Source organism: Streptomyces avicenniae (genome assembly GCF_000719135.1).
GTDB classification, from domain to species: domain Bacteria; phylum Actinomycetota; class Actinomycetes; order Streptomycetales; family Streptomycetaceae; genus Streptomyces; species Streptomyces avicenniae.
Window position 1 is genome coordinate 228725 of the sequence record NZ_JOEK01000011.1, and the last position, 41550, is coordinate 270274.

Annotated in this window: 48 protein-coding genes and 1 pseudogene (1 of these 49 running past the window's edge); 24 read left to right on the forward strand and 25 right to left on the reverse strand. The window is 74.5% G+C overall.

Going from position 1 to position 41550, the window contains the following annotated elements; translation table 11 throughout:
- Positions 1-234, forward strand: partial view of a hypothetical protein gene (locus tag IF27_RS20115; protein WP_190233043.1) — the end only. Its footprint begins 387 nt before the window's first position; 234 of the gene's 621 nt are visible here — the last part of the coding sequence; its start codon lies off the left edge, out of view; its stop codon occupies positions 232-234.
- A gap of 62 nt (positions 235-296) precedes the next feature.
- Positions 297-1142, forward strand: coding sequence for a DegV family protein (locus tag IF27_RS20120; protein WP_052851116.1), 846 nt, complete (start codon positions 297-299; stop codon positions 1140-1142).
- On the opposite strand, the gene IF27_RS20125 is transcribed toward IF27_RS20120, so the two are convergent.
- Together IF27_RS20125 and IF27_RS20130 are read right to left on the reverse strand one after the other, a co-directional pair.
- Complete coding sequence (locus IF27_RS20125) at positions 1131-1622, reverse strand: GNAT family N-acetyltransferase (protein ID WP_190233044.1); 492 nt, start codon at positions 1620-1622, stop codon at positions 1131-1133. The two genes, IF27_RS20120 and IF27_RS20125, sit on opposite strands and share 12 nt — an antisense overlap.
- A gap of 91 nt (positions 1623-1713) precedes the next feature.
- A complete protein-coding gene (locus IF27_RS20130; RefSeq protein ID WP_052851058.1) occupies positions 1714-2550 on the reverse strand; it encodes a PepSY domain-containing protein in 837 nt (278 codons plus the stop codon).
- 121 nt (positions 2551-2671) lie between these two features.
- Between IF27_RS20130 and IF27_RS20135 the strand changes: the two genes are divergently transcribed.
- Entirely contained in the window at positions 2672-3340 is a 669-nt protein-coding gene (locus tag IF27_RS20135) for a response regulator transcription factor (protein WP_052851059.1), read from the forward strand.
- Positions 3333-4922 (forward strand): sensor histidine kinase, encoded by a 1590-nt coding sequence (locus IF27_RS20140; RefSeq protein ID WP_052851060.1) that lies wholly within the window; start codon positions 3333-3335, stop codon positions 4920-4922. Before IF27_RS20135 ends, IF27_RS20140 begins: the two co-directional genes overlap by 8 nt.
- A gap of 25 nt (positions 4923-4947) precedes the next feature.
- On the opposite strand, the gene IF27_RS31200 is transcribed toward IF27_RS20140, so the two are convergent.
- Complete coding sequence (locus IF27_RS31200; protein ID WP_052851061.1) at positions 4948-5472, reverse strand: hypothetical protein; 525 nt, start codon at positions 5470-5472, stop codon at positions 4948-4950.
- 288 nt (positions 5473-5760) lie between these two features.
- On the opposite strand from IF27_RS31200, the gene IF27_RS20150 reads away from it, so the two are divergent.
- Positions 5761-6300, forward strand: coding sequence for a DUF1062 domain-containing protein (locus IF27_RS20150; RefSeq protein ID WP_223291122.1), 540 nt, complete (start codon positions 5761-5763; stop codon positions 6298-6300).
- Positions 6301-6492: 192 nt separating this feature from the next.
- On the forward strand, positions 6493-7830 hold the full coding sequence (locus tag IF27_RS20155; protein ID WP_223291123.1) for a type III PLP-dependent enzyme domain-containing protein: 1338 nt from the start codon (positions 6493-6495) through the stop codon (positions 7828-7830).
- 97 nt (positions 7831-7927) lie between these two features.
- Here IF27_RS20155 and IF27_RS20160 read toward each other — a convergent pair whose 3' ends face one another.
- Positions 7928-8311, reverse strand: coding sequence for an SH3 domain-containing protein (locus IF27_RS20160; protein ID WP_052851063.1), 384 nt, complete (start codon positions 8309-8311; stop codon positions 7928-7930).
- Positions 8312-8479: 168 nt separating this feature from the next.
- Here IF27_RS20160 and IF27_RS20165 point away from each other — a divergent pair, with 168 nt between their 5' ends.
- Positions 8480-8884: an SgcJ/EcaC family oxidoreductase gene (locus IF27_RS20165; RefSeq protein ID WP_052851064.1), complete on the forward strand. Its 405-nt coding sequence runs from the start codon at positions 8480-8482 to the stop codon at positions 8882-8884.
- 40 nt (positions 8885-8924) lie between these two features.
- Here IF27_RS20165 and IF27_RS20170 read toward each other — a convergent pair whose 3' ends face one another.
- The 3 genes from IF27_RS20170 to IF27_RS20180 all read right to left on the reverse strand — a co-directional run bounded on the left by IF27_RS20170 (position 8925) and on the right by IF27_RS20180 (position 11928).
- On the reverse strand, positions 8925-9887 hold the full coding sequence (locus IF27_RS20170) for a sigma-70 family RNA polymerase sigma factor (protein WP_190233045.1): 963 nt from the start codon (positions 9885-9887) through the stop codon (positions 8925-8927).
- Between the two features lie 21 nt (positions 9888-9908).
- Entirely contained in the window at positions 9909-11138 is a 1230-nt protein-coding gene (locus IF27_RS20175) for an NAD(P)/FAD-dependent oxidoreductase (RefSeq protein ID WP_052851066.1), read from the reverse strand.
- A gap of 85 nt (positions 11139-11223) precedes the next feature.
- On the reverse strand, positions 11224-11928 hold the full coding sequence (locus IF27_RS20180; RefSeq protein ID WP_052851067.1) for a TetR/AcrR family transcriptional regulator: 705 nt from the start codon (positions 11926-11928) through the stop codon (positions 11224-11226).
- A gap of 101 nt (positions 11929-12029) precedes the next feature.
- On the opposite strand from IF27_RS20180, the gene IF27_RS20185 reads away from it, so the two are divergent.
- The 5 genes from IF27_RS20185 to IF27_RS20205 all read left to right on the forward strand — a co-directional run bounded on the left by IF27_RS20185 (position 12030) and on the right by IF27_RS20205 (position 16428).
- A complete protein-coding gene (locus tag IF27_RS20185; protein WP_052851068.1) occupies positions 12030-13175 on the forward strand; it encodes an FAD-dependent oxidoreductase in 1146 nt (381 codons plus the stop codon).
- 210 nt (positions 13176-13385) lie between these two features.
- A complete protein-coding gene (locus IF27_RS20190) occupies positions 13386-13793 on the forward strand; it encodes a hypothetical protein (protein WP_223291124.1) in 408 nt (135 codons plus the stop codon).
- A 328-nt stretch (positions 13794-14121) separates the two neighbouring features.
- Positions 14122-14712 (forward strand): hypothetical protein, encoded by a 591-nt coding sequence (locus tag IF27_RS20195; RefSeq protein ID WP_052851069.1) that lies wholly within the window; start codon positions 14122-14124, stop codon positions 14710-14712.
- 130 nt (positions 14713-14842) lie between these two features.
- Entirely contained in the window at positions 14843-15262 is a 420-nt protein-coding gene (locus tag IF27_RS20200) for a YciI family protein (protein WP_052851070.1), read from the forward strand.
- Positions 15259-16428, forward strand: coding sequence for an RNA polymerase sigma factor (locus tag IF27_RS20205; protein ID WP_052851071.1), 1170 nt, complete (start codon positions 15259-15261; stop codon positions 16426-16428). The genes IF27_RS20200 and IF27_RS20205 overlap by 4 nt, the downstream gene beginning before the upstream one ends.
- Before the next feature lie 64 nt (positions 16429-16492).
- Here the strand turns inward: IF27_RS20205 and IF27_RS20210 are convergent, their stop codons facing one another.
- Complete coding sequence (locus IF27_RS20210) at positions 16493-17173, reverse strand: response regulator (protein WP_052851072.1); 681 nt, start codon at positions 17171-17173, stop codon at positions 16493-16495.
- Between the two features lie 224 nt (positions 17174-17397).
- Here IF27_RS20210 and IF27_RS20215 point away from each other — a divergent pair, with 224 nt between their 5' ends.
- From IF27_RS20215 to IF27_RS20225, 3 genes are all read left to right on the forward strand, one after another.
- Complete coding sequence (locus tag IF27_RS20215) at positions 17398-18345, forward strand: ATP-binding cassette domain-containing protein (protein WP_052851073.1); 948 nt, start codon at positions 17398-17400, stop codon at positions 18343-18345.
- The gene (locus tag IF27_RS20220; protein WP_052851074.1) at positions 18342-19127 is read left to right on the forward strand and encodes an ABC transporter permease; all 786 of its coding nucleotides are present in this window, start codon (positions 18342-18344) and stop codon (positions 19125-19127) included. The genes IF27_RS20215 and IF27_RS20220 overlap by 4 nt, the downstream gene beginning before the upstream one ends.
- A 93-nt stretch (positions 19128-19220) precedes the next feature.
- Complete coding sequence (locus IF27_RS20225; protein ID WP_052851075.1) at positions 19221-20807, forward strand: sensor histidine kinase; 1587 nt, start codon at positions 19221-19223, stop codon at positions 20805-20807.
- Here IF27_RS20225 and IF27_RS32070 read toward each other — a convergent pair.
- From IF27_RS32070 to IF27_RS30435, 4 genes are all read right to left on the reverse strand, one after another.
- Complete coding sequence (locus IF27_RS32070) at positions 20741-20968, reverse strand: DUF397 domain-containing protein (RefSeq protein ID WP_190233046.1); 228 nt, start codon at positions 20966-20968, stop codon at positions 20741-20743. The genes IF27_RS20225 and IF27_RS32070 overlap by 67 nt on opposite strands.
- Positions 20969-21076: 108 nt before the next feature.
- Positions 21077-21745 carry a protein-L-isoaspartate O-methyltransferase family protein gene (locus IF27_RS31845; RefSeq protein ID WP_263053850.1) on the reverse strand — a complete coding sequence of 223 codons (669 nt, stop codon included), beginning with the start codon at positions 21743-21745 and terminating at the stop codon, positions 21077-21079.
- Positions 21643-22170, reverse strand: coding sequence for a methyltransferase domain-containing protein (locus IF27_RS31850; protein WP_263053848.1), 528 nt, complete (start codon positions 22168-22170; stop codon positions 21643-21645). The genes IF27_RS31845 and IF27_RS31850 overlap by 103 nt, the downstream gene beginning before the upstream one ends.
- Before the next feature lie 356 nt (positions 22171-22526).
- Positions 22527-22745 carry a DUF397 domain-containing protein gene (locus IF27_RS30435; protein ID WP_110946068.1) on the reverse strand — a complete coding sequence of 73 codons (219 nt, stop codon included), beginning with the start codon at positions 22743-22745 and terminating at the stop codon, positions 22527-22529.
- A 528-nt stretch (positions 22746-23273) separates the two neighbouring features.
- Here IF27_RS30435 and IF27_RS20235 point away from each other — a divergent pair.
- Entirely contained in the window at positions 23274-24305 is a 1032-nt protein-coding gene (locus IF27_RS20235) for a phage baseplate protein (RefSeq protein ID WP_223291125.1), read from the forward strand.
- A 54-nt stretch (positions 24306-24359) separates the two neighbouring features.
- On the opposite strand, the gene IF27_RS20240 is transcribed toward IF27_RS20235, so the two are convergent.
- From IF27_RS20240 to IF27_RS20250, 3 genes are all read right to left on the reverse strand, one after another.
- On the reverse strand, positions 24360-24701 hold the full coding sequence (locus tag IF27_RS20240; RefSeq protein ID WP_190233047.1) for a DUF6191 domain-containing protein: 342 nt from the start codon (positions 24699-24701) through the stop codon (positions 24360-24362).
- A gap of 111 nt (positions 24702-24812) precedes the next feature.
- The gene (locus IF27_RS20245; RefSeq protein WP_052851077.1) at positions 24813-25586 is read right to left on the reverse strand and encodes a GDSL-type esterase/lipase family protein; all 774 of its coding nucleotides are present in this window, start codon (positions 25584-25586) and stop codon (positions 24813-24815) included.
- A gap of 356 nt (positions 25587-25942) precedes the next feature.
- On the reverse strand, positions 25943-26725 hold the full coding sequence (locus tag IF27_RS20250) for a hypothetical protein (protein WP_190233048.1): 783 nt from the start codon (positions 26723-26725) through the stop codon (positions 25943-25945).
- A 199-nt stretch (positions 26726-26924) separates the two neighbouring features.
- Between IF27_RS20250 and IF27_RS20255 the strand changes: the two genes are divergently transcribed.
- Both IF27_RS20255 and IF27_RS20260 read left to right on the forward strand, forming a co-directional pair.
- Complete coding sequence (locus IF27_RS20255; RefSeq protein ID WP_052851079.1) at positions 26925-27425, forward strand: hypothetical protein; 501 nt, start codon at positions 26925-26927, stop codon at positions 27423-27425.
- Positions 27422-27769, forward strand: coding sequence for a transcriptional regulator (locus tag IF27_RS20260; RefSeq protein WP_052851080.1), 348 nt, complete (start codon positions 27422-27424; stop codon positions 27767-27769). The genes IF27_RS20255 and IF27_RS20260 overlap by 4 nt, the downstream gene beginning before the upstream one ends.
- Here the strand turns inward: IF27_RS20260 and IF27_RS20265 are convergent.
- Positions 27750-28391, reverse strand: a complete 642-nt coding sequence (locus IF27_RS20265; RefSeq protein WP_052851081.1) for a class I SAM-dependent DNA methyltransferase — start codon at positions 28389-28391, stop codon at positions 27750-27752. The two genes, IF27_RS20260 and IF27_RS20265, sit on opposite strands and share 20 nt — an antisense overlap.
- Before the next feature lie 47 nt (positions 28392-28438).
- Positions 28439-28879 (reverse strand): MarR family winged helix-turn-helix transcriptional regulator, encoded by a 441-nt coding sequence (locus IF27_RS20270; RefSeq protein ID WP_052851120.1) that lies wholly within the window; start codon positions 28877-28879, stop codon positions 28439-28441.
- Between the two features lie 49 nt (positions 28880-28928).
- Between IF27_RS20270 and IF27_RS20275 the strand changes: the two genes are divergently transcribed.
- Complete coding sequence (locus IF27_RS20275; protein WP_223291126.1) at positions 28929-29381, forward strand: nuclear transport factor 2 family protein; 453 nt, start codon at positions 28929-28931, stop codon at positions 29379-29381.
- On the opposite strand, the gene IF27_RS20280 is transcribed toward IF27_RS20275, so the two are convergent.
- Positions 29353-29757: a MerR family transcriptional regulator gene (locus IF27_RS20280; protein WP_052851083.1), complete on the reverse strand. Its 405-nt coding sequence runs from the start codon at positions 29755-29757 to the stop codon at positions 29353-29355. The two genes, IF27_RS20275 and IF27_RS20280, sit on opposite strands and share 29 nt — an antisense overlap.
- Before the next feature lie 91 nt (positions 29758-29848).
- On the opposite strand from IF27_RS20280, the gene IF27_RS20285 reads away from it, so the two are divergent.
- Positions 29849-30781, forward strand: coding sequence for an NAD(P)-dependent oxidoreductase (locus tag IF27_RS20285; protein ID WP_110946069.1), 933 nt, complete (start codon positions 29849-29851; stop codon positions 30779-30781).
- Between the two features lie 29 nt (positions 30782-30810).
- On the forward strand, positions 30811-31248 hold the full coding sequence (locus IF27_RS20290; RefSeq protein WP_052851085.1) for a PPOX class F420-dependent oxidoreductase: 438 nt from the start codon (positions 30811-30813) through the stop codon (positions 31246-31248).
- Between the two features lie 48 nt (positions 31249-31296).
- Here the strand turns inward: IF27_RS20290 and IF27_RS20295 are convergent, their stop codons facing one another.
- Together IF27_RS20295 and IF27_RS20300 are read right to left on the reverse strand one after the other, a co-directional pair.
- The gene (locus IF27_RS20295; RefSeq protein ID WP_052851086.1) at positions 31297-31824 is read right to left on the reverse strand and encodes a hypothetical protein; all 528 of its coding nucleotides are present in this window, start codon (positions 31822-31824) and stop codon (positions 31297-31299) included.
- A 47-nt stretch (positions 31825-31871) separates the two neighbouring features.
- Positions 31872-32858 (reverse strand): hypothetical protein, encoded by a 987-nt coding sequence (locus IF27_RS20300; protein WP_052851087.1) that lies wholly within the window; start codon positions 32856-32858, stop codon positions 31872-31874.
- Positions 32859-33105: 247 nt separating this feature from the next.
- On the opposite strand from IF27_RS20300, the gene IF27_RS20305 reads away from it, so the two are divergent.
- The 3 genes from IF27_RS20305 (at position 33106) to IF27_RS20315 (ending at position 35810) form a co-directional block, all read left to right on the forward strand.
- Positions 33106-33921, forward strand: a complete 816-nt coding sequence (locus IF27_RS20305) for a methyltransferase domain-containing protein (RefSeq protein WP_052851088.1) — start codon at positions 33106-33108, stop codon at positions 33919-33921.
- 532 nt (positions 33922-34453) lie between these two features.
- Positions 34454-34813 carry a histidine triad nucleotide-binding protein gene (locus IF27_RS20310; protein WP_052851089.1) on the forward strand — a complete coding sequence of 120 codons (360 nt, stop codon included), beginning with the start codon at positions 34454-34456 and terminating at the stop codon, positions 34811-34813.
- A gap of 88 nt (positions 34814-34901) precedes the next feature.
- Positions 34902-35810: a ribonuclease Z gene (locus IF27_RS20315; RefSeq protein ID WP_052851090.1), complete on the forward strand. Its 909-nt coding sequence runs from the start codon at positions 34902-34904 to the stop codon at positions 35808-35810.
- A gap of 16 nt (positions 35811-35826) precedes the next feature.
- Here IF27_RS20315 and IF27_RS20320 read toward each other — a convergent pair whose 3' ends face one another.
- The 5 genes and pseudogenes from IF27_RS20320 to IF27_RS20340 all read right to left on the reverse strand — a co-directional run.
- The gene (locus IF27_RS20320; protein ID WP_052851091.1) at positions 35827-37974 is read right to left on the reverse strand and encodes an ATP-binding protein; all 2148 of its coding nucleotides are present in this window, start codon (positions 37972-37974) and stop codon (positions 35827-35829) included.
- An 88-nt stretch (positions 37975-38062) separates the two neighbouring features.
- A complete protein-coding gene (locus tag IF27_RS20325) occupies positions 38063-38923 on the reverse strand; it encodes a nucleic acid/nucleotide deaminase domain-containing protein (RefSeq protein ID WP_190233049.1) in 861 nt (286 codons plus the stop codon).
- A gap of 312 nt (positions 38924-39235) precedes the next feature.
- A complete protein-coding gene (locus tag IF27_RS20330; RefSeq protein ID WP_052851121.1) occupies positions 39236-39961 on the reverse strand; it encodes a WXG100-like domain-containing protein in 726 nt (241 codons plus the stop codon).
- A gap of 249 nt (positions 39962-40210) precedes the next feature.
- A complete protein-coding gene (locus IF27_RS20335) occupies positions 40211-41272 on the reverse strand; it encodes an aldo/keto reductase (protein WP_052851093.1) in 1062 nt (353 codons plus the stop codon).
- A gap of 180 nt (positions 41273-41452) precedes the next feature.
- A pseudogene (locus IF27_RS20340) lies at positions 41453-41550 on the reverse strand (transglycosylase SLT domain-containing protein); the annotation flags it as partial.

A 41550-nucleotide genomic window follows, 5' to 3' on the forward strand; every position in this document is an offset into this window, starting at 1 on the left:
CTGCGCGACCGCGTCACGCGCGTACGCCACTCGGCCGACGCCCTGCGCTTCGCCGCACAGGACCGCGCGCGGCGCCACGACTCCCTGGACGCCGACGACCTGCACGAGCGCATCGGCATGGAGGCGGAGGCGCTGCGGCACTGGGCGCCCACCGGGGAGACCCCGCCGCCCGTCGAGCCCGGCGCGGCACGCCCCGAGCTGCCAGGACGGCTGCGCAAGCGCCGCCCGAGGTGACGGACGCCTCGGATGCCGGATCGCCCGGTCTGCGGCGCGCGGCGCCGGGTACCCTCCGGTTCATGCCCCGTCTCGTCGCCCTCGTCACGGATTCCACCGCCTACCTGCCGCCCGCGCAGGCCGAGCGGTACGGGATCACGGTCGTCCCGCTCGCCGTCGTCCTCGACGGGGAGGCGCTGGAGGACGGCACGGGGGAGACGGCCAGGCGCCTGACGGCCGCGCTGGAGCGGCGGCAGGCCGTCACGACGTCGCGTCCTGGGCCCGAGGTGTTCGCCGCGGCCTACCGCGAGGCGGCGGAGGCGGGCGCGGAGGAGATCGTCTCGGTGCACCTGTCGTCGGAGATCTCCGGCACGTACGACGCGGCGGTGATCGCCGCGCGGCGCGCCCCCGTGCCCGTGACGGTGGTGGACACCGGGCTGATCGCGATGGCGCTGGGCTTCTGCGTGCTGGCGGCGGCCGAGGTCGTCGCGGCGGGCGGCACGCCCGAGGAGGCGGCGGCCTCGGCGCGCAAGCGGGCGGCGTCGGCGGGCGCGTACTTCTACGTGGACACCCTGGAGCACCTGCGGCGCGGCGGCCGGATCGGCACGGCGCAGGCGCTGCTCGGCTCGGCGCTGGCCGTGAAGCCGCTGCTTGAGCTGAAGGACGGGCGTATCGAACTGCGCGAGAAGGTGCGCACGGCGTCCCGGGCCATCGCGCGGCTCGAAGAGCTGGCCGTCGCGCACGCCGGGACGGGGCCGGTCGATGTGGCGGTGCACCACCTGGCGGCGCAGGAGCGGGCCGACCAGCTCGCGGAGCGGCTGGCAGGACGGCTGCCGCAGGTGGCGCAGGTGCACGTCAGCGAGGTCGGGGCGGTGCTGGGCGCGCACACGGGCCCTGGGCTGCTGGGGGCGGTCGTCTCACCGCGGTGAGGCCGCCTCCGGGTGCGTGAACGTTTCCTCGTGGCCGGTGATCGGCCCGATGTCCTTGGCGTAGCAGTGGACCGTCGGCTGGCGCACGTACTTGCCGTACGGCTCGGTGCGGGTGAAGCCCGCGGCGGTGTAGAGGGCGATGGCCTGGGCGTTCTCCTCGCCGGTGGACAGGCGCAGCCGGGTGTGGCCGAGGCCGAGGGCGACGCGTTCCAGCTCCGTGAGCAGCGCGCGGGCGACGCCCCGGCGGCGTGCCTCGGCGGCGACGTACATCCGCTTGATCTCGCCGGTGCCCGCCGTGTCGGTGGGCTGGACGGCGCCGCAGGCGACGGCGTGGCCGTCGAGGAGGGCGACGAGGCAGGTGGCCCGCGGGTGGAGGTGCGAGCGGCCCTCGGCGCCGTAGCGGCGGACGAGTTCGGCGTACGCGCCGGTCAGCAGGGCGGTCAGCTCGGGGTCGTCCGGCGGGCGTGTCTCGAAGAGCATGCGGCCGAGCATAGGACGGCGGGCATGGCGCGAGGGCCGTGGGGCGGGGGGGATCACCCTCCGCCCCACGGCCCGTGGGGGGTGCCGTGGGTCAGTCGTCGTCGCGGTCGTCCTGGTCGTCCTGGTCGTCGCGGTCGTCGTCCCCGTCGTCGTCACGGCCGTCGTCGTCGCGGTCGTCCGCGTCGTCGCCGTTGTCGTCGCGGTCGTCACGCCCGTCGTCGTCGCCGTCGTCGTCCACGCGGGCCGTCACGTCGCCGGTCGCGGCGTCCACGCGTACCTCGTGCTCCCTGCCGTCGTCGCCGCGCAGCTCCAGCTCCCACGCGCCGTCGTCGAACGACGCCTCGCGCAGCGTCGCCGAGGTCTCGTCCTCGGCGAGGCCGATCGCCGTGGCCGCGTCGGTCGTGCCGTCCTCGGCGAGCGCGCGGGCCTCGGCGAGGTCGTCGTCGTCCCCGTCGTCGTCGCGGCCGTCGTCGTCCGTGCCGGTCCTGCTGTCGGTGACCTCGGTGCCGTCCTCGGTGACGCGGACGCGGTACCACGTGCCGTCCGTGCCGTAGATGTCGATCTCCCAGCCGCGCGCCCGGTCGCGGTTCCGCTCCAGCTCGACGTCGGTGACGACGCCCGCGTGCTCGGCGAGCGCGGTGGCGACGGCCTGCCGTGCGGCCGAGCCGTCACCGGCCGGGGCGGCGTCGGCCTGCCCGCCGTCGTCCTGCTGCGCGTCGCCCTGGGGGGCGTCGTCCGCCGCGTCGTCACGGCCCCGGTCGTCCGCGCCGTCGTCGCCACCGATGTTCAGCGCGGACCGCGACCCGTTCGACGCAGCGTTGCGCACCTCGGCGGTGTCGTCCCCGGTGGCCATCGCGGCCCCCGCGAGACTTCCGCCCGCGATCACGGCGCCCGCGGCGGCGACGGCGATGATGGTGTTGCGCTTCATGTGGGTCCTCCCCGATTCGTCCGGCTTCCCTGCCGATGGGAAGTACTGTGGCCGACCGACGCTGAAGCGGACCTGAAACCACCTGAAGATCTCTTCAGGTGTCATTTGCCAAGCTGTGCCCATGCGCGTGCTGATTGTGGAGGACGAACGCCGCCTGGCCCTGTCCCTGGCCCGGGGGCTCACGGCCGAGGGCTTCGCCGTCGATGTCGTGCACACCGGGACCGACGGCCTGCACCAGGCCCGTGAGAACAGCTACGACCTGATCATCCTCGACATCATGCTCCCCGGCATGAACGGTTACCGTGTCTGTGCGGCCCTGCGCGCCGCCGGGGACGAGACGCCGATCCTCATGCTCACCGCGAAGGACGGCGAGTACGACGAGGCCGAGGGGCTCGACACCGGGGCGGACGACTACCTGACGAAGCCGTTCTCCTACGTCGTCCTCGTCGCACGCGTCCGGGCCCTGCTGCGCAGGCGCGGCGGCAGGGGCGCGTCGCCCGAGCTGCGCGTCGGCGGGCTCACCGTGGACCGCGCGACCCGGCGCGTGACCCGGGAGGGGGTCGAAGTGACGTTGACCGCGAAGGAGTTCACCGTGCTGGAGTATCTGGCGAGCCGGGCGGGCGAGGTCGTCTCCAAGGCGGAGATCCTGGAGCACGGCTGGGACTTCGCCTACGACGGCGACCCCAACATCGTCGAGGTCTACGTCAGCGTCCTGCGCCGCAAGCTCGGCCCCGGCCTGATCACGACGGTGCGCGGCGCCGGGTACCGGCTGGCGGCGCCCCGTGGGTAGCGTCCGGGCGCGCACCGCCCTGGGCGCGACCGCCGTCGTGGCGCTCGCGCTGTTCGCGGCGGGCCTGCTCATGCTCAGCACCCTCCAGGACAACCTCGGCCACCAGGTCAGCCTTCAGGCCGAGGTCACCGCGCGCGACGTCGCGGGGCGGCTCGTCACCGACACCGAGATCGGCGATCTCGACCTGGGCATCGACGCGCCGGTGCAGGTCGTGGACCGTGACAGCGGCACGCTGCTGGCCGCCACCGACGGTCTCGAGTCGATCCGCGGGACCGGCACGGAGCAGGTCGTCGCGCGGCCCGCCGACCCGCCGCCCGCGCAGGACCGCCCGGCCGCCGACCCGTCGTCCCCTTCCACCCCCGGGGACGACGACGATGACGACGACGGCGGGGACGACGACGGCGACGACGACAACGCGGACGATAGCGGTGACGACAGCGGTGACGCCGCCACCGCGGACGGCGGCACGGGCCTGGCGCCAGGCGAGGTCGCCGACGACATCCAGCCGGGCAGCGGCAGCGCCGTCATCGACGGCGAGTCCCGCGACTACCGGTTCGTCGGCCTCGACCTCACGACCCCGCGCGGCGTGGACGTCGTCGTCTGGGCGGGCGCCCCGCTCAGCCTCGAAGAGGTCGCGGTGAGCAGCGTCCGCAACTCGATGATCACGGGCTTCCCCTTCGTGCTGGTCGTCGTCGCCGCCGTCACCTGGCTCATGACCCGCCGCGCGTTCCGCCCGGTCGAGGGCATCCGCCGCGAGATGAACGCCATCACGCACTCGGGCGACCTCAGCCGCCGCGTGCCCCAGCCGTCCGCGCGGGACGAGATCGGCCGCCTCGCCGAGACGACCAACGAGACGCTGGCCGCGCTCGAAGCCTCGGTCGAGCGGCAGCGCCGCTTCGTCGCCGACGCCTCGCACGAGCTGCGCAGCCCGATCGCGTCGCTGCGCACGCAGCTCGAAGTGGGGCAGGCCCATCCGGAGCTGCTGGACGTGCCGGGCGCCGTGCAGGACACCGTACGGCTCCAGGCGCTCGCCGCCGACCTGCTGCTCCTGGCCCGCCTCGACGCGGGGGAGCGTCCGGCCGGGAAGCCCGTGCCGGTCGGGGCGCTCGTCGCCGACGAGGTGGCGCAGCGCCTCGGCGACCGGCACCCGATCCGGGTGCTCGACCCGGTGGGCGGCGGCGAGGACGAGACGGGGCCCGTCGTGTCGGGGTCGCGCACGCAGCTCGCGCGGGTGCTCGGCAACCTGCTGGACAACGCGCAGCGGCACGCGGCGAGCGCCGTCCGCGTCGCCGTGCTGCGGCGTGACGGGTACGCCGTCGTCGAGGTGGCGGACGACGGGGCGGGCGTCCCTGAGGAGGACAGGGAACGGATCTTCCAGCGCTTCGTGCGCCTGGACGACGCGCGCAGCCGTGACGAGGGCGGCGCCGGTCTCGGCCTGGCCATCGCCCGCGACGTCGCCGAGCGGCACGGCGGCGGCCTCGACGTGACCACGGCGCCGGAAGGCGGCGCGCTGTTCACCCTGCGCGTGCCGCTGGCGTCGCCGCGCCAGGAGACCCAGGGCCTCGCCGGCCCGGCGGCCTGACCACGCCGCCGCGGCGCGGGCGCCGTCAGCACCCGGGACGGATCGGCGGGGACGAGACCAGCGCGACGGCGGCGCTGCGCAGCCGGACCACCCATGCCGGTCCGTCGAGCCCCGTCGTGTACTCGACACAGCACACGCACGGCGGGATCAGCGCGACGAACGCGTGCTCCGCCTCGGTCTCGGTCTCCGTCTGCCACCATTCGTCCGTCGCCAGGTCGGCGGGAGCACACGTGTCGGCGACGAGTCTCGCGGCCATCCGGCGGAGGGCGTGGCGCCGCGCCAGGCCATGATCGGGCAGCTCGATCCCGGCCTCGGTGAGTGCCTGCTCGAAGGCGTCGCGGATGTCATGGACGTCCGCGTTGCGGGGCAGACCGGCGAGTTCACGCAGCGTCGGGGTGTCCGCCCCGGCCGCGAGTGCCTCGGCGGCGATCATCGGGAGGTCCTCGGGGAGGATCTCGTCCGCCCGGTAGCGGCACGCCGCCTCCCCCAGCAGGATCGGGCCATCGGGTGGGAGGGCTTCCGGCTCCGGTGCCGTTCCTTCGAGACGCATGAGGCCAGGGTCTCAAGCCCCGTTCGAGGCGGGCGACCAAAAAGCGGTTCCCACGGCGCGGTCGGGCTCCCCGAAGGCGCCGACCGCGGTTGGCGCCAAGGCATGGACCGCGCCGACGGGCATCCCCTAGCCTGGGCCCTTCGCCTACGTGAGGACCCCGCGCGCATGACGCCGCCCGCTCGCCAGATCTGACATTTCCCGCGCATCGGTCGCCGACGTCGCCGTCGGCTCTGTTTCCCATGCCCTCGTCAGGTCTTCAGAGAGCTCATGTCCTCACATCCTCATACCGTGCTGCCCTGGGCGGTGCGGCGCACCGGCCTGCCCCTGCTCCACCTCCGGTGCGTGGCCTGTTCCTCCGGCCACGCCACCGTCGGCAGCGGCAAGTTCCGCGTCAACGCCAACGGCAAGCGTCTCGACGTCTGGCTCCTGGTCAACTGCGTCGGCTGCGACCGGACGGGCAAGATCACCGTCCACGACCGTGTCACGGTCCGCTCGCTCCCCGCCGGTCTCCTGGCCGGATACTCCGGCAACTCACCGTCCCTCGTCGTGGACACCCTTCTCGACCCGTTGATCGCCCGGCGCAGCCGGTTCGCGCTCGACTGGGACGGTTGCTGGGAACTCCATGCGCCCCCCGTCCCCGAGAACCCGTGGCCCCTCCAGGTCACGGTCGCCTTCCAGGATCCTGTACCGCTCCGCCCCGAGCGGCTCATCGCATGGGGCCTGGGCCTCAGCCGTAAGGAGATCGCCGCCCGGGTCAAGATCGACATCCCGCTGAACCGCAGGACGCGACAGGACTTCACCTTCGTCCTGCTGGGCTCGGCCCGGTAGTTCCGCCCACCGGTACGACGCCCGCCTCCGGGGCGGGACGCGGCACGGCCGTGTCCCGCCCCGGTCGGGTCGGGCGGCCCGACACCGTCACGGCGGCGATTCGCGACGTGCTTCCCGGGGCACGTGGGGGCGTACCGTCGGTGGCGGACGGGTGAGGTGACCGTGCGGCGCGCGGCGAGCGGAAGGTGTGGGGTGTTGGACGACTTCCGGGCGGCCGGGCGGCGTGAGGACATCCTGCGGGCGGCCGTCAGGCGGCGGCTGCTCGACCCGGAGGACGCGCTGCTCGCCTGCTTCCTCGACCTCGACGCCGTCGCGGCGACGGTCGGCGCGCTGCACGACGCGTTCGCCTCCGTCGCCGCCCCCGTCCTGCACACCTTCGCCGCCAAGGCGAACAGCCTGGTGCCCGTCCTCGCCGAGCTGCGGCGCCTCGGCATGGGCTGCGAGGCCGCCAGCCCGGGCGAGCTGGCCCAGGCACTCGCCGCCGGGTTCGCGCCGGAGCGGATCGTCCTGGACTCCCCGGCGAAGACCCGCGCCGAACTGGCCCACGCGCTGGACCTCGGGATCGCCGTCAACGCCGACAACTTCCAGGAACTGGACCGCATCGACGCCCTCCTCGCCGCCCGCGCCACCCCCAGCGCCTCACGGATCGGCGTCCGCGTGAACCCGCAGGTCGGCGGCGGCTCCATCGCCGCCATGAGCACGGCGACCGCCACGTCCAAGTTCGGCGTCGCCCTGCGCGACGAGGGCAACGAGGCGCGGCTCCTGCGCGCGTACCTCGATCGGCCCTGGCTCACCTGGCTGCACACGCACGTCGGCTCGCAGGGCGTCCCGCTGGAGCGGATCGCGCAGGGCGTCGCCGCCGCCGTCGCGTTCGCCGACCGGGTCAACGCCGAGGCGGGGCACCGTCGGATCACCGGTATCGACATCGGCGGCGGACTGCCCGTGAACTTCGCCGACGACGCGGTGACCCCGACTTTCGACGACTATGCCGCCGCCCTGCGGGCCCACGCGCCGCGCCTGTTCGACGGCGGGTACGCGCTCGTCACGGAGTTCGGCCGCTCCGTGGTCGCGAAGAGCGGCTTCGTCGCCGCCCACGTCGAGTACACGAAGAGCGCGGGCGGACGTCCCATCGCCGTCTGCCACGCGGGCGCGCAGGTCGCCACCCGTACGGTCTTCGTCCCCGGCACGTGGCCCCTGCGTGTCACCGCGCACGACCCGCGCGGCGTGGCGAAGGGCGGGGAGAAGGTCGTCCAGGACGTCGCGGGCCCCTGTTGTTTCGCGGGCGATCTGGTCGCCGAGGGGCGCCCGTTGCCACGCCTCGACCCCGGCGACATCGTCGCGCTCCTCGACACGGGCGCGTACGCCTTCTCCACGCCCTTCCACTACAACAGCCTGCCGGAACCGGCCGTCCACGGCGTGCGCGGGGACGCGGCGGGCGGCCTGCGGTTCGAGACGCTGCGGCCCGCCACGACCGTCGAGGAGATCCTCGCCCGCGCCGGACACCGGCCGGGCATGGCCGACGGGGTGTAGGGGAGCGGGGTACGACGCCGGTCCGGTCGCGGGGGAGGCGCCGGACCGGCGTCGCCGGGGGAGGGGCGAGAGCCCCTGGGGACGGGGACGGTGGGTGTCAGCAGCGCTTGGTGGAGCCGCCGCCCCCGATGTTCCCGTCGTACATCCAGCCGTAGATCTGGGTGCCGTCGAGGCGCACGAACGTCCAGGAGTTGCCGGACGAGTTGTACACGAAGCAGTGGAACTGGAACCGGGTGCCCGAGTAGACGCGGACCACGGTCGGGCAGTCGCTGCTGGGCCCGGCGCGCAGCGGCGCGGACCCGAGGGAGGCGATGATCTCCGAGGAGTACGCGTCCTTGTTGCTGTGCTTCGGCTGGGGGCAGGCCGCGGCGGCGGACTCCCCGGCGGTCGCGGCCGTGGCGTGGGGTGCCGTGACGAGGGCGGTGGCGGCGAGTGCCAGCGGCAGGAGGGCGGCGGCGAGCTTGGCGCGGCGGGACGTCATGGGGCTCCTCGGGAAGGCGCGGCCACGGCGGCTCTCGTGGCTGCCGCCACCCTAGGACGGTCCGACCCGGCCAACGCGCCCCAAGGCGTTGCCCGTTGTTGCCGATGAACGGAAACCGGCGGGCCGCACGCTTGACCTCAAGAGTGCTTGAGGTCGGAGGGTGGGGGCATGAGCACCGACCACACCGACCACACCGAGGACCTCGCCGCCGTCACCGCCGTCGTCGAGACCGTCGAACTCACCCAGCGCGCCAAGGACCCCGAGGGGTTCCTCGCCCTCTTCCACCCGGACGCCCTGTGGACCACCGCCCACGGCAAGGTCCTCATCGGCCTCGACGCCATCGCCGCGTTCACCCGCGCCGTCCTCCCCGCCTCGGACTGGGACGGGGAGGTGACGTACGAGGTGGCGCACACGCAGTTCCTGCGGCCCGACGTGGTGGCCGTCAAGGTCCGGCAGGTCTACCGGGGCGCGGACGGCGACAGCGAGGGCACCCCGCTGTACGTCATGACGCGCGCGGACGACGGGCGTTGGCTGCTCACCGTCTGCCAGAACACCGAGGTCCACGCCGCCTGACCCGGCCGCCCGCGGCCCGCCGCCCGCCGGGGCGCCGCCGTCACCACCGGGCGACGAGCGGCGTGCCGTGCTCCCGCCGCCGCCACGCCTCGCCGAGGCGCCCGAGGCGGGGGCGGGCGGCGATGCCGCACACGGTGCTGATCCCGCCCTCGGTGACGTCGAACGCCACGGTGCCGACGACCTGGTCGCCGACCGTGAACAGCAGGGCCGGGGCGCCGTTGACGCGCGCGTAGTGGATGGCGAGCGCGCCGCCGACCAGCCGCCGTTTCGCGGGGGTGGGCCGGAAACCGGCTCCCGCGACGGCGGCGATGCGGCCAGGGGTGTCGTACCGCCGCAGCGTGCCGGTTACACCGGCGCCGTCCGAGACGGCGGTCGCGTCGTCGGTGAGCAGCGCCACCAGCCGTTCCGTCCGGCCGGACGAGGCGGCGGCGAGGAACTCCTCGACGATCCTGCGGGCGGACGCCGGGTCGGCCTCGCCGCTCCCGGCACGGCGGCGGCGGTCGGCGGTGACGCGCCGCCTGGCCCGGTGGAGGTGCTGCGCGCTCGCGGACTCCGAGATGTCGAGGATGTCGGCGATCTCGGCGTGCGCGTAGGAGAACGCCTCGCGCAGGAGGTAGACGGCCCGCTCCAGGGGCGTCAGCCGTTCCATGAGGGTCAGGACGGCCAGCGAGACCGATTCGCGCTGCTCGAAGGTGTCGGCCGGGCCGAGCATCGGATCGCCGTCGAGGAGCGGTTCCGGCAGCCAGGTGCCGACGGCGCGCTCGCGGCGGGCCTGCGCGGAGCGGAGGCGGTCGAGGCACAGGTTGGTGACCACCTTGGTCAGCCATGCCTCCGGCACCTTGAGCCGCTCCCGGTCGGCGGACTGCCAGCGCAGGAACGCGTCCTGCACGGCGTCCTCCGCGTCGGCGGCCGAGCCGAGCATCCGGTACGCCAGCGAGGCCAGCCGGTCGCGGCTGGCCTCGAACCGGCCGGTGTCGAAGCGATCAGTGGCGCTGCTGTCCACGCGGACCACCCTAGGCGTGGCTCAGGCGACCGCGTTCGCGGCGGACGCGTCGGGCGCGGTGGCCAGGCGGCGCCTGCGCCTGGGGAGTCCGAAGGTCGGGTGCGAGACGCCCCACAGGGAGATCCGCAGGATGCCCGCCTTGACCCGCGCCGCCTTCAGGCCGCCCACGTACGACGGCTTCGCCCGCGCCGCGTCGTCCACCATCTGGAGGATGGCGTCCCGCCGCCCGAGGCTGATGTGGTTGCCCGGGTAGGACAGCTTGCCTTGCCCGGCCTCACGGCCGGTCAGCGCCGCCACGAGCGCGTTCGTGGCCGGTCGGCCGGTGGCCCCGGCCGAGGCGCAGGACATCGGCAGCGGCAGGCCGTTGTCGCCGAGGGCGTAGGCGCTGTCGCCCACGGCGAAGACGTCCGGGTGCGAGACGGAGCGCATGGTGCGATCGACGACGATCCGCCCGTCCTCCGTGACGTCGAGGCCCGCGTCGGCGGCGACGGGGCCGACCGCGAACCCGGCCGCCCACACGGTCGCGTCGGACGCGAGGGCGGTGCCGTCGGCGCACAGCGCCCGCGTCGCCTCGACGGCCTCGACGCGCGTGTGCTCAAGCACGGTGATCCCCAGCCGGTCGCAGGCCCGGCGCAGGTGGCCGCGCGCCCCGGGGGAGAGCCGGGCGCCCAGTTCGTCGTGGGCGATCAGCGTCACCGACAGGCCGGGCCGTGACTCGGCGATCTCGGTGGCGGTCTCGATGCCGGTCAGCCCGTCGCCGACGACCAGCACACGGCCGCGCTCGCCGCCCTCGCCGCCCTCGCCGCCCCCGCCCCGCGCGGCCAGGGCGTCCAGGCGCTCGCGCAGGCGCAGCGCCGAGGGGCGTCCCGCGACGTCGAGGGCGTGCTCGGCCACGCCGGGGACGCCGTGGTCGGCGCGGTGGCTGCCGAGTGCGTAGAAGAGCGTGTCGTAGCCCAACTCGCCGCCGCCGTCGGCTCCTTCGGCGACGGTGACGACGCGGCGCCCGGGATCGACGGCGGTGACGCGCGCGAGGCGCAGCCGTATCCCCGTGCCCGCGAAGAGGTCGGCGAGCCTCGGCGCCCCGATCTCCTGCCCGGCCGCGAGCTGGTGCAGCCGCAGCCGCTGGACGAAGTCGGGCACGGCGTTGACCACGGTGATCTCGCTGTCCGCCGGGGACAGCCGACGTGCCAGGTTCCCGGCGACGAAGGCCCCGGCGTAGCCCGCGCCGAGGACGACGATGCGGTGCTTCATGTGCAGCTCCTGTCGGTTCGCTTGCTCCCGATGTGTTGAGCGGGACGGCGCGCCGATTCCTGACACGGGCCGGTTGTGGTGTGGCTCACACCTCCGGGGGGCGGGGGCGGGCGGTCGCGTCCAGGCCGGTCAGGAGCAGGTCGAGGCCGGTGGTGAACTGGTCGCGGTCGTCGTGGTCGCGCAGGTCGGCGGTGGTGCGCGTCAGGAAAGGGTGGTCGGCGGGGTCGAGCCACGCCCACCGTTCGGCGGTCTGCGCGAGGAACGTGTCGCGGTCGGTGGTCGCGCCGACGGTGACCGCCGGGGCGATGATCTGCGCGCTGACGCCGGTGGTGTACGAGAAGAGCGCGCTGGCGGTGGCGAACTGGCGCCCGGCGGGCAGCCCGGTCCGTGCGACGAGGGTGCCGATGCGGTCGAACAGGCGCAGCGTGTGGGGCAGCGTGGCGGGCGCCGTGACGTGGGACGCGGCCCAGGGGTGCCGGTCGAGGGCGTCGTAGACGGCGACGGCGAGCGCGCGCAGCCCGGCGCGGCCGTCGGCGTCGTCGGGGTGCGGCGCCTCGGCCAGGGCGTCGCCGAGCACCCGGTCGGCGGCGAGGGCGACGAGTTCGTCCTTGCTCGACACGCGCCAGTACAGGGCGCCTGGCCCGGTGCGCAGGTCGGCGGCCAGCAGCCGGAGCGTGAACCCCCGCTCGCCGTGCGTGTCCAGCAGGGCGACGGCGGCGCCGACGATCAGCTCCTGGGACAGCGCGCCGTCGCGCCCCCCGTCCGGTGCTCTTCCTCGTGTGCGTGGCATGACCTCATTTTGCGTCATCGTGGAACCGTGTTCCACTGGACTGGAACGCCGGTCCAAAAAGTGTTCCGGCAGCCGCCCGCCCAGGAAACGAGGAGGCCCCCATGCACACCACCCCCACCCCGATCGCCGTCGTCGGCGCAGGTCTCGGCGGCCTCACGCTCGCCCGCGTCCTGCACGTCCACGGCATCCCCGCGACGGTCTACGAGGCCGACCCCTCGCCCGCGTCCCGCACCCAGGGAGGCCAGCTGGACATCCACGAGGACGACGGGCAGCGCGCCCTCGCGGACGCCGGCCTCACCGAGGCGTTCCGCGCGATCATCCACGAAGGCGCCGAGGCCCTGCGCGTGCTCGACCCGCACGGCGCGCTGCTCCACGACCGCCCCGACGACGGCACCGCGCGCCGCCCCGAGGTGCTGCGCGGCGACCTGCGCCACGTCCTGCTCGACTCCCTGCCCGACGGGACGGTCCGGTGGGGACACAAGGTGACGCGCGTCCTGCCCCTCGGCGACGGGCGGCACGAACTGACCTTCGCCGACGGCTCGACCGCGACCAGCGGCCTGCTCGTCGGCGCGGACGGCGCCTGGTCGAAGGTCCGCCCGCTGCTCGGCGACGCCAGGCCCACGTACACCGGCACGACGTTCGTCGAGACCTACCTCCACGACGCCGACGAGCGGCACGCCGCGACGGCGCGGGCGGTCGGCGACGGCGCGATGTACGCGCTGACCCCGGGGAAGGGCATCGTCGCGCACCGTGAGGCGGGCGGCGTCCTCCACACGTACGTCCAGCTGAGCCGCCCCGCCGAGTGGATCGCGGGCATCGACCTCGCCGACCCCGCCGCAGCGACCGCCCGCGTCGCGGCCGAGTTCGACGGGTGGGCGCCCGAACTCACCGCGCTGATCACCGCGAGCGACACCGCCCCCGTCGCCCGCATGATCCACACGCTGCCGGACGGACACCGCTGGGACCGCGTGCCCGGCGTGACGCTCCTCGGCGACGCCGCCCACCTCATGCCGCCGTCGGGCGACGGCGCGAACCTGGCGATGTTCGACGGCGCCGAACTCGCCAAGGCGATCGTCGCGCACCCGGGCGACGTCGAGGCGGCACTCACCGCCTACGAGGCCGCGCTGTTCCCCCGCAGCGAGGGCTTCTACGCGGACGCGCGCGAGATCATCGACCTCTGCCTCGGCGACCGCGCGCCGTTCGGGCTCATCGACCTCTTCACCGCCGGTTCCCCGCAGCGGTCCTGAGCCCGGTCACCGTCCGCGCCCCGAGGGCGAGATCCCGCCGCGTCCGCCGGAACCGGCCCTGGCGCACCGTTCCCGCGCGAGGGGACAATGGTCGGTCGTCGCCGGGGCGGGCGAGCCGCCCTTGGGCGACGCGTGGCACGTGTCGGGATGGCTTCTCGTCCCGGGGGTCGCCGTGTGGGGGAGCCCGGGGTGGGAGCAGGGAGGGGAATGATGAGGCGTTTGTTTTCCGTGGTGGCGGCCGTCGCGGCCGTCGTCGCTCTCGGGGGTACGGCGGGCGGGGCTGTGGCTGACGAGCCGCTGTTGCCGCACCCCGGGCCCGACGGTCTGGCCTGGGTGCCTGAGGGGACCGGGGACGGCGGGTTCGTCTCCGGCGGGGCGTCGAGCGCGCTGCCGACCGTCGTCACCGTGGCCTGCGAGGGCGGGGGGAGCGTGGCGGTCATCCTGGCGCAACTCGGCGCCGAGGTGACCGCCTTCGACGTCGAGTGCCCCGTCGGGTCGGCGGGGGTCGGGCGGCGGGAGTTGGCTCCTGGAGTGGTCACGTCCGGCAGTTTCGCGGTCGGCATCGACGCCTCTTCGGACGCGATCCGCTGGTCGGTGAGCGTGGCGCAGCCGGAGTAGGCCGCCCGCCCCAGCGCCGGGGCAGTGCCGGGAGGACGTGCCCGCCGAGAAATCCGCTCGACGGGCATGTCCTCCCGCGCACCGCGACGACTTCGACCGCCCGCCGCGGGAGTGGGCCCACGGAGCTGTCCGTCCGGCAGCCCCGCCACGCGGGGCCGTCGGGCAGGCCGCGAAGGAGCCCGAGTGGCGGTCGCGTACAGGCTCGGTCCTGGCACGACATCCCTATGACGCCTGGGGGGCGCCGTGATGCGCAAGCTCATGTCCCACGGCCGACGCGTCCTACCACCGGGCGCTGCGCACGCTGCTCGGCAGCGGCGACCAGGCGGCCGTGGGCATCGCCCTCGACCACTGGTCGAGCCCCCGGGGCGCCGTGCGGCGGGGCGGTGGCGGCGCGCGTGAACCGGAGCGGGCACGGGTCCTGGCCCGCGTCCGCGCGGTGCTGCGGGAGCCGCCCTCACCGGCCGCGCTCAGCCGCGGGTACGGGCCGGGGGCCAACCACCTCTCCGCGCTGGCGGCGCTGGGCGTCGTGGAGGCCGCCGCGGACGACTTCGTCCGCGAGCAGGCCCTCGTCGCGGCGGAGGCGGCGGCCGGGGAGGCGCGGGCGGCCGACCGGCGGCTCGTCGAGGCGCTCGGGAAGGTCGCCCGCGACGCGGACGTGCCGTTGCAGGACCGCGTCCTGGCGGTGGAGGTCCTGGGAAAGCTCCCCGGCGCCGACGCCGTGGACGCCGCCCTCGTCCGGGCGACGCGCTGCCCCGAGGTGGAGGTTCAGGCCGCGGCGGCGTCCGGGCTGACGAGGGAGGCGGCGGCCGTCGAGCGTCACCGCGCCCTGCTGGAGGAACTGAGCGCCGCCTGGCCCGTGACGGACGCCCCCTGGCAGGCCGCACGGGTACGCGACGCCCTCCGCGCCGCGCGGCCGTGACACAGGTCACACCCCGATTCGTCCAGGCGAGCCAAAGAACTCGCGCACCGATGTCGAGAAGCCGCGACCGGCTCCGTCCCCGTGGCGAGAGTGACCACAATGGGTCGCTCCAGCACCGAGGAGAAGCACGATGGCCAAGTACCTGCTGCTCAAGCACTACCGCGGCGCCCCGGCGGCGGTCAACGACGTCCCCATGGACAGGTGGACCCCCGAGGAGGTCACGGCCCACCTCCGGTACATGAACGACTTCGCGGCCCGCCTGGAGAAGACCGGCGAGTACGTGGACGGCCAGGCGCTCAGCCCGGAGGGCACGTTCGTCCGCTACGACGGCGAGGGCCGCCCGCCCGTCACCGACGGCCCGTTCGCCGAGACCAAGGACCTCATCGCCGGGTGGATGGTGATCGACGTGGACAGCCACGAGCGCGCCGTCGAGCTGGCCGGGGAGCTGTCCGCCGCCCCCGGCGCAGGCGGGAAGCCGATCCACGAGTGGCTGGAGCTGCGCCCGTTCCTGCACGCGGAACCCACCGTCACGGACTGCCCTCACCAGTGAACGAAGCGCTGCTCCGGAGCCTCACACCGGGCGTGCTCGGAATCCTCGTCCGCCGCGGAGCCGACTTCGCGGCGGCCGAGGACGCCGTCCAGGACGCCCTGGTGGAGGCGGTCCGCGTCTGGCCGGACGACCCGCCGCGCGACCCCAAGGGGTGGCTGATCACCGTCGCCTGGCGCCGCTTCCTCGACGCGACCCGGGCGGACGCCGCCCGCCGCCGCCGCGAGGACCTTGTCGAGGACGAACCGCCGCCAGGACCGGCCGCCACGGCGGACGACACGCTCCAGCTCTACTTCCTGTGCGCCCACCCGTCGCTCACGCCCTCGTCCGCCGTCGCGCTCACCCTGCGGGCCGTCGGCGGGCTCACCACCCGGCAGATCGCCCGCGCCTACCTGGTGCCTGAGGCGACCATGGCGCAGCGCATCAGCCGGGCCAAACGCACCGTGGCCGACGTGCGGTTCGACCGGCCGGGCGACGTCGCCACCGTGCTGCGCGTCCTCTACCTGGTCTTCAACGAGGGCTACTCGGGCGACCTCGACCTCGTCGCCGAGGCCATACGCCTCACCCGGCAGCTCGCGGCCACCATCGACCACCCGGAGGTGGCGGGGCTGCTCGCCCTCATGCTGCTCCACCACGCCAGGCGCGCCGCCAGGACGGCGCCCGACGGGAGCCTGATCCCGCTCGCCGAGCAGGACCGCGGCCGGTGGGACACGGCGATGATCGCCGAGGGCGTCGGCATCCTCCAGGCGGCGCTGGCCCGTGACCGGCTGGGCGAGTTCCAGGCCCAGGCCGCCGTCGCGGCGCTGCACGCGGACGCGCCCACGGCGGAGGAGACCGACTGGGTGCAGATCGTGGAGTGGTACGACGAGTTGACGCGGCTGACCGACAGCCCGGTCGTCCGGCTCAACCGTGCCGTCGCCGTGGGCGAGGCGGACGGGCCGCGCGCCGGGCTGGCCGCCCTCGCGGCGCTCGACGCGTCGCTGCCCAGGTACACGGCGGTGGCGGCGTACCTGCACGAGCGGGACGGCGACCTGGCGACGGCGGCCCGGCTCTACGCCGAGGCGGCGCGGAAGGCGTCCAACCTGGCCGAACGCGACCACCTGACGCGCCAGGCCGCCCGCCTCAACGTCCGCCTCGACGCCGGGCGGGACGTCCGGCGGAGCCCGTGACGGGCGAGGACAGGACGGGAGCCGGTCGCCCGGCTCGTCCTGGCGGACGGTCGGCGCGACCGGGTCAGCGGGCGCGTGGCGGGACCAGTCCGGCCTCGTACGCGGAGATGGCCGCCTCCACCCGGTTGCGCGCGCCCAGCTTCGCGAGCACCGCGCTGACGTGCGCCTTCACCGTGCCCTCCACCAGGTGCAGTCGGCTCGCGATCTCCGCGTTGGACAGCCCTGTCCCGACCCCGGCCAGCACCTCGCGCTCCCGTTCCGTGAGCCGCTCCAGCGAGCGGTGGGGATGCGCCGCCCGGTGCGCGCGCAGCCCGGCGATGACCCGGGCGGCGACCCGAGGCGACAGGTAGGCGCCGCCGGCCCCCACCGCCCGTACCCCGTCGAGGAGTTCCCTCGGGTCGTCCGCCTTCAGCAGGAAACCGTCGGCGCCCTCCTCCAAGGCCCGCGCGATGTGGTCGTCCTGGCCGAAGGTCGTCAGCATGACGACGCCGACCGGTGTCGGTTCACGGTGGAGCCGCGCCGCCGTGCTCAGCCCGTCCAGGCCGGGCATCTGGATGTCCAACAGGACCACGTCCGGGCGGTGTCGGCGGACGAGCGCGATGGCCTCGTGCCCCTCACCCGCCTCGGCGACCACCTCGACCTGCGGGTCCCTGGCGAGGATGGCCCGCACGCCCGCCCTGACCATCGCCTCGTCGTCGGCCACCAGGACCCTGACCGGTCGGCTGCTCGGTGTCGGCTCTTCCACACGGCGAGCGTAGGGCCGACGCACCACCGCGCGGACGGCGAGCCCCACAGATCCACCCCGGGGCGGAGCACACCCCCCGACGAAGGGCAGGACGCCGCTTCCGTTCGGCCAATGGGCGCCCGCGCCGCGGACTCCTAGCGTCGCCTGAGTACGGGGAACGCGGTGGCCGCTGCCGACTTCCCCGTGCCCCGTCCCTTGCTCCGCGACCGACGTGAAGGAACTCCGTGATCTCCCTGAGAGGACTCACCAAACGCTATGGCGACACCCTCGCCGTGGACGAGCTGACGCTCGACATCGAGGCGGGCCGCGTGACCGGCTTCCTCGGCCCCAACGGCGCCGGGAAGTCCACCACGATGCGCATGATCCTGGGCCTGGACCACCCCACCCGCGGCCGGGCCCTGATCGCCGGTCGGCCCTACGCGGACCTGCGACGGCCGCTGCGCGTGGTCGGCGCGATGCTGGACGCCCGCGCCGTCCACCCGGCCCGTTCCGGCCGCACGCACCTCGTCGCCCAGGCACGCGCGGGCGGCATCCCGGTGCGCCGCGTGGACGAGGTGCTGGAGACGGTGGGCCTGACCAAGGCGGCCCGCCGCCCGGCGGGCACCTACTCGCTCGGCATGAGCGGGCGGCTCGGGGTGGCGGGCGCCCTGCTCGGCGATCCGCCCGTGCTCGTCCTGGACGAGCCGGTCAACGGCCTCGACCCGGACGGCGTGCGGTGGATCCGCCGACTCGTGCGTGAGCGGGCGGCGGAGGGACGCACCGTGTTCCTCTCCAGCCACCTGATGAGCGAGATGCAGCTGACGGCCGATCACCTCGTCGTCGTCGGACGGGGACGGCTGCTGAGCGACACCCCGATGACGGAGTTCCTCGCCGCGGCCTCTCCCGCGTCGGCGCGCGCCGTCGTGCCCGACCCCGGGGAACGGGCGACGCTCGTCCGCCGCCTGATGACGGCCGACGGGGTGAGCGTCGAGACGTCCGCGTCCGGCGAACTCACCGTCGAGGGCCGCACCGCCGCCGAGATCGGCGACCTGGCCCACCACTGCCGGGTCCGGCTGCACCGGCTGAGCGACGTCCGGGTCTCCCTGGAGCAGGCGTACATGGAACTGACCGCGCGCAGCGTCGAGTACGGGGCGGGCGGCAGCGCGGCGACGGACGAAGGGGCGCGGCAGTGAGCACGACGACAACCCCAGGCCGGGGCGCACCCGGCGGCTTCGCCGGGGCGATCGCCTCCGAGTGGACCAAGCTGTGGTCCGTCCGGGCCCCCTACCTCTGCGTCTTGGCGGGCCTCGTGATCACCGGCGTCTTCACCTACTACTACGCCTCGATCGCCCGCATCAACGACGATCCGGTCCAGCCGGTCGGGAACGCGGCGGGCTCCTCCGCCGTCCTCGTCCAGTTCGCCTTCGTCATCCTGGCCACGGTCGCGGTGACCTCCGAGTACTCGACGGGCAGCGTGCGGGCCTCACTGCTGTGGGTGCCCAGGCGGCATCGGGTGCAGGCGGCGAAGGCGCTGGTGGCGGCCGGGGTCGCGTTCGTCGCCGGTGCCGCGTTCGCCGTCCTCGGCACGGCGGTTGCCTGGGCCGCGTTCGACGGACGGGCCACCTTCGAGTCCGGCCAGAGCCTCCGGCAGGTCCTCGCGATCGGTCTCTACCAGGCGTCGGTCGCCGTGCTGACGGTCGGGGTGGCGTTCGCCACGCGCCACCCGGCCGGTGCGCTCTCGATCCTCGTCACACTCCTGTGGGCACTGCCGAGCGTGCTCCTGGGGCTCGGAGGCCCCACGCTCACGGACGTCAACGACCATCTGCCGCACGGAGCCGGGGACCGCCTCATGAGCATCGGCGCCGACGCCCCGTCCACGCCGGTCACGGCGGTCACGGCGGTCCTGATCGTGGCGGCCTGGGCCGCGACCGCGCACTTGATCGGCCTGTACGTGCTGCGCCGCCGCGACGCCTGACCGCGCCCACCCCCGCGCCGGTTCCCCCCGGCCCGTCCCACAGAATCGACCCGGGCAGACGAGGACATCCAGCAGAAGGACGGCCGACGCTCCATGTCGCACACGCGCATACCCCGAGCCAGGTCCGCTTTCGGCGACATGGCCCTGTGGGGTGTGCTCGCCGCCGCCACCGGCTACGGATTCCAGGACGCGGGCACGGCCTCGCCGGTCATGGACCTGCTCCTCCCGCTGGCCGTCCTGGCGGTGGCCGTGCCGCTGTCCCGCCGCCGACCGGGGGCCGCCGTCGTACTGGTCAACGGGCTGTGCGCGCTCGGCCTGGCCGACTCCGCGACCCCCGGCAACGCCCACGTTCTGTCGCTGGCCGCCCTGAGTTGTCTGCTGGGCGCCCGGGTCGCCGTGGCACGGCGACCGCTCCTGGTGCTCGCCGGGTGCCTGGCCGTCGATCTCGCGCTGTGCGCGGTGCTGCGGACGCAGGCCGTGTGGTGGTTCTACGCGCTGACCGTGCTGCCCGCCGCCCTCCTGTTGCCCTGGCTGGCCGGGCGCCACTGGCGTGGCCGCCGCGAACTCGTCCGGGAGGGCTGGCGGTTGGCCCGGAGCCTTGAGGAGCGGCAACACCTGGTCGCCGAGCGCGCGCGGCTGACCGAACGCGCGGACATCGCGGCCGACATGCACGACTCCCTCGGCCACGCCCTCAGCCTCGTCGCCCTGCGTGCCGGGGCACTTGAACTCTCCCCCGACGTCACCGACCACGACCGCGCCGATCTCGCCGAGCTGCGCGGGACGATCGCGGACGCCGTGGAGCAACTGCGGGAGACCGTCGCCGTCCTGCACGGCCCGCCCGGAACGCAGACGGGTGCGGGCCTGCCCGTCAACGACACCGTCGAGGACCTTCTCGCGGGGGCGGTCGCCTCGGGGGTGCCGGTGCGCTGGGAGCGGCGCGGGGCGGTGCCCACGCTGTCCGCCCTGGTCGAACGGGGGGTGTACCGGGTGGTGCAGGAGGCGCTCACCAACGCCGTGAAGCACGCGCCGGGTGGCGCGATCCGGGTGCGGATCACGCACGCGGACGACCGTACCCACGTCAGCGTCGTGAACGCCGCCCCGCCCGGTGACGGATCGGCGCACGCGGTCGAAGGCCCCCCGGCGGTCGGCGTCGGCCGCCGGGGTCTGACGGGGCTCCAGGAGCGGGTGACGGTTCTCGGGGGCTCCTTGCGGACCGGCCCTCACCAGGGCGGCTTCCGCGTCGCCGCCGACCTCCCGCACCGGGCCGGGACCCGGGGGCGGCACACCGTCGTACCCGAGTCCGCCGAGCGGCTCGCCTCCGTACGGAGCGCCGCCCGCCGCCGCTCCGTCGCGGCCTTCGTGGCGCCTGTCGTCGCAGCCGTCTTCTTCGTGCCCGCCGCCGCGTACCTGGCCTGGCAGTTGACGACGAGCGTGCTGCCGCCCTCCCGGTTCGCCGAGCTGACCATCGGCCGGTCGTACGGCGAACTCGCGCCTCTGCTGCCTGCCCGCGCGTACCCCTATCCGCCCGACCACGCCCGTTCCGCGCCCCGGCCGCCCGGCGCGCGGTGCGAGTTCTACCGCTCCGGGCGCGACCTGTTCGGCGAGGTCGATCTCTACCGGCTCTGCTGGTCGGACGGCACGCTGGTGACGAAGGACACCGTGCCCGCGAGTCGGCCCTGATCGCCCGGGTGGGGGCGGCAGCTACAGGCGGCCAGTGGTGGCGGCGCCGAGGAAGGCGGCCCATGCGCAGGTGTCGCGGTGACCGCGACCTCGACGCATGCACCGCCTTGGTCGTTGCTGTGGCTGGAAGTGTGCCAGAGGAGTTGGGCGTCCGTGGTCACGGACGGATGGTTTCCCAGTGGCTGTGCTGTCCATGGCGGTCGATCGGAGGATGTCCGAATCGGCTGGTTCCCACGCTGTGGGGCCGGGCCGGGCCGGGCCGGGCCGGGTCAGGACGGGAGACGGTTGCCCGGCTCGTCCAGCCACGTGTCCTGCGCGCCGTCCGGGAGGACGGTCAACCCGAAGCGTTCGACGCCCGGTTGACCGGCTTCGTTCCACCAGGCGTACGCGTCCAGCAGTTCGTCCCACAGACGGCGCGCACCGGCCCGGCGCACGATGACCTGCTCGCCGCCGCGCCGGACGGCTGCGGTCCAGCTGTCGTCGGTGAGGCTGTAGAGCCACTGGGTGTGGCCGTCGTCGTGGTCCTGGACGGCGTGCGTGACGCCTGGGAGGAGCAGACCGGCGAGGAAGCGGAAGGGGTGCCACGGTTCGTGCGGTGGCCACGCGCCGCCCGAACTGTCCGAGAGCGGGAGGCCGTCCGGGTACCGGGGCAGTGAACGGCGCTGGGCGCGCAGCTTCATGAAGGCGACGAGTTCGAGGAACCGCCCGCTCGCGCTGCCGTCGCGCGCCACGGTGAGGCGCGTCAGCCCCTCCCACCGGCTGTAGGGGGTGCCCCACGGCATGACGATCAGCCCGCCGGGGCGGACCTGCCGCGTCCAGGCGGGCGGGACGCGGCTCAGCCCGGCCGTGGCGACAAGGCGGTCGAACGGGGCGCCGTCCGCCGCGCCTTCGGCGCCGTCACCGACGACGAGGCGCGGGCGGCGGCCCGCGCGGGCCAGGGCCTTGTCGGCGGTCGCGGCGACCTGGGGGTCGATCTCGATCGTGGTGACGTTCTCGTCCCCAGGCGGTGGGCCAGCAGGGCGGCGTTCCAGCCGGTTCCCGTGCCGATCTCCAGGACGCGCAGTCCGGGGGTCACCTCAAGGGCGTCCAGCATCGCGGCCACGACCGAGGGGCGGGAGGCCGAACTCGTCGCGTCCACGCCGGGTTCGGGACCGGCGTGCCGTCCGTCGTCCCACTGGGTGACGAGCGGCACGTCCGCCTCGGCCGCCCGCTCCCAGGCACGCGGGTCCCGCGCCCGGTCGGCCACCGAGAACGTGTCGGACGCCAGGTCGTGCGGCCAGACGAGATCCGGCAGGAACCGCGCGCGGGGCAACTCGGCGAACGCCTGCTCCCAGCCGGGGGGTAGGGGATAGGGCGCGGGCATTTATCTCGGGTCCTCGTCCTGCTCGGCATCCCGCCGCTTCCCGTCACCCCTAGGGGTACTGCCGTCACTGGTCGGCTCGGCATCCGGGCTCCACGGCTGCCCCGGCAGCCTGTCGTCTTCCGGCCCTTTACCGCTGTTGCCGTGCTTGCCAGCCATCTGACTGCCTCCCTCGTTGCTGCTCGGCACAACGTAGAGGTAGCGGGCAGGCGCATGGGAGAGCGCGCGCCAAGTGCTCCGCGCGCCCGGCCGTCAGCTCGGCATGGTCGTTCCGGTTGCACCGCCTCACAGGCCGGGGCATCGGTGAAGGCGAGCCACGCGCTGTGGCGTGTGGTGCGGAGGCTGGCGAACTGCCGGTGTTATGCGTCGTCCGCCGGGTTGGTGAAGTTGCCGGTGGTGGTGGCGTCGAGGAAGGCGGTCCATGCGGCGGGGGAGGCGTATGCAGTCGCGCGGGTTCGGTCCTTGCTGTCACGCACGGCGACTTCGGGGGTTCCGGTGACCGCGACTTCTACGCAACTGCCGCCATGGTCATTGCTGTGACTCGACACGTGCCAGTCGGGCTGTGCGTCTCTTGCCATCGGTCGTTCCTCCTTGGCGGCCTTCGGGAAGGTCAGGCGTCGGCCGGGGCCGTGACGTGGTGCGTGGTGAATAAGGGTCGTGCCCGAGGAAGAACTCGCCCGCCGCATCTTCGCCCCCGAGTGACCCGCCGTCGTCCCCCTGGCGCCTTCCCCGGCGGCCGAACGGCCAGGTCCGCGCGGCGTGTTCCCGGACGCAACCCGGCCCCTGGCGCGCCCGGCACCTCGCCGCTCCGGGGCACGCCCCCGCGACGCCGGGTACGAGATGTCCGACCGTGGAACGGCGCTCGTCGCGGTGTGGTGGCCCGGCGCGGGGAATAGCAGGCCGACGACCGGAGTTGGTGACGAAGCGTGGGTCGGCGGGCATCCCGGCGGCCCACGCAGCCGTCACGTCGCCGCCGACGGTACGGGCTCACCGTCCACGGCAAGATTGGCTGAACTGCGGTGCTCGAAAAGTAAGTTCGAGCAAATTCGGCGGGCCGGCTGCTAGATTCCCCGTTCGAACATACTGTCGAACGGAAAGGTGGCGACGTGGATCACTTGGAGGGCGCGGCCCGACCTGCGCCCAGCCGCAGGGGCCTGCTCACGGGCGGTGCCAAGCTGGCCGTGGGCGCGGCGGTGCTCGGCGGCGGAACGCTGCTCGCGGCGAGTCCGGCGTACGCGACCGTGGGCGACACGCCGATGTTCCGGCTGGCGGGGGACGGCGGCAACCCGATCTGGCGCCGGACGCTCCACCAGCCCTACTGGGCGATGCAGTCGTTCGCGTACGACAGCGTCAACGGCCACATCTACTTCGCCCAGCACAAGGTGGGCAGCAAGACCGGCGACCTGTGGCTGAGCAGGACCGACCTGTCGGGCAACGTGCTCAGCAGGATGGCGCTCCACGGCTTCGGCCACGGCTCGTCCATGGGCGTGGAGTCCACCGGCGTGGGCGTCACGCCGTACATCTGGATCGAGAGCCACTCGGTCAACGACGCCGGTACCCGCATCGCGCGCTTCCGCTGGTCGGACGGCGGGACGCTGGAGACCGCGTCCCTCTCGATCGCGAACCGGACGCCCCAGGTCTCCACCTTCGCCCACAGCCCGAGGCCCGCGATCGACCCGCACTACGGCCGTGTGCTCTACCGCTACCACTCCGGGAGCGGCGCCCGCCCCTGGCGCATCGCCCTGTTCACCCTCGCCGACGCCGCCGCCGGGCGGCTGACCGACGGCTACCGCCTGATCGAGCGGGCCATCCCGACCAACCAGGAACTGGGCCTGGCCGACACCGACCTGTTCCAGGGCATCACCTCCTGCGGGCGCTACGCGTACCTCCTCTTCGGTGGCGCGAACCGCCCGTCCTACCTCGTCACCCTCGACATGAACGACGGCGCGGCGAACTACGTCGAGCGATACCGCACGAACGCGGGCGAGTCCCTGCCCGGCCGTGAGGCCCAGGGCATCGCCATCTGGCGGGCGGGCGGGGCGCCGAGGCTCGCGTACGGCTACTCCTCGAAGGTCACCTCGACCGACCCCGACTCCTTCGAGACCAGCGTGTTCTACAAGGAGGAGTTCAACGCCTGACCTGCGGCGCGCGCACGCCCGGCATCCCTCGGGACGCCGGGCGTGCGCGCCGTCTCACTCGTCCCGGGGGCTCGTCGCGCGCTCGGCCGCCGCCCCGTCCTCGCCGCGCTCCAGGTGGATGACGACCTGCCCTGACGCGAGATCGATCTCCCGGGCGGGGGGAGCGCCGGACTCCGCGTCGTCACGCAGCACCAGCTGCCGTTGCTGCTCCTCGACCATGTGGTGCCGCGCGGGCGAGAAGAGTTGGTGCAGCTCGCCCAGCATTCCCCCACCGGCCCCGCCGCCGACCGAGTTGCGGCGCCAGTAGATCCAGTCGCGCCGTTCCGCCCACAGCAGCACCTGATCGGCGAGGACCAGCGCCGCCACCGCCGCGAGAATCCAGAGGAAGAGACTCACCCGCACCGCCCGTCGCCTCGCGTGTCGCCGTGCGAACAGCCTAGCGAGGCGGGGCGAAGGGTTGGCCGGAACTGATCCTTCGCGTACGGGAATTGACCGGCCGGTGGTCCGCTAGCCGACGAGGGCGGGGCGCGGCGACTGTCCGTCCAGGGGTGACGGGGGGCGGAGCCAGCCGTCCGCCTCGGCGGCGTGGATGCCCGCGCGGAAGGCGTCGGCCATCTTGCGGTAGCCGGAGTCGTTGGGATGCAGGCTGTCGGCCAGGTCCGCGCCGGTCAGGGCACTCATGTCCACGTGGCGGACGTGGTGGCCCGCCGCCTGCTTCGCCGCGACGATGCCGGGGATCTGCCGGTTGAACGCGGCCCGGTGCGTCTCCAGGGTGGGGCTGGTGGAGACGACGAGCGAGGCGACGAGGACGGTCGCGTCGGGGGCCGCCGTCACGATCTGGTCGATCAACGCGCTGAGCCGGGCGGGGGCGTTCGGCACGTCGTCGTTCCTGTTGAGGTCGTTGGTGCCGATCTTCAGGGTGACGACGTTCGGGCGGTGGGTGGCGAGGGACGCGTCGGCGAGGGACGCGATCTGGCTGATGCGCCAGCCGGAATGGCCCTCGTGGTCGGCGTCCGGCATGCTGCCTGAGCGGACGCCGCCGACGAAGTCGGGCGCGTGGCCGTCCGCCGCCAGGGCGTTCCACAGGGGCGCGCGGTAGCCGTCGCCCGTGCTGCTGCCGGAGCCGTACGTGATCGAGTCGCCGAGCGGCATCAACCGCAGGGGCGTGGGCGCGACATGGGCGCGCGCCTCGGCGGCGGACGCCGGGGCGGCGACGCCCCAGGCCAGGCCGAGCGCCGCCGTCAGGAGGGCGACGACGACCTTCAGTGACTTTCTCAGCACCGATGCTCACCGATCGTGATCGAGCCGGGCCGTGACGGAGCGCGGCGCCGGGCGGGCGGGGTCCCCGGGAACGGGGGTGTGTGCGGAACTCGGGCCAGCCGCCGCCGGGTTGGCGGACGCGAAGTGACGCGGGCCTCGTTCTCCGCACGGTAGCTAGCCGCCGCGGGCCTCGTTCAATCCCGCGCACCCTCACCGAACACCAGTGCCGCCCCGGTGCCGCGCGGCCCTGGCCGGGTCAACCGCCCCCCGTGGGACCGTTCCCGGGCACGACTCCGCCCCCGGGCGCCGAGGGCACCCGGGGGCGGTTGGCCGGTGGTCCGGTGGTCAGGGTCGGCCCGACGCGTCGGACCGGCAGGTCACGCGGCGAGGTCGCCCGCGCGGAAGTCCGACACGTCCAGGATGTGGGCGGCCGGGGGCTCCTCGAACTCGACCGGCTCGTTGAAGGCGCTCAGCTCGACCTCGGTCGTGACGCCCTCGCTCTCCCCGGCGATCAGCAGCGGGTACGGCTCACCCTCGGTGGCGACCAGCATCGTCATCGCCCCTTCGGGGCCGTTGCCCTCCAGCGTGACGGCCGGGACGCCGTTGTGCTCGGTGGCTTCCCCGAGCGTCAGCTCCTCGGGCTCGTCCGAGTCCTCCGAGACCCCGGACAGGAAGTCCTCCAGCGCGCAGACGCCGACCATGTCGGCCAGCTCAGGATCGGTGGTGTCGCCGTACAGCCACCGGCCGTCCAGGATCTCGATCGCCGCCGGGTCCGTGGTGCCGAGGCCGGTGCGCCAGAACTCGGCGTCCGGCTTCATCCAGACCTCTTCGCCGCGCATCAGGATCTCCACCGAGCCCGTGCCCGGGACCCCGACCGAGCCCTCGCAGGACCCGGCCAGGTCGAGGTGCAGGTCGAGGGTGGTGCCTCCGATCCCGGCCTCGCCGACGGTCGCCATCCGCATGGACTCGACCGACAGGAGCGCCTCCTGGGCGCGGTCCGAGACCTCCTGGGCCGACAGCCCCTCAAGCGACCCCGCGCCGCCGTTCGCCCCGCCGCCCGCTTCCGGGCCGTCGTCGCCGTCCCCGCCGCAGGCCGCGGTCAGCACGGCGAGCCCCGCCACGGCGATCGCCGCACACACCCGGCGCGTCTTCGATGACATGGTGTTACCCCCTTGACGTACGTGCCTGGCGCCCCCGCGACACCAGCCCTTTGATCGTACAAGCGTTGGACGGGCCTTCCGTACGCCAGGGCCCGGCGGCGCCCCGGGGGACGCCGCTCCCGGCGTGTGCGCAGCGTGAGTTGCCGTACCGGAAACTCCTGTCTTGCCACTCCGGAAAGCCATGGCTATTCTTTCCGTCATGGAAACAGAAGAAGCGCGCCCCACACCCGAGGAGGCGCTCGCCGCGCTCGCCGAGGCCGAGCAGGTCAAGGCCGCCACCGCCGCACTGTCCGCCACGCCGTGGCCGACCTGGTTCGCCGTCACGCTGGCGCTCTACCTCGCCAGTTTCCCCTTCACCTCGGGCGCGGCCCTGGCCGACTCCGACTGGCTCGTGCCGCACCCCGCCTGGAGGGCCCTGATGGCGGCGACCACCGTCGTCTTCCTGGCGCTCTTCGCCGTCGCGGCCAGGCGATGGCGGGAGGACACCGGTGTGGCCCTGCGCTACGACGTCCTGCCGAAGCGGCTGCTGCTCCCGCTCCTCGTCGTCCTGCCCGCCGTGCTCGTGGGGGCACCGGTGGCCTTCCGGGCCACCGGGTGGCCCGGCTGGCTCGTCGCGGCCTCGCTGATCGCCGCCGCCACCTCGCTCGCCTTCCACCGCGTCTTCGTCCGGCTGCACCGCCCGCACCGGCAGGCCGCGTGAGCGCCCCGGGCGAGGACGTGACGGCGGGCTTCGACGCCACCGTCCACGCCCCGAACCGGCTGCGGATCTGCGCCCTGCTGGACGCGGCGGACGAGGCGGAGTTCAGCCTTGTGCAGAAGCAACTGGCCGTCTCCGCCTCCGTCCTGAGCAAGCACGTCACCGTGCTGATGGACGCCGGGTACGTCGAGCAGCGCAAGGCCGTGCGCGACACGCGCCAGCGCGTGTGGCTGCGTCTGACCGACCGGGGCAGACGTGCCTACCAGGGGCACATCGCCGCGTTGCGGGCCATCGTCGGACCACCGGCGGTGACCGAGGCGCGGGCGGTCAGTCCTCCCGGCGCATGAGCAGGTGGCCCCGGCGGAACCGCTCGTCCTCGCCCGGCTCGCGCAGCATCCGGCCGACCTCCACGAACCCGGCGTCCCGCGCCGTCCCGGCGAGCGCGTCGATCGGCCACCGGTAGGCGGTCGTCACCTTGTGGTCGAACGCCTCGACGGGGCCGCCCTCCGACTCGAAGAACCCCAGCAGGAGATGGCCGCCCGGCGCGAGGACGCGGCGGAACTCGGCCACGTACGCCGGTACGTCGCCCGGTGGGGCGTGGATGATCGAGTACCAGGCGAGCACGCCCTCCAGCGTGTCGTCGGCCACGTCCAGCGCGTCCATGGAGCCGACCTCGAACCGCAGCTCCGGGTACGCCGCACGGGCCAGGTCGATCATCACCGGCGACAGGTCGATGCCGAACGCGTCGAGGCCGAGATCCCGCAGGTGCGCGGTCATCTGGCCGGGGCCGCAGCCCAGTTCGGCCACGGGCCCCGGGCCGCCCGCGCGCACCAGCTCGGCGAACGCGGCGATCACCGAGCGGTCCAGCGGCAGGGCGTCCAGCGCGTTGCGGACGAAGTCGGCGTAGACGGGGGCGAGCGCGTCGTAGGCGTCCGCCGTCACGGCGAGGTGCGAGGGGGATCCGGTCACGGGGGAGGATCCTATGGTGCGCCTCCCGGGGTGGACGAGGGCGGTGGTCAGCCCGGTTCGTGCCGGGCGAGGGCCCGGCTGAGCAGGCCGGTCAGCGTCCGCCTCTCGTCGGCCGACAGCCCCTGGAGCAGGTCGTCCTGCACGCGGTCCAGCAGCTCGTCCATGCGCCGCAGCTGCTTCAGGCCCTCGCCGGTGAGCGTGACCCTGTTGCGGCGCCCGTGCTCCGGGTCCGGCGTCCGGTCCACGAGACCCCGCTCGACCAGCTCGCCAAGGGCCGTCACGACGTCGCTGCGGTCCACGCGGCACCGGCGGCCGAGCTGGGCCTGGCTCGCGGGCCCGAACTCGTGCAACGCCGCGAGGATGCGGTAGTGGTAGCCGCGCGCCCCGGCGGCGGCGAAGCCGTCGAACGCCATCCGGCGGGCGTGCACGGCCAGTTGGCTGATCAGCCAACTCGGCTTCGCCGTGAGGCGTTCGGGAGTCCCGTCCATGGCGGCCATCCTACCGAGGTGTTGGCGCGACCCACACTCCGCTCGTAGTGTGGGTGCCACCATCATGCGCACCACCGTCGAAGGAGCCGTCATGCCCACCGCCGACCTGATCGCCGACCGAGCCGAGATCACCGACCTGTTCGCCCGCCTGGCCAGCCTGCTGGACGAGCGTCGCCCCGAGGACGCCGGCACCGTCTTCCACGACGACATCGAGACACACTCGCCGCACGGTGAGCTGCACGGCCTCGCCGAGGTGATCGCCCATCTGAGGGAGAGCGGGGCCGACGGCGTGCTCACCCAGCACGTGCACGCGGATGTGCTGGTGAACCTCGACGGCGACCGCGCGACGGCCATCGCGAACCAGATCGCCTACTTCTTCCGGGACGGCGAGGCGCCGCACCGCACCAGCGGGCTCCGCGCGGCCTACACCGTCGTGCGGACCCCGGCGGGTTGGCGGTTCAGGGAGATGCGCCTCACGCTCGCCTGGACGCAGGAGAACTGACGCCGGGCCCGCCGCCCGCGGCGACCGCGCGCTCCGTCCGGTCGATGTACGCGTGCAGCGCCGAGCGCGAACGGCTGAGCGTGTCGATGCGCTCGTCGAGACCGTCGGCCCGCTCCCGCAGCGCGGTCAACAGCTCCGGGCAGGGCTTGAGTTCGGGTGCGGTGCCGGTGGCGCAGGGCAACAGGTAGGCGATGTCCTGGGTGGACAGCCCGGCGTCGAGGAGCTTCCTGATCTGCGTCACCGTCGTCACGGCGTCGTCGCCGTACTCGCGGTAGCCGCTCGCCCCGCGCGCGGGCTCCAGCAGGCCCTGCGCCTCGTAGTAGCGCAGCCGGTGCGCCGGGACCCCGGTCCGCCGGGTCAACTCGCCTATCAGCACGTCCGTCTCCCCTTGACCTTCATACCGGTGTGAAGGCTGACGATTCTGCCAGCACCACCACCTGCCGAAAGGGATGAGGACGATGGGGACGATGGGGAACGACGAGGGCGGACGCACCGCCGTGACGGTCGTCGGCCTGGGGTTGATGGGGCGGGCGCTGGCCGCCGCCCTCCTGCGCGCCGGACACCGCACGACCGTCTGGAACCGCACGGCCTCCAAGGCCGACGAACTCCTCGCCGAGGGCGCGCTGTTCGCCCCCTCGGTGCACGACGCGGTGACGGCCGCCCCGCTCGTCGTCTTCTGCGTCAGCGACCACGACGCCCTGCACGACCTGCTCGCCCCGCTGGACGGCGCGGCCCTCGACGGCCACACCCTCGTCAACCTCACCTCGGGCACCCCGGCCCAGGCCCGAGAGACCGCCGCCTGGGCCGCCGCGCGCGGGGCCGCGTACCTCGACGGCGGCATCATGGCCACGCCGCAGGAGGTCGGCACGCCCGCCGCGCACGTCGTCGTCTGCGGCCCGCGTCAGGCGCTGGAGCCGCACCGGCCCGTCCTGTCGGCCCTCGCGGGCGGGACGACCCATCTCGGCGAGGACCACGGCCTCGTCGCGCTGCACGAGATGGCGGTGATGGCGCTGATGTGGAGCACGCTGAACGGCTTCCTCCAGGGCGCGGCCCTCCTCGGCGCGGCGGGGGTGGACGCGGGCGCCTTCGTCCCGTACGCGCGCCAGGGCGCCGAGGCCGTCACCGGCTGGCTCGCCGACCACGCGCGGCAGATCGACGCGGGCGGGTATCCCGTGCTCGACGCGACGCTCGGCACCCACCTCACGTCGATGCGGAACCTGGTCCTGGAGAGCGAGGCCCTGGGCGTGAGCACCGAACTGCCGCGCCTCGTCGCGGGCTTCGCCGACCGGGCCGTGGCCGGGGGGCACGGGGGCGACAGCTACGCGGCGCTGATCGAGGAGTTCAGGAATCCGGCGCCGGGCCGACCTGGCGCGCCCCGTTCGGAGCAGCCCGAGGAATAACCGGCCCCTCGCGAGGAATTGGGTCCGACATGACCTCGACCACGACACCGTTCGACCCCCGCGCCCTGCTCGCGGACAGCCGCCTCGGCGTCCTCGCGACGATCAAGGCGGACGGCCGCCCGCAATTGTCGCCCGTCCAGCCCTGGTACGACCGGGAGGCCGACACCCTCTACGTCTCCATGACCGAGGGGCGCGCCAAGACGGCGAATCTGCGCCGCGATCCGCGCGCCACCCTGGAGGTCACCCGGCCGGACGGCCGGGCCTGGGCCACCGTCGAGGGCACGGCCCGGCTCGTCGGCCCCGGCACCGACCCGCACGGCCCCGAGGTGGAGGCGCTGGTGGACTACTACCGGCGCGCCGCCGGGGAACACCCGGACTGGGACGAGTACCGGTCGGTGATGGTGTCCGACCGGCGCGTCCTGATGGTGATGCCGGTCGCGCACGCCTACGGCGCGGACATCGGCTGACGCGGGCGCGGCGGCGGGAAGGGCGGGCGGCGGCGTCGGGTGGCGACGTCAGGCGACGAGCTGACGCATCAGGCCGGTCGCCTCCCGACCGGCCGCCGCGTACGGCTGCCCGCGCAGTTCCGCCAGCCGCGCCACCGCCTCGCCGACCCACTCCGGATCGCCGAGCAGCCGGGCGGCCCCCGCCTTGACCGCGACGGGGAACAGATGGCCCGCGAGGTAGATGTCCTTGTGGTCGTAAGGCCGCCTGTGGTGGGCGTAGTTCTCCGACCAGTACGCGTACGGGTCGCGCAGGACGCCCGCCATGGAACAGGCGGTCGGCCCGCCGACCGTGCCGTAGCCCGCGCCGTTCAGCATGCCCATGGGCCGGGTCGCCATCCAGCCCTGCCGGGTCGCGCGCAGGTGCAGCACGAGGAAACGGGACCACGGGATGACGGCGGGCGCGGCTCTTGTCGCCCCGCCTGGGCGCCGCTCCAGGCCGTCCGGGGTGAGGACGAAGCACGAGCCGCCCGTCCGTTCCGGATCCCCGACCGTCCACCGGTCGCCGACCAGTTCCAGAGGCCCCAGGCGCGTGGTCATGAACCGCCCTCGCTCGTACGTTCGTTGCGCGACTCCGGATACTAGCGTCAGGACGCGGCGCCGCAGCCGTGCCGTTCGGCGGACAGCTCGGCGAACGCGGCGAGCAGCGGGGTCAGTTCGCTGCGCAGCGGCACGGCGCCCGGTGCCGTGTTCGCCGGGGCGTACGTGGTGGCCGTGAAGTACGCCGTGCCGAGGGCGCCGCCGCACTCCCGCTCGGTGCGGGCGGGCGCCGACGCGAAGCGGTGGTCGTCGTTCCGTTCGATGACGGCGGCCGGGCCGTAATGGGCGGCCAGGGAGACGGTGGTGTCACCGATCTCCAGGTCACCGATCTCCAGCACGCACGACTCGCTCAGCGTCGCGCCCGCCACGGTCTCCCGGACGCCGGTCACGCCGAGTCGGCTCGTGTGCTCGTCAAGCCCGGCGCACGTGCCCTCCGCCTCCGCCGGGCCCCGTTCCGTGGGGGGCGTCAGGTCGATGTCCCCCGGGAGGGCGGGCAGTTCGCCGTCGCAGCCCCAGGCGGCGTCGATCCGCTCGGCGATCCGGCCCGCCGTCATGGCGAGCGCGTCGTAGCGTTCCTGCGACACGTCGGTCGGGTCCTGCCCCAGGACGGACAGGAGCAGCCCGCCGCCCGGCTGCGTCGCGCAGTCCAGCAGCAGGACGACCCGTGCGCCGCCCGTGTCCTGGGGCGAGGAGACGGTGCCCCGCCAGCCGTGGCCGACGGGGTTGCCGCTGTAGTCCCCCGCGTGCGCCGGGATCGCGGTGACGGCGGCGGGCTGGAGATCCACCTCTAACTCTGCTCCGCAGCAGAGCAGTTGGAAGCCGCGCCCGAAGAGCGGGTCCACGTCCGGGGCGTAGCCCTCGCGGATCTCCACCCGCCCGCCGCCCTGGTGGTCGCGCGCAGCCTCCATTGGGACGACGTCCTGGCAGCGGCCCTCGGCGCGGTCGGGCTCCTCGCGCGGCCACCACAGCAGCGCGCCCGCGATCAGGGCGGCACCGGCCACGCCCGCGACCAGTCCCACGTACGCGCGCCGCACCGGCGTGCCCCCTGTCCATTCGATGATCGGCCGATCCTACGAACTCCGGTCGTGGCGCGGTGCGTCGGGCCCGTGCGGCAGGCGCCTGACGTGCCGTCCGCCGAGGGGGGCGTACGCCGGGGTGCGGCGGCGTACGCCTGGAGGGGGTGGTGTGACTCCTGTGCGCCTCTGGTGGAGACGGTGACGCAGTGTTAGCGTTGCGTAGTCATGCGACAGCGGGGCGTACAGGGTGCAGGGGGGCGGGGAGATGGACGGGTTCACGGGCCCGGTGCGGGTCATCGACGTCGGGGACGAGCGGTTCCGGCGGGTGTTCGAGGCGTTCCTCGCGGGGACGGACGAGAAGGCGGCGGTGCATCCGTACCTCACGGACATCGTGACGGCCCTGCCGGAGCGTGGCGTGTGGCTCGACGCCGGGGCGGGGGAGGGGGTGACGACGCGCCACCTCGCGCCGTACTTCGCGGCGACCGTCGCCGTCGAACCGGGGGCGCACCTGCGCGCCAGGCTGCGCAGCGCCTGCCCGACCGCCGTCATCGTGACCGACCCGGTGCTGCGCGCCGGGCTCGACCTGCGGGCCGACTTCGCGCTCTTCTCCCACGTCCTCTACTACCTGCCGCCGCAGGAGTGGCGGGAGACGGTGCTGCGGCTGCTCGGCTGGGTCAAGCCGGGGCGGGAACTGGTCGTCCTGCTCCAGAACCCGGAGGACGACTGCATGCGCATGGTGCGGGAGTTCACGGGCGTGCGGATGGATCTGGCGGCCCTCGCGGACGAGTTGGCTGCCTCGGGTGACGGACTCGTCGGCGACGTCTCGCTGCGGACGCTGCCCGCCACCTACCGGGCCGCGACGGACGCGGCGGCCTGGGAGGCCGCCGAGTTCATGCTGAACGTCCCGCAGCTCGCCGCCATGGAGATACGCCCGGACCGCGCGGACCTGGCGGCCTACGTCCGTGGCCACTTCTCCCGGCCGGGCGGCGGCTACGCCATCGGGCACGCCAACGACGTGCTCCGCGTGCGCCGCGCGGCCGGGCCGCGACAGGACGGGGAGTCCCATGACGTGCTGACGTGACCGCCCGCGCCCGTGAGCGGTGGGCCGAGGAGGAGAGCGCGGGGAGTTCCCTGTCCACGCGGCCGTGTCCGCCGTCACCGAGGCGGGCGCCCGGGAGGGCGCGCGGGAGGGTGCGCGGGAGGGTGCGCGCCTGACCCGCCGGGACCGGCGCCCGGTCGGCGACGAGGGCCAAGGACACCGTGTCGCCATGGCGACACGGCCACCACAGAGGAGGGGAAAGGGGAGACACCGACCACGCACCGTCGCCCCGGCGCGCGCCACGACGCCGGGACCGGCAGCCCAGGCCGTGACGTGCGACCACCGCCTGTGCGGGAACGGGCGCGTCCGCGGACCACACCCGTCCCCGGCGGGACGCGGCGGCGCGTACGTGAACCACCGGCCACGGAGCGGCCGGACGGCCCTCGGCCGACCGCCGCTCCCTCCCCCCGGACGGCGACGCCCCCGCGTGCACGGGCGGGGGCGCCGCTCCGGTGGCGGTAGCATCCCGGGCGTAGCGCAACGGACCCCGACGCCCGAGGAGAGCACGTACGCCATGCCGGGAGAACCGCAGGCCGACTGCCTGTTCTGCAAGATCGTCGCCGGTGACGTCCCGGCCACGATCGTCCGGGAGACGGACACCACCGTCGCGTTCCGCGACATCAACCCCCAGGCGCCCACGCACGTGCTGGTGATCCCCCGGGCCCACTACCCCGACGCCGCCGCGCTGGCCGCCGCGTCGCCCGAGGTCCTGGCCGACGTCGTGCGCGAGGCGCGCGAGGTCGCCGTGCAGGACAAGGTCAGCGACACCGGCTACCGCATCGTCTTCAACACCGGTGGCGGCGCGGGCCAGACCGTCTTCCACGCGCACGCCCACGTCCTCGGCGGACGCGGCCTGGAGTGGCCCCCCGGGTGACGCCCCACGTCGGGGCCGCCGCGCGGCGGCCCCGGCACACCCGGCGAAGCGGCCCCCTCCCACCCCCGGCCCGGAAGGCCCATGAGCGGTGTCACCCCGTGAACTGATCGTCCTCGGCACGGCGAGCCAGGTGCCGACGCGGCACCGCAACCACAACGGGTACGCCCTGCGCTGGGACGACGAGACGATCCTGTTCGACCCGGGCGAGGGCACCCAGCGGCAGATGACGCACGCCGGAGTCACCGCCCACTCCCTCACCCGCGTCTGCGTCACCCACTTCCACGGCGACCACTCGCTCGGCCTCTCCGGCGTCCTCCAGCGCATCAGCCTCGACCGCGTCCCGCACCCGGTGTACGTACACCATCCGGCAAGCGGCGCCGCCTACTTCGAGCGCCTGCGCTACTCCACGGCCTACCACGAGACCGCGCGCATCGAGCCGCGCCCCGTGGCCGAGGACGGCGTGCTGGCCGACAGCCCCGCCGCGTTCACCCTCACCGCCCACCGGCTCTCGCACCCCGTGGACTGCTTCGGCTACCGCCTCACAGAACCGGACGGCACCCGCATGCTGCCCGCACGGCTCGCCGCGCGCGGCATCAAGGGCCCGGACGTGGGCCGACTCCAGCGGGACGGCGCCCTGCGCGGCGTCACCCTCGCCGAGGTGAGCGAGGTCAGGCGCGGACAGCGCTTCGCGTTCGTGATGGACACCCGCCTGTGCGACGGCGTGTACGCCCTGGCGGAGGGCTGCGACATGCTCGTGATCGAGTCCACGTTCCTCGACGCGGACGCCGCCCTCGCCCACGAGTACGGTCACCTCACGGCGGCCCAGGCCGCCCGCGTGGCCGCCGGGGCAGGCGTCCGCCACCTCGTGCTGACCCACTTCTCCCAGCGCTACGCCGACCCCGCCGCCTTCGCCCGCGAGGCGCGGGAGGCCGGCTACGCGGGCGAGTTGACGATCGCCGAGGACCTGACCCGCGTCCCCGTCCCCGCCCGCCGCTGACGGCGCGGGCGGCGTCCTACCCCTCGCCGCCCTCCGGGACCTCAAGACGCGACAGGTCGCACTGCCAGCCCGTCACGGCCTCGTCCCCCGCCCCGACCAGCATGCCGCCGGGGGAGAGCGCGACGGCCGCGACGTCATGGTGGGCGCGGAACGACAGCCGTCCCCCGGCGGGCAGGCTCCGCAGCTCGACCAGCCCGTCGGCCCAGGCGGTCACGCACACGACGCCGCCCGCCGCACGGGTCGCGGCGAGCGCCCGCGGCACCGCGTCACGGCGCGCCACAGGCACGTCCGACGGCGGTCCAGGCGGCCCCCACAGGACCACCCGCCCGTCCTCCGCCGCCGCGATCACCAGGGCCCGGCCGTTGCCCAGGGCCAGACAGCAGACGGCGGTCAGCGGCGCGTCCGTCAACCCGGCCGTCAGCCTCACCGTCCCGCTTCCGTCCGGCGCGCGGACCGACACCGTTCCGGAGGCGTCGCCGACGGCCAGCAGCCCCGCCTCAGCGTCGCCCGCCAGACAGGTGAGCGCCGCCCGCCCGGGGTCCAGGGCGCCGTGCGGCACGAGCGGCGGCCCCCCGTCGTCCGGCACGCGGCGTACGGCGCCCGAGGGATCGAGCGCGGCCCAGGAGCCGCCGGGCAGCGGGGCGAGCCCGCGCACCGGCCCGGCGGGCGCGCCCCCGACGCGGCCCGTCGTCACGCCGCTGCCGACGTCCAGCCGCCGCAACTGCCCCAGCGGGTCGGCCGCGAGGACCCACGGCTCCTCGTCCGGCCCGCCATGCCCGGCCGGTCCGAGGGCCAGGGCCCGGACGGCGCCCGGCCAGCGCTCGCCCTTCGCCGGGCCGTCGCCGACACCCGCGCTCGCCCGCACGAGGGACCACCGCGCGACGACGGCGTGGCGCCCCGCGGCCGGGGCGAGCAGCTCGGCCAGCCGCGGCGCCCGCGGCAGCGCCGCGGCATGGAGGACGGCCGCGCGTTCGGCGAGCCCGGTGCCCGCCTCGTCCAGCGCGGGCGCCGCCACGCCCCACACCGACCGCAGCGCCCCCGGCGTCGGCACCCCCCGGCGGTCGAGGAGCCCGCTGATGTCGCCAGGCGCCCCGTGGACGAGGAACCCCGGGTCGCTCAGCAGCCGCGCCGCCTCCTCACCCGTCCCGGCGTGGCCCGCGACATGCTCCAGGACGTAGCCGGGCGCGCCCGCCCAGTCCGGCACGCCACGCGAGTCCACCGGCACGAGCGAGAGCAGCGCGTCGAACAGCCCCTCGGGGGCGGCGGGCGCGGCGAGTTCGGCCAGGAAGGGCACCGGCAGCCGGAACGACCGGCCGCCCAGGGCACGCGCCGCCTCCGTCACGGCGTCGGCCGCGCCGGGCTCCCCAGGGAACGCCGCCGCGTGCAGCGCGCGCCAGGTGGCCAGGTCGAGGGGCCCCCTGGTCCGCGCGAGGGTGCCGAGGGCCCGGCGGACCGCCGCGTCGAGACCGTCCCACCACGCGCCGCACAGCCGTCGTACCGCCTCCTCGCCCTCGGCGGCGGCTCCGCCGAGTCCCGCAGCGCCCGGTATCCGCGCCGCCAGGTGGCCCAGCGCCGGGAACGGGTACGCGGCGGCGGCCGGTACGGGGCCCGGCGCGAGCCCGTCGTACCAGGCGGCGTAGGCGTCGGGGTCGGTCATGCGGGGGTCGTCCAGGTCGATGACGGCCGCCTGGGCGTCGAAGCCGCTCGCCGCCGCGTCGCGCACCTCGGCGACGACACGGACCCACGGGAGGTGGAGCAGCGGCTCCAGGACGTCGGCCACCAGCCGCGTCCCCGTCCGCCGCTCCCTGGCCACCGCCTGATGGAGGTCGGGCACGGCGATCAGCGACGGGCGCGCGTCGCGGGCCACCCGCGCCAGCAGGTCGGCCACCGACCGCGCCCGGTGGCCCAGTTGGTGGGCCAGCTCCCACACCAGCGGCCCCGGCGTCCGCCCGGCCGCCGGGAGGACGGCGTGGACGCGCGTGGCCGGACGGTCCGCGCCGTGCGCGACGAACCAGGCCAGCAGATGGCTCTTCCCGATCCCGCGCGAGCCGCTGACCAGGCAGAGCCGTTCGGCGCCGGGGTCCGTGGCCCAGCCGACCAGCGCCCGCCCGGCGGGGCCACGGCCCGCCGCCAGGGGAGCGCCGGAGGACGACGCGTCGGGCATGACGCACTCCTGTTCTGCGGCCCGGTTCTCCGCGGCCCGCTGTTCTGCGGTCAGGCGCGCGTCCGGCGGCGCAGGGCCGCGCGCCCCCTCAGCCCTCCGACGCGCGCCGTGCCGCCGCCTCACGCAGCAGCGCCACGAAGCCTTCCTCACGCTCCTGCGCCGTGCCGTCGTACGGGAAGCTGTGGGTGAACTCCGCGTCGGGGAAGACCTCGGCCAGCCACAACGAGCAGTAGTGGCCCGGCAGGAAGCACGCCTCCAGCTCCGTGTAGACCTTCCGCACCTGGCCCGGCTTCACACCCGACGCCCGCAGCTCCTCCCACAGCCGCTCCTCCGGATGCAGGCACAGCCCGCCGGACGAGGTGAGGATCTGCGGCAGCCCCTCGGCGTCGAGGACCTCGAACGCCGCGTACGCCGCCTGCATCATCGTGTGCCTGACGTCCTGGAGCACGGCCAGCCACCAGGAGTCCGCCGCCTCCGCAGGCCCGGGGTCGGCGACGGACAGCCGCCGCAGCAACGCCCTCACCAGCTCGGCCTGTTCGGGGACCGACTCGGTGGACGCCAGGGAGGACAGCCCCTCGTCCAGGGCGAGCAGCGATTCGAGGAACGCGTCCAGGGACCGGTTGACGAGCGGCCCGGGACCCTCGGCGCCCGCGTACTCGGCGCGCACCCCGCCGTCCCCGTCCACGCACAGGTCCGCGCCCCGGTCGGAGCCGATACGCGGCCAGCGCGCCCGCTCGTCCTCGGGCACCGTGGCGCCGACGGAGCGCCGGAACTCGCCGAGCGCCACCGGGCCTTCGTCCGAGACGAAGTACGGGCCGACCTGGCGCGGAACCCCGACCTCGGCCAGCAGCGCGGAGACCCCGGGCGGGGAGGCCGCGCCTGACGTGTCGATCCGGCGGAGCCCTTCCTGCCCGAACCGCGCGACCAGCCTGCCCGGAAGATCCGACATGTCGGCGCTCATACTGTCCCCTTGGCTCGCTGCCCCACCGTTCGGCTCATCCTATCGCCCGCCCCCCGCGCCGAACTCCGTGAACAAATCCCTCACCGGCGAGCGGTGTTCACGCTTTCCCCTCCTCTCACGCCAAAGCGCGCGATCGATGGCCCCGGCAGGGCGCCCCCCAATTCCCCGCGGAGCGCCGAGCGGTGAGAAAGGGAAATCCGCCGATCACCTCGAAAGGCACGTCGCCCGGCGGGAATTCGCCGCCTCGCCCCGACCGCGACCGGAAGGTCCGTCACGCCGCCGGACGCGCCTCCCGCGGCGTCATCCGCCGGTCACGAAGGTCAGGCCGGAGATCCGCGACGCGAAGGTCTGCCCCGCCGACAGGCTCGCCTCCGCCTGCACCGAGATGGCGGCCCCGAAGGTCCGCATGTCGTCGGTGTTCAGCCGCAGCGCCGGAAGCGGCTCACCGGCGGCGAGTTCGGACGCCTCCTCCCGCACCAGCCCCGCCACGGCCGTCGCGATCTGGTCCTGCACCGGGCCGATCACCCCGTCCACGAGCGCGCCGACCGCCTCCTCCTCGAAGCGCTCGATGATCTCGTTCACCAGGCGCCGCTGCAACTGCTGCGCCGCCACCGCCCCGCCGGAGGCCAGCCCGAACGTGGCCGCCGACGCCGCCAGCGCGGCGGCCATCTGCCCCGCCGCGATCCCGAGCTGCGTGATGCACCGGTACTTCATGCCCTCGACGGCGAGCGCGGCGGCGTCCAGCCCGTCGGCGAGCAACTCGCAGCCCTCGACCAGCGCGTGCATGTGTCCCGACGACTGCCTGCCCCACAGGTCGGCCAGCGCGAGATAGGAGCCCGCCCGGTAGACCTCGGCCAGCTCATGGGTGACGACCCCGTGCGTCACGTCCTGCGCGTCCTGGCACTCGCGCGCGTAGGCGCGCAGATGATCCGCCGCCTCGCGGAGTTCGTCCTCGTCGATGTCGGGCCAGTTGAAGCCCAGCCAGTCCACGACCTCGGCGAGCCATCCGGGTAAGTTGATCGACATGTGCATCCCCCCGATACACGTTCTTTCCCGCTACCCCTCGTCATGCATCGTACGAATGCGCGCCGCGCGGGCCAAGAGCGCATACCGGGCCGCCGCATTTCCGTGACGCGTTCGTGCATTCGGGCGGAAGTCGATCGTCCGGAATTGCCGCCGGGTGAGGGGGGAGCGGTGAATGGGGGAGGCGGAATGCGTGGTCCGGCAGGGCACGTCACCCCCCGGGCGCCGTCCCGCGCCCGGGGGGAATCCGTGTCAGCGCCGGAGAGGTTCTGACCGCACGCCGTTGATCGTCGTGCCCGCCTGCTGCCAGTTGAGCGCGACGTCGATCAGGAAGTCGGCGGGGAAGTCCAGCTCCGGCGTGCTGAGCCGGTCGAGCTCCGCCAGGTCGTCGTCGGAGAGCGTCACGTCGAGCGACGCCAGGTTCGCGTCCAGCTGGTCCACGCGGCGGGCGCCGATGATGGTCGCCGTCACGGGCGCCTGCTGCCGCACCCAGGCCAGCGACACGGCGGCCACCGGCGCGTTCAGCCGCTCACCGATGCGCCCGAGCCCGTCGATCAGGTCGAAGGTGCGGTCGGTCAGGCTCGCGGACACCTGGGAACTGCGCCCGGCACCCGACGGGTTCGGGTTGTCGCGCGTGTACTTCCCGGTGAGCACCCCGCCTGCCAGCGGGCTCCAGGGAGTGACGCCGAGCCCCAGCGCGTGGGCCGCGCCGAACAGCTCGTTCTCCACGGTCCGCTGGAGCAGCGAGTACTCCACCTGGATGGCCGCCACCGGCGCCCAGCCGCGGAACTCGGCGACGGTCGCGGCGCGCGTCACCGCCCAGGCCGGGGTGTCCGACAGCCCGAAGTAGCGGACCTTTCCCGCGCGCACCAGGTCGTCCAGCGTGGCGACCGTCTCTTCGAGCGGGGTGTGGCGGTCCCAGTTGTGCTGCCAGTACAGGTCGATGTAGTCGGTGCCGAGCCGTTCGAGGGACGCGTTCACCTGGTGCAGGATCGCCTTGCGGCCCGCGCCGCCCCCGTTCGGGTCGCCCGGGTGCATGTTCCCGGCGAACTTCGTCGCGATCACCAGCCGGTCGCGCAGCCCCGGGTGGGCCCGCAGGTACTCGCCGACGACCCGCTCCGAGCGGCCCTCGGTGTAGCCGTTGGCGGAGTCGAGGAAGTTGCCGCCCTGGTCCAGGTAGCGGTCGATGATGGCTGCCGAGGTCTCGTCGTCGGCGCCCCAGCTGGGGTCGCCGAACGTCATGGTCCCCAGCGCCAAGGGGCTGATCCGCAGGCCGGTACGGCCCAGGGTGCGGTAGTGGTCGAGTGCGGCCAAGGCGGTTCCTTCGTCGTGTTCTGATCACCGGACGTTGGCATCGTGCGGCATATGTCCGGTACGTCGCGGGAGGCCGCGTCCCGCGTGTGTCGGCGCCCCGGCGATGTGCTCCGGGCACGGGGAAGCGCCCCCACCGTCCGGTGAGGGCGCTTCGTGCGGGACCGCGCTGTGTGCCTCTGGTCAGTAGGCGCTGTTGACGTTGTCCATGGAGCCGTAGCGGTCGGCGGCGTAGTTGGCGGCGGCGGTGATGTTGGCGACGGGGTCGTAGGGGTCGGTGC

Excerpts from the sequence above, each read along its gene's own strand:
- IF27_RS20120 (WP_052851116.1), top strand. The coding sequence starts at position 297 with ATGCCCCGTCTCGTCGCCCTCGTCACGGATTCCACCGCCTACCTGCCG.
- IF27_RS20125 (WP_190233044.1), bottom strand. The coding sequence starts at position 1,622 with ATGCTCTTCGAGACACGCCCGCCGGACGACCCCGAGCTGACCGCCCTG.
- IF27_RS20130 (WP_052851058.1), bottom strand. The coding sequence starts at position 2,550 with ATGAAGCGCAACACCATCATCGCCGTCGCCGCCGCGGGCGCCGTGATC.
- IF27_RS20135 (WP_052851059.1), top strand. The coding sequence starts at position 2,672 with ATGCGCGTGCTGATTGTGGAGGACGAACGCCGCCTGGCCCTGTCCCTG.
- IF27_RS31200 (WP_052851061.1), bottom strand. The coding sequence starts at position 5,472 with ATGCGTCTCGAAGGAACGGCACCGGAGCCGGAAGCCCTCCCACCCGAT.
- IF27_RS20160 (WP_052851063.1), bottom strand. The coding sequence starts at position 8,311 with ATGACGTCCCGCCGCGCCAAGCTCGCCGCCGCCCTCCTGCCGCTGGCA.
- IF27_RS20165 (WP_052851064.1), top strand. The coding sequence starts at position 8,480 with ATGAGCACCGACCACACCGACCACACCGAGGACCTCGCCGCCGTCACC.
- IF27_RS20175 (WP_052851066.1), bottom strand. The coding sequence starts at position 11,138 with ATGAAGCACCGCATCGTCGTCCTCGGCGCGGGCTACGCCGGGGCCTTC.
- IF27_RS20180 (WP_052851067.1), bottom strand. The coding sequence starts at position 11,928 with ATGCCACGCACACGAGGAAGAGCACCGGACGGGGGGCGCGACGGCGCG.
- IF27_RS20185 (WP_052851068.1), top strand. The coding sequence starts at position 12,030 with ATGCACACCACCCCCACCCCGATCGCCGTCGTCGGCGCAGGTCTCGGC.
- IF27_RS20190 (WP_223291124.1), top strand. The coding sequence starts at position 13,386 with ATGAGGCGTTTGTTTTCCGTGGTGGCGGCCGTCGCGGCCGTCGTCGCT.
- IF27_RS20200 (WP_052851070.1), top strand. The coding sequence starts at position 14,843 with ATGGCCAAGTACCTGCTGCTCAAGCACTACCGCGGCGCCCCGGCGGCG.
- IF27_RS20225 (WP_052851075.1), top strand. The coding sequence starts at position 19,221 with ATGTCGCACACGCGCATACCCCGAGCCAGGTCCGCTTTCGGCGACATG.
- IF27_RS31850 (WP_263053848.1), bottom strand. The coding sequence starts at position 22,170 with ATGCCCGCGCCCTATCCCCTACCCCCCGGCTGGGAGCAGGCGTTCGCC.
- IF27_RS30435 (WP_110946068.1), bottom strand. The coding sequence starts at position 22,745 with ATGGCAAGAGACGCACAGCCCGACTGGCACGTGTCGAGTCACAGCAAT.
- IF27_RS20250 (WP_190233048.1), bottom strand. The coding sequence starts at position 26,725 with ATGTCATCGAAGACGCGCCGGGTGTGTGCGGCGATCGCCGTGGCGGGG.
- IF27_RS20255 (WP_052851079.1), top strand. The coding sequence starts at position 26,925 with ATGGAAACAGAAGAAGCGCGCCCCACACCCGAGGAGGCGCTCGCCGCG.
- IF27_RS20270 (WP_052851120.1), bottom strand. The coding sequence starts at position 28,879 with ATGGACGGGACTCCCGAACGCCTCACGGCGAAGCCGAGTTGGCTGATC.
- IF27_RS20285 (WP_110946069.1), top strand. The coding sequence starts at position 29,849 with ATGGGGAACGACGAGGGCGGACGCACCGCCGTGACGGTCGTCGGCCTG.
- IF27_RS20290 (WP_052851085.1), top strand. The coding sequence starts at position 30,811 with ATGACCTCGACCACGACACCGTTCGACCCCCGCGCCCTGCTCGCGGAC.
- IF27_RS20295 (WP_052851086.1), bottom strand. The coding sequence starts at position 31,824 with ATGACCACGCGCCTGGGGCCTCTGGAACTGGTCGGCGACCGGTGGACG.
- IF27_RS20305 (WP_052851088.1), top strand. The coding sequence starts at position 33,106 with ATGGACGGGTTCACGGGCCCGGTGCGGGTCATCGACGTCGGGGACGAG.
- IF27_RS20310 (WP_052851089.1), top strand. The coding sequence starts at position 34,454 with ATGCCGGGAGAACCGCAGGCCGACTGCCTGTTCTGCAAGATCGTCGCC.
- IF27_RS20320 (WP_052851091.1), bottom strand. The coding sequence starts at position 37,974 with ATGCCCGACGCGTCGTCCTCCGGCGCTCCCCTGGCGGCGGGCCGTGGC.
- IF27_RS20325 (WP_190233049.1), bottom strand. The coding sequence starts at position 38,923 with ATGTCGGATCTTCCGGGCAGGCTGGTCGCGCGGTTCGGGCAGGAAGGG.
- IF27_RS20330 (WP_052851121.1), bottom strand. The coding sequence starts at position 39,961 with ATGTCGATCAACTTACCCGGATGGCTCGCCGAGGTCGTGGACTGGCTG.